Origin of the sequence: Pseudomonas sp. NFXW11 (assembly GCF_049887815.1) — a bacterium.
Taxonomy (GTDB): domain Bacteria; phylum Pseudomonadota; class Gammaproteobacteria; order Pseudomonadales; family Pseudomonadaceae; genus Aquipseudomonas.
Genome location: NZ_JAGEKI010000020.1, coordinates 54,900 through 109,828, shown reverse-complemented (window position 1 = coordinate 109,828; position 54,929 = coordinate 54,900). Strand labels below are relative to the sequence as shown.

The 54,929-nt window shown below is 64.8% G+C and carries 55 protein-coding genes, 1 tRNA gene and 1 pseudogene (2 of these 57 cut by a window edge); 21 read left to right on the top strand and 36 right to left on the bottom strand.

Annotated features, from left to right (window positions below; all coding sequences use genetic code 11):
• The 4 genes from J4P02_RS25840 to J4P02_RS25825 all read right to left on the bottom strand — a co-directional run.
• Positions 1-331: the beginning of a J domain-containing protein gene (locus J4P02_RS25840; RefSeq protein ID WP_426195650.1), read on the bottom strand. It extends 1,271 nt beyond the left edge of the window; only the first 331 of its 1,602 coding nucleotides appear in the window; the start codon lies at positions 329-331; the stop codon falls past the left edge of the window.
• A 12-nt stretch (positions 332-343) separates the two neighbouring features.
• The gene (locus J4P02_RS25835; RefSeq protein ID WP_426195648.1) at positions 344-2,041 is read right to left on the bottom strand and encodes a molecular chaperone HscC; all 1,698 of its coding nucleotides are present in this window, start codon (positions 2,039-2,041) and stop codon (positions 344-346) included.
• Positions 2,042-2,230: 189 nt separating this feature from the next.
• A complete protein-coding gene (locus J4P02_RS25830) occupies positions 2,231-3,931 on the bottom strand; it encodes an acid phosphatase (RefSeq protein ID WP_426195646.1) in 1,701 nt (566 codons plus the stop codon).
• 195 nt (positions 3,932-4,126) lie between these two features.
• The gene (locus tag J4P02_RS25825; protein ID WP_426195644.1) at positions 4,127-5,545 is read right to left on the bottom strand and encodes a short-chain fatty acid transporter; all 1,419 of its coding nucleotides are present in this window, start codon (positions 5,543-5,545) and stop codon (positions 4,127-4,129) included.
• A gap of 113 nt (positions 5,546-5,658) precedes the next feature.
• On the opposite strand from J4P02_RS25825, the gene J4P02_RS25820 reads away from it, so the two are divergent.
• The 3 genes from J4P02_RS25820 to J4P02_RS25810 all read left to right on the top strand — a co-directional run bounded on the left by J4P02_RS25820 (position 5,659) and on the right by J4P02_RS25810 (position 8,010).
• Positions 5,659-5,892, top strand: coding sequence for a helix-hairpin-helix domain-containing protein (locus J4P02_RS25820; RefSeq protein WP_426195642.1), 234 nt, complete (start codon positions 5,659-5,661; stop codon positions 5,890-5,892).
• Between the two features lie 117 nt (positions 5,893-6,009).
• Positions 6,010-7,338: an MFS transporter gene (locus J4P02_RS25815; RefSeq protein WP_426195640.1), complete on the top strand. Its 1,329-nt coding sequence runs from the start codon at positions 6,010-6,012 to the stop codon at positions 7,336-7,338.
• Positions 7,339-7,506: 168 nt separating this feature from the next.
• A complete protein-coding gene (locus J4P02_RS25810) occupies positions 7,507-8,010 on the top strand; it encodes a hypothetical protein (RefSeq protein WP_426195638.1) in 504 nt (167 codons plus the stop codon).
• Between the two features lie 22 nt (positions 8,011-8,032).
• On the opposite strand, the gene J4P02_RS25805 is transcribed toward J4P02_RS25810, so the two are convergent.
• Together J4P02_RS25805 and J4P02_RS25800 are read right to left on the bottom strand one after the other, a co-directional pair.
• Positions 8,033-8,452: a lysozyme inhibitor LprI family protein gene (locus J4P02_RS25805; protein ID WP_426195636.1), complete on the bottom strand. Its 420-nt coding sequence runs from the start codon at positions 8,450-8,452 to the stop codon at positions 8,033-8,035.
• 72 nt (positions 8,453-8,524) lie between these two features.
• Entirely contained in the window at positions 8,525-9,199 is a 675-nt protein-coding gene (locus J4P02_RS25800) for a heavy metal response regulator transcription factor (RefSeq protein ID WP_426195679.1), read from the bottom strand.
• A 350-nt stretch (positions 9,200-9,549) separates the two neighbouring features.
• Here J4P02_RS25800 and J4P02_RS25795 point away from each other — a divergent pair, with 350 nt between their 5' ends.
• The 3 genes from J4P02_RS25795 to J4P02_RS25785 all read left to right on the top strand — a co-directional run bounded on the left by J4P02_RS25795 (position 9,550) and on the right by J4P02_RS25785 (position 15,346).
• The gene (locus J4P02_RS25795; RefSeq protein WP_426195634.1) at positions 9,550-10,797 is read left to right on the top strand and encodes a TolC family protein; all 1,248 of its coding nucleotides are present in this window, start codon (positions 9,550-9,552) and stop codon (positions 10,795-10,797) included.
• A 194-nt stretch (positions 10,798-10,991) separates the two neighbouring features.
• The gene (locus J4P02_RS25790) at positions 10,992-12,185 is read left to right on the top strand and encodes an efflux RND transporter periplasmic adaptor subunit (protein ID WP_426195632.1); all 1,194 of its coding nucleotides are present in this window, start codon (positions 10,992-10,994) and stop codon (positions 12,183-12,185) included.
• Between the two features lie 26 nt (positions 12,186-12,211).
• Positions 12,212-15,346 carry a CusA/CzcA family heavy metal efflux RND transporter gene (locus tag J4P02_RS25785; RefSeq protein WP_426195630.1) on the top strand — a complete coding sequence of 1,045 codons (3,135 nt, stop codon included), beginning with the start codon at positions 12,212-12,214 and terminating at the stop codon, positions 15,344-15,346.
• A 211-nt stretch (positions 15,347-15,557) separates the two neighbouring features.
• Here J4P02_RS25785 and J4P02_RS25780 read toward each other — a convergent pair whose 3' ends face one another.
• Both J4P02_RS25780 and J4P02_RS25775 read right to left on the bottom strand, forming a co-directional pair.
• Positions 15,558-15,779: a hypothetical protein gene (locus tag J4P02_RS25780; protein ID WP_426195628.1), complete on the bottom strand. Its 222-nt coding sequence runs from the start codon at positions 15,777-15,779 to the stop codon at positions 15,558-15,560.
• 176 nt (positions 15,780-15,955) lie between these two features.
• Positions 15,956-17,284, bottom strand: a complete 1,329-nt coding sequence (locus J4P02_RS25775; RefSeq protein ID WP_426195626.1) for an OprD family porin — start codon at positions 17,282-17,284, stop codon at positions 15,956-15,958.
• A 332-nt stretch (positions 17,285-17,616) separates the two neighbouring features.
• Here J4P02_RS25775 and J4P02_RS25770 point away from each other — a divergent pair, with 332 nt between their 5' ends.
• Positions 17,617-17,949: a DUF2790 domain-containing protein gene (locus J4P02_RS25770; RefSeq protein WP_426195624.1), complete on the top strand. Its 333-nt coding sequence runs from the start codon at positions 17,617-17,619 to the stop codon at positions 17,947-17,949.
• 57 nt (positions 17,950-18,006) lie between these two features.
• On the opposite strand, the gene J4P02_RS25765 is transcribed toward J4P02_RS25770, so the two are convergent.
• Positions 18,007-18,501 carry a RidA family protein gene (locus tag J4P02_RS25765; protein ID WP_426195622.1) on the bottom strand — a complete coding sequence of 165 codons (495 nt, stop codon included), beginning with the start codon at positions 18,499-18,501 and terminating at the stop codon, positions 18,007-18,009.
• Positions 18,502-18,716: 215 nt separating this feature from the next.
• Between J4P02_RS25765 and J4P02_RS25760 the strand changes: the two are divergent.
• The 4 genes and pseudogenes from J4P02_RS25760 to J4P02_RS25745 all read left to right on the top strand — a co-directional run.
• Positions 18,717-19,487, top strand: a pseudogene (locus J4P02_RS25760) (PAS domain-containing protein); the annotation flags it as partial.
• Positions 19,473-20,033: a methyl-accepting chemotaxis protein gene (locus J4P02_RS25755; RefSeq protein ID WP_426195677.1), complete on the top strand. Its 561-nt coding sequence runs from the start codon at positions 19,473-19,475 to the stop codon at positions 20,031-20,033. The pseudogene J4P02_RS25760 and the gene J4P02_RS25755, both read left to right, overlap by 15 nt.
• A 92-nt stretch (positions 20,034-20,125) precedes the next feature.
• Positions 20,126-20,404, top strand: coding sequence for a ribbon-helix-helix domain-containing protein (locus J4P02_RS25750; protein ID WP_426195620.1), 279 nt, complete (start codon positions 20,126-20,128; stop codon positions 20,402-20,404).
• Positions 20,404-20,727, top strand: coding sequence for a type II toxin-antitoxin system RelE/ParE family toxin (locus J4P02_RS25745; protein ID WP_426195618.1), 324 nt, complete (start codon positions 20,404-20,406; stop codon positions 20,725-20,727). Before J4P02_RS25750 ends, J4P02_RS25745 begins: the two co-directional genes overlap by 1 nt.
• A 14-nt stretch (positions 20,728-20,741) precedes the next feature.
• Here the strand turns inward: J4P02_RS25745 and J4P02_RS25740 are convergent, their stop codons facing one another.
• From J4P02_RS25740 to J4P02_RS25730, 3 genes are all read right to left on the bottom strand, one after another.
• Positions 20,742-21,269, bottom strand: coding sequence for a GNAT family N-acetyltransferase (locus J4P02_RS25740; protein WP_426195616.1), 528 nt, complete (start codon positions 21,267-21,269; stop codon positions 20,742-20,744).
• 57 nt (positions 21,270-21,326) lie between these two features.
• The gene (locus J4P02_RS25735) at positions 21,327-22,232 is read right to left on the bottom strand and encodes a LysR family transcriptional regulator (RefSeq protein ID WP_426195613.1); all 906 of its coding nucleotides are present in this window, start codon (positions 22,230-22,232) and stop codon (positions 21,327-21,329) included.
• Between the two features lie 98 nt (positions 22,233-22,330).
• A complete protein-coding gene (locus J4P02_RS25730; protein WP_426195611.1) occupies positions 22,331-23,104 on the bottom strand; it encodes an SDR family oxidoreductase in 774 nt (257 codons plus the stop codon).
• Positions 23,105-23,268: 164 nt separating this feature from the next.
• Here J4P02_RS25730 and J4P02_RS25725 point away from each other — a divergent pair, with 164 nt between their 5' ends.
• A complete protein-coding gene (locus J4P02_RS25725; protein WP_426195609.1) occupies positions 23,269-23,874 on the top strand; it encodes a flavin reductase family protein in 606 nt (201 codons plus the stop codon).
• Between the two features lie 32 nt (positions 23,875-23,906).
• A complete protein-coding gene (locus J4P02_RS25720; protein WP_426195607.1) occupies positions 23,907-24,413 on the top strand; it encodes a YbaK/prolyl-tRNA synthetase associated domain-containing protein in 507 nt (168 codons plus the stop codon).
• A gap of 7 nt (positions 24,414-24,420) precedes the next feature.
• Here J4P02_RS25720 and J4P02_RS25715 read toward each other — a convergent pair whose 3' ends face one another.
• On the bottom strand, positions 24,421-25,305 hold the full coding sequence (locus tag J4P02_RS25715) for a LysR family transcriptional regulator (RefSeq protein ID WP_426195605.1): 885 nt from the start codon (positions 25,303-25,305) through the stop codon (positions 24,421-24,423).
• 96 nt (positions 25,306-25,401) lie between these two features.
• Between J4P02_RS25715 and J4P02_RS25710 the strand changes: the two genes are divergently transcribed.
• Complete coding sequence (locus tag J4P02_RS25710; RefSeq protein WP_426195603.1) at positions 25,402-26,808, top strand: MFS transporter; 1,407 nt, start codon at positions 25,402-25,404, stop codon at positions 26,806-26,808.
• A gap of 8 nt (positions 26,809-26,816) precedes the next feature.
• Here the strand turns inward: J4P02_RS25710 and J4P02_RS25705 are convergent, their stop codons facing one another.
• Complete coding sequence (locus tag J4P02_RS25705) at positions 26,817-27,746, bottom strand: DMT family transporter (protein ID WP_426195601.1); 930 nt, start codon at positions 27,744-27,746, stop codon at positions 26,817-26,819.
• 102 nt (positions 27,747-27,848) lie between these two features.
• On the opposite strand from J4P02_RS25705, the gene J4P02_RS25700 reads away from it, so the two are divergent.
• Complete coding sequence (locus tag J4P02_RS25700) at positions 27,849-28,748, top strand: LysR substrate-binding domain-containing protein (protein WP_426195599.1); 900 nt, start codon at positions 27,849-27,851, stop codon at positions 28,746-28,748.
• 33 nt (positions 28,749-28,781) lie between these two features.
• On the opposite strand, the gene J4P02_RS25695 is transcribed toward J4P02_RS25700, so the two are convergent.
• The 4 genes from J4P02_RS25695 to J4P02_RS25680 form a co-directional block, all read right to left on the bottom strand.
• Complete coding sequence (locus J4P02_RS25695) at positions 28,782-31,022, bottom strand: ATP-binding protein (RefSeq protein ID WP_426195597.1); 2,241 nt, start codon at positions 31,020-31,022, stop codon at positions 28,782-28,784.
• Positions 31,019-31,633, bottom strand: coding sequence for a biliverdin-producing heme oxygenase (locus J4P02_RS25690; protein ID WP_426195595.1), 615 nt, complete (start codon positions 31,631-31,633; stop codon positions 31,019-31,021). The genes J4P02_RS25695 and J4P02_RS25690 overlap by 4 nt, the downstream gene beginning before the upstream one ends.
• Before the next feature lie 247 nt (positions 31,634-31,880).
• Positions 31,881-32,276 (bottom strand): cupin domain-containing protein, encoded by a 396-nt coding sequence (locus tag J4P02_RS25685; RefSeq protein ID WP_426195592.1) that lies wholly within the window; start codon positions 32,274-32,276, stop codon positions 31,881-31,883.
• 80 nt (positions 32,277-32,356) lie between these two features.
• Positions 32,357-33,163 (bottom strand): AraC family transcriptional regulator, encoded by an 807-nt coding sequence (locus tag J4P02_RS25680; RefSeq protein ID WP_426195590.1) that lies wholly within the window; start codon positions 33,161-33,163, stop codon positions 32,357-32,359.
• Between the two features lie 189 nt (positions 33,164-33,352).
• On the opposite strand from J4P02_RS25680, the gene J4P02_RS25675 reads away from it, so the two are divergent.
• The 3 genes from J4P02_RS25675 to J4P02_RS25665 are packed head-to-tail and all read left to right on the top strand — an operon-like array spanning position 33,353 to position 35,350.
• Positions 33,353-33,832, top strand: a complete 480-nt coding sequence (locus J4P02_RS25675) for a GNAT family N-acetyltransferase (protein ID WP_426195588.1) — start codon at positions 33,353-33,355, stop codon at positions 33,830-33,832.
• A 39-nt stretch (positions 33,833-33,871) separates the two neighbouring features.
• Entirely contained in the window at positions 33,872-34,966 is a 1,095-nt protein-coding gene (gene ddlA, locus J4P02_RS25670; protein WP_426195586.1) for a D-alanine--D-alanine ligase, read from the top strand.
• Between the two features lie 30 nt (positions 34,967-34,996).
• Positions 34,997-35,350, top strand: coding sequence for a gamma-glutamylcyclotransferase family protein (locus tag J4P02_RS25665; protein WP_426195584.1), 354 nt, complete (start codon positions 34,997-34,999; stop codon positions 35,348-35,350).
• A 2-nt stretch (positions 35,351-35,352) separates the two neighbouring features.
• Here the strand turns inward: J4P02_RS25665 and J4P02_RS25660 are convergent, their stop codons facing one another.
• The 10 genes from J4P02_RS25660 to ggt form a co-directional block, all read right to left on the bottom strand.
• Positions 35,353-35,922 carry a hypothetical protein gene (locus tag J4P02_RS25660; RefSeq protein WP_426195582.1) on the bottom strand — a complete coding sequence of 190 codons (570 nt, stop codon included), beginning with the start codon at positions 35,920-35,922 and terminating at the stop codon, positions 35,353-35,355.
• Positions 35,915-36,391 (bottom strand): GNAT family N-acetyltransferase, encoded by a 477-nt coding sequence (locus J4P02_RS25655; protein WP_426195580.1) that lies wholly within the window; start codon positions 36,389-36,391, stop codon positions 35,915-35,917. Before J4P02_RS25655 ends, J4P02_RS25660 begins: the two co-directional genes overlap by 8 nt.
• Positions 36,388-37,104, bottom strand: a complete 717-nt coding sequence (locus J4P02_RS25650; protein ID WP_426195578.1) for a polyphenol oxidase family protein — start codon at positions 37,102-37,104, stop codon at positions 36,388-36,390. The genes J4P02_RS25655 and J4P02_RS25650 overlap by 4 nt, the downstream gene beginning before the upstream one ends.
• A 132-nt stretch (positions 37,105-37,236) precedes the next feature.
• Positions 37,237-38,049 (bottom strand): MerR family transcriptional regulator, encoded by an 813-nt coding sequence (locus J4P02_RS25645; protein ID WP_426195576.1) that lies wholly within the window; start codon positions 38,047-38,049, stop codon positions 37,237-37,239.
• 78 nt (positions 38,050-38,127) lie between these two features.
• Complete coding sequence (locus J4P02_RS25640; protein ID WP_426195574.1) at positions 38,128-38,499, bottom strand: helix-turn-helix domain-containing protein; 372 nt, start codon at positions 38,497-38,499, stop codon at positions 38,128-38,130.
• A 5-nt stretch (positions 38,500-38,504) separates the two neighbouring features.
• The gene (locus tag J4P02_RS25635) at positions 38,505-38,807 is read right to left on the bottom strand and encodes a type II toxin-antitoxin system HigB family toxin (protein WP_426195572.1); all 303 of its coding nucleotides are present in this window, start codon (positions 38,805-38,807) and stop codon (positions 38,505-38,507) included.
• Positions 38,808-38,921: 114 nt separating this feature from the next.
• On the bottom strand, positions 38,922-39,188 hold the full coding sequence (locus tag J4P02_RS25630; RefSeq protein WP_426195570.1) for a DUF3077 domain-containing protein: 267 nt from the start codon (positions 39,186-39,188) through the stop codon (positions 38,922-38,924).
• Positions 39,189-39,652: 464 nt separating this feature from the next.
• The gene (locus J4P02_RS25625; RefSeq protein WP_426195568.1) at positions 39,653-39,970 is read right to left on the bottom strand and encodes a helix-turn-helix domain-containing protein; all 318 of its coding nucleotides are present in this window, start codon (positions 39,968-39,970) and stop codon (positions 39,653-39,655) included.
• Between the two features lie 254 nt (positions 39,971-40,224).
• Positions 40,225-40,719, bottom strand: a complete 495-nt coding sequence (locus J4P02_RS25620) for a GNAT family N-acetyltransferase (RefSeq protein WP_426195566.1) — start codon at positions 40,717-40,719, stop codon at positions 40,225-40,227.
• A 154-nt stretch (positions 40,720-40,873) separates the two neighbouring features.
• The gene (gene ggt, locus J4P02_RS25615) at positions 40,874-42,709 is read right to left on the bottom strand and encodes a gamma-glutamyltransferase (RefSeq protein WP_426195564.1); all 1,836 of its coding nucleotides are present in this window, start codon (positions 42,707-42,709) and stop codon (positions 40,874-40,876) included.
• A 213-nt stretch (positions 42,710-42,922) separates the two neighbouring features.
• On the opposite strand from ggt, the gene J4P02_RS25610 reads away from it, so the two are divergent.
• Complete coding sequence (locus tag J4P02_RS25610) at positions 42,923-43,915, top strand: cytochrome-c peroxidase (protein ID WP_426195563.1); 993 nt, start codon at positions 42,923-42,925, stop codon at positions 43,913-43,915.
• A 95-nt stretch (positions 43,916-44,010) separates the two neighbouring features.
• Here the strand turns inward: J4P02_RS25610 and J4P02_RS25605 are convergent, their stop codons facing one another.
• The 7 genes from J4P02_RS25605 to J4P02_RS25575 form a co-directional block, all read right to left on the bottom strand.
• Positions 44,011-44,850, bottom strand: a complete 840-nt coding sequence (locus tag J4P02_RS25605; RefSeq protein ID WP_426195560.1) for a 5'-nucleotidase, lipoprotein e(P4) family — start codon at positions 44,848-44,850, stop codon at positions 44,011-44,013.
• Between the two features lie 180 nt (positions 44,851-45,030).
• Positions 45,031-45,107 (bottom strand) — tRNA-Met (locus J4P02_RS25600).
• 80 nt (positions 45,108-45,187) lie between these two features.
• Positions 45,188-46,648 carry an amidase gene (locus tag J4P02_RS25595; protein ID WP_426195558.1) on the bottom strand — a complete coding sequence of 487 codons (1,461 nt, stop codon included), beginning with the start codon at positions 46,646-46,648 and terminating at the stop codon, positions 45,188-45,190.
• Between the two features lie 60 nt (positions 46,649-46,708).
• Positions 46,709-47,743: an extracellular solute-binding protein gene (locus tag J4P02_RS25590; protein ID WP_426195556.1), complete on the bottom strand. Its 1,035-nt coding sequence runs from the start codon at positions 47,741-47,743 to the stop codon at positions 46,709-46,711.
• A 27-nt stretch (positions 47,744-47,770) separates the two neighbouring features.
• Positions 47,771-48,577 (bottom strand): ABC transporter permease, encoded by an 807-nt coding sequence (locus tag J4P02_RS25585; protein ID WP_426195675.1) that lies wholly within the window; start codon positions 48,575-48,577, stop codon positions 47,771-47,773.
• Positions 48,577-49,497, bottom strand: a complete 921-nt coding sequence (locus tag J4P02_RS25580) for an ABC transporter permease (RefSeq protein ID WP_426195554.1) — start codon at positions 49,495-49,497, stop codon at positions 48,577-48,579. The genes J4P02_RS25585 and J4P02_RS25580 overlap by 1 nt, the downstream gene beginning before the upstream one ends.
• 15 nt (positions 49,498-49,512) lie before the next feature.
• The gene (locus J4P02_RS25575; protein WP_426195552.1) at positions 49,513-50,631 is read right to left on the bottom strand and encodes an ABC transporter ATP-binding protein; all 1,119 of its coding nucleotides are present in this window, start codon (positions 50,629-50,631) and stop codon (positions 49,513-49,515) included.
• Positions 50,632-50,857: 226 nt separating this feature from the next.
• Here J4P02_RS25575 and J4P02_RS25570 point away from each other — a divergent pair, with 226 nt between their 5' ends.
• Positions 50,858-51,763: a LysR substrate-binding domain-containing protein gene (locus J4P02_RS25570; RefSeq protein ID WP_426195550.1), complete on the top strand. Its 906-nt coding sequence runs from the start codon at positions 50,858-50,860 to the stop codon at positions 51,761-51,763.
• Positions 51,764-51,776: 13 nt separating this feature from the next.
• Here the strand turns inward: J4P02_RS25570 and J4P02_RS25565 are convergent, their stop codons facing one another.
• A complete protein-coding gene (locus J4P02_RS25565) occupies positions 51,777-53,834 on the bottom strand; it encodes a methyl-accepting chemotaxis protein (RefSeq protein ID WP_426195548.1) in 2,058 nt (685 codons plus the stop codon).
• Positions 53,835-54,158: 324 nt separating this feature from the next.
• On the opposite strand from J4P02_RS25565, the gene J4P02_RS25560 reads away from it, so the two are divergent.
• A protein-coding gene (locus tag J4P02_RS25560; protein WP_426195546.1) for an MFS transporter crosses the window boundary here: on the top strand, positions 54,159-54,929 show its 5' portion. The gene runs 447 nt beyond the window's last position; 771 of the gene's 1,218 nt are visible here — the first part of the coding sequence; its start codon is at positions 54,159-54,161; its stop codon lies off the right edge, out of view.

Genomic DNA, 54,929 nt, shown 5'->3' with positions numbered 1-54,929 from the left:
TGCCTGGTGTCAGGCCCAGCAGCAGCCGCTGCTCGGGGGCTTCGGCGGGCTGTGGGGGGCTCTGTTGCACGCGCATATCCAGCAACTGTGACCACTGGCGCAGGTTTTCCGCCTCCGCTGGCAGTGGCGCCGGTTCGGCATGGGCCGCCTGCAGTGGCCCGGGCTGGCGCTCACGGGCCAGCAGCAGGGCGCTTTCATAGGCCTGGCGCAGGCGTTGAAACGCCTCGCGGTCATCCTCGGGTCGGGTGCTCTTGAGTTGCCGGGCATAGCTGCGCTTGATACTGCGCTCGTCGGCATCGTCCGGCAGCTGCAACAGCGTCCAGCAATCCATGTGGCGGCTCCTTCAGTGCCAGTGGCCGTGTTCCAGGTGTTGCAGTTGCTCGTTGAGCTGGTTGCGCACTTCGCGGATCTTGCGTTCGTCCTGGGTTTCCAGCACCTGCTGGAACTGCCCGGCCAGGTAGCCGATACGCTCGCGCAAGTCACCCAGGCTCTCCTGATACAAGCGCTCCAGGCGCGCACTGAGCAGGGTGTTGACCTGCTGGTCGCGGGGGTGAACCTTCAATTGCTCAAGGGCCTTGAGGCGCTCGCGGATTTCCTCCGCAGTCAGCACCCCGGGGTTGTTCTCGATCACCAGGCTATGGCTTTCGCCGGTCAGTGGAATGCTCACCTGGGCTTCCAGCAGGCCGTTGATGTCGTAGGTGAAACGCACATCCAGGGTCACTTCCCCGGCCGGGCGCTTGGGTACCTTGATCTCCAGCTGGCCCAGGGCGACGTTGTCGCGCACCAGGCGCGCCTCGCCCTGGAAGATCTTCAGCAGCACCTGCTCCTGGTTGTCGTGCAGGGTATGCACGCTCTTGACCCGGCTCACCGGCACCACGCTGTTGCGCTCGATGATCGGCAGGTAATGCCCGCCTTCGATCTGATTGCCATACTGCTGGGAGGTCTCGATGCCCAGGGTGTAGGAGCAGACATCGGTCAGCACCACTTCTTCCAGGGCCGCCGAACGCGCCTTGAGCGCCGCCTGCACCGCCGCGCCTTGGGCCACCACCTGGTCGGGGTCGAGGCTGATGGAGGGAAAGCGCCCGAACAGCCCGGCCGCCAGCTTGCGCACCAGGGGCATGCGCGTAGCGCCGCCCACCAGGAGAATTTCATCCAGGTCGCTGACGCGAATCCGCGCATCGCGCAGGGCCCGCTCGATGGGCGCCCGCAGGCGCTCCAGCAAGGGCGTGTACAGGGTTGCCAACTGCGCCTGGGTGATGGTCTGGGACCATTGTCGGCCGTCCACCCGCAGGCAGAATTCGGCGCTGCTGTCCTGGCCCAGGGCGCGGCGCACCCGTTCGGCTTCCCGGCGCAGCGCCTGGAGCACGCTCTGGCGCTCGGGAAAGTCCGCGGCCTGGCCCTGCTGTTCGATGAAGTGCTCCAGCAGCAGGCTGTCGAAATCCTCGCCGCCGAGGAAGTTGTCGCCGGCGCTGGCGCGCACCTCCATGACCCCGTCGAACAGCTCGAGGATCGACACGTCGAAGGTGCCGCCGCCCAGGTCGAAGACCAGGAACGAGGTCTCCTTGTCGCGCTGGTGCAAGCCATAGGCCAGGGCCGCGGCGGTGGGTTCGTTGATCAGTTTCTCGACCTTGAGCCCGGCCAGCTCGCCAGCGATCCGCGTGGCCTTGCGCTGGGCGTCACTGAAGTAGGCGGGCACGCTGATCACCGCTTCCTCCACCGGTTCGCCGTAGGTGCGCTCGACGTCCTCCTTGAGGCTCTTGAGCACCAGGGCCGACAGCTCTTCCGGGCGGAACGAACGGTTGCCCAGGCGCACTTCGGTGGCACTGCCCATGTAGCGCTTGAACAGCGCGGTGGTCAGTTGCGGGTGGGTGTGCAGGCGCTCCTTGGCTGCCTGGCCCACCAGCACCCGGCCCTGGTCGTCGAGGCCGACCACGCTGGGGGTGAGCAACTGCCCCAGGGCGTTGGGCACCAGCTCGCTGGTGGTGTCGCGCCAGACCGCCACCAGGCTGTTGGTGGTCCCCAGGTCAATGCCTACGATCATCACGACGAACTCCCTTGGCGGTCGGAAAACAGCTGAAACAAATAAGTGGCGCGCAGGATATTACCCGCCGGGTGGATGGGTAAAGTAGGTGATGTTATATGGCTATCATTGGCGCCGAAGCCGCAGAAGCGAAGCGGGTGTGGGCTGCGCTTCTGCGGTGGCTGGCGGGGCCGTTGCGGCCCCCCCGGGTCAGGCTTTGAAGTGCAGGGCGTTGGTCAGGTCGCCCATGGGCTTCTGGCCCCGGGCGATCATCGCCGCGTCACGTTCCTTGATGCCGTCCAGGGTCTCCAGCTGGAACACCCGGGTGATCAGCCGCAGGATCGACGCGGTGTCGTACACCGTGTGGTCCACCGTGCCCTTGCGCGCGAATGGCGACACCACCAAGGCTGGAATCCGCGTGCCCGGGCCCCAGCGGTCGCCCTGGGGCGGCGCCACGTGGTCCCACCAGCCGCCGTTTTCGTCGACAGTGACGATCACCACCATGTTCTTCCACTGCGGGCTTTCCCGCAGCACCTTCAGCGCGCGGTCGATATGCCGGTCGCCGGCGGCCACATCGGCGTAGCCCGCGTGCAGGTTGAGGTTGCCCTGGGGCTTGTAGAAGGTCACCGCCGGCAGCTTGCCGGCCTCGGCGTCGGCGAAGAACTTGTTGGTGCTCGACTCATCGCCCAGGCCGCCATCGCGCAGGCGCTTGGCGCGCTCGGCGGGGTTTTCCGGGCCCTGGCGCAGGAAGTAGTTGAACGGCTGGTGGTGGTACTGGAAGTTGGGGATCTTGGGAATCCCGCCGGAGTCCTTGAACTGCTCCAGGGTCGCCTGCCAGGCGCCGCCGTACCAGGCCCAATCGACGTTCTTCTTCGACAGCTTGTCGCCGATATGCTCGTGGGTCTGGGGTACCAGCACGCTGGGCAGGTCGGGCTTGGCGTAGTCCGGGCGCTTGGGGTCGCGGATCCAGGTCGGCCAGTAGGGCGGGGCCATGGTGTTCACCGCGTAGCCGTCCGGGGTCAGGGCGCTGGGGCCGAACTGCGGCGCGCCGTCCATGGCACTGGCCGGGGACTTGTCCAGGGGCTTGAGACGGGTGCCCTTGGGGTCGTCGCCCTGCAAGGTGGCGATCTGCGACTTGGCCACCGAGTTGGCGGCGTCCGGGTAGAACGGCACCTTGGCGCTGATCAGGTACTGGTGGTTGAGGAACGAACCGCCAAAGGCGCCCTGGAAGAAGTTGTCGCAGAGCACGAACTCCCGGGCCACATCCCACAGGCGCAGGGAGTAGCGGGTCTGGGCGTAGTGGCCCATGGTCAGGGCGCCGGAGTCGGCCCAGGCCACGAAGCCGTCGTTCTTGCCGCCGTTGATCTGCATCTGGTTTTGGTAGAACACATGCCACAGGTCGCGGGTTACCAGGCCCAGGGGCAGGTCCTCGCCGCTGGGGCCCTTGAGGGCAAAGGGCGCGTTGGGCAGGTTTTCCTGGAACTGGGTTTCCACCGGGTAGGTGATGCCGTCCAGGGTTTGCGGGCCAACCTGGAGGATGCCGCCCCAGATCGGCGGCAGTTTCTGCAACAGCTTGCCGTCGCGGTCACGCTGCTGGAAATCCTCGGGCTTGAGGGCCGAGAGCGGTTTCTCCACCCCGGGGAAGTTGGCGAACAGGTTGTTGAAACTGCGGTTCTCGGCGAACAGCACCACCACGTTCTTCACCTGATCCTGCAGGGCCTTGTCCAGTTCGACCGGAGACAGCGGACGCTCATCCGGCTTGCCCCCAGGCTCGGCGGATTTGCTGCAGGCGCTCAGGGTGGCGCCCACCCCCAGAACGGCAACGCCGCCGAGGAAGCGGCGGCGGCTGGTATCGGTGGGCTGGTCGGTGGTGGATTCGGGGGTGTCATGCAGGTCGGTGTCGTCGCTCATGTCGGCTCCTTGCTCGTCGATCTGATAATTGGTTACAAAGTATTTCGGTCGCACGGTAACAACCGAATATGACGCAAAGACTACAGGAATGCGTCAGGAGTCCACTGCGATAGACTCGGAAAATTCTGAAATTGATGCCGGATGGGACTTATCCACAGGCCCGTCCCAGAGCGGCGGAACGGGCCCGTGGAGCACTCAGGGGAGTACGGGCGGCAGGTACGCCAGGGTGCTGCCCAGGGCCCAGAGCAGCACCAGCACCAAGGGCGCATGCACCAGCAGCTGGACGAAGGAGAAGCCGATCAGGTCCCGCGCCTTCAAGCCCAGCACCCCCAGCAGCGGCAGCATGTAGAAGGGATTGATCAGGTTCGGCAGGGCCTCGGCGGCGTTGTAGATCTGCACCGCCCAGCCCAGGTGGTATTGCAGCTCATTGGCCACCTGCATCACATAGGGAGCCTCGATGATCCACTTGCCACCGCCTGAAGGAATGAAGAAGCCCAGCACCGCCGAGTACAGGCCTATCAGCAGGGCATAGGTGTCGTGGGAGGCGATCTGCACGAAGAAGGTCGAGATGTGGTGGGCCAGGGTCTGCCCATCCAGCCCCTTGACAACCGTCATCAGCGCGGCAATCGAGCCGTACAGCGGGAACTGGATCAGCACCCCGGTGGTGGTGGGCACCGCCCGGGCCACCGCGTCGAGGAAACTGCGCGGGCGCCAGTGCAGCAGGGCGCCGGTCATCAGGAACAGGAAGTTGTAGGTATTGAGCCCGGAGATCGCGGTGATCGCCGGCTTGGTGGCGAACTCGTGGTACAGCCAGCCAGCGGCCAGCAACGCCAGAAGCAAGGTCAACAGCGGGCTGTATTCCAGCCATTCACCGGGGCGGCTGCGCGGTTGCGGCTTGGGCAGGCTGAAGCCTGGATCGACGCCACAGGCCTGGGCATCGCGGGCGCTGCCGGGGCCGGGTGCGGTGGCATAGGCGACGATCAGCGAAATGACGATCAGCGCCAGCAGCATCACCCCCGATTGCCAGAGAAAAATAGTCTGGGTGAAGGGAATCACCCCGGTGATGGCCAGGATCGACGGCGGCAGGCTGCCGGGGTTGGCCTGCAGTTGCGCGGCCGACGACGACAGCCCCAGCGCCCACACCGCGCCCAGGCCCAGGTAGGCGGCAGCGCCGGCGGCGCGGTAGTCCATGCGCAGCTCGGTGCGCCGGGCCAGGGCCCGTACCAGCAGGCCGCCGAACACCAGGGACAGGCCCCAGTTGAGCAGGGACGCGAGCATGGAAATCAGCGCCACCCAGGCCACTGCCGAGCGGCCGTTCTTGGGAATGCGCGCCAGTTTGTCGATCAGCTTCACCGCCGGCGGCGAGCTGGCCACCACGTAACCGCCGATGACTACGAAGGCCATCTGCATGGTGAAGGGGATCAGGCTCCAGAAGCCGTCGCCGAAGGCCATGGCGGCATCGGTGGGCTTGGCACCCATGGCCAGGGTGGCCAGGGTAACGATGATCACCGCCAGCGCGGCGAACACCCAGGAGTCTGGGAACCAGCGTTCAGCCCAGTTCGAACAGCCCAGGGCGAAGCGGGCAGAGCGGCTATCTTGAATTTCAGCGGCCACGTGATTACCTCGGATTCTTATGTTTGTAGGGAGGTCGGCCGCCCCGGGCAGAGGCGGCCGAGAACTGTGCCAGAATGCGGCAATTGCCACGGACTGCAAAGGATGCAACGCCCATGTCATTTTCCCCTGAAGAACGCGCCGCACTGCTCAAGGTCAAGGGTGTCGGGCCCACTGTGGTGGGCCGCCTGGAACAGCTAGGGATCATTTCCCTGGCCCAGTTGGCCGCCGCCGACGCCCTGGATATCGTCACCCGCGCCTCGGCCCTGGTGGGTTCCAGCTGCTGGAAGAACAGCCCCCAGGCCCGCGCCGCGATCCAGGCCGCCATCGCCCTGGCCAAGGGCGGGTAGCGGGGCTGCCGGCGTCCGCGCCGAGCGTCCATGTGGCCAACAACTGACGGTTGTTCCTCGGAGCGATTGCATAGACCATGTGCAGCCTTGCTGACTGCCACCATCTGAGTTGCTGCTATGACCCCCTCGACTGAAGCGTCGCCGGCGCGTTTCTCCCGCGCCGACTACAAGACCCTGGGCCTGGCCGCCCTGGGTGGCGCCCTGGAAATCTACGACTTCATCATCTTCGTATTTTTCGCCCTGACCCTGAGCCAGCTGTTCTTCCCCCCGGAAATGCCCGAGTGGCTGCGCCTGCTGCAAAGCTTCGGGATCTTTGTCACCGGCTACCTGGCCCGGCCCCTGGGCGGCATCCTCATGGCGCACTTCGCCGACCGCCTGGGGCGCAAGAAGGTCTTCAGCCTGAGCATCCTGATGATGGCGCTGCCGTGCCTGTTGATCGGCAGCATGCCCACCTACGCCCAGATCGGTTACTTCGCCCCCCTGATCCTGCTGGCCCTGCGGGTACTGCAAGGCGCCGCCGTGGGTGGTGAAGTACCCAGCGCCTGGGTCTTCGTGGCCGAGCACGCGCCCCGCGCCCATCGCGGTTATGCCCTGGGTTTCCTCCAGGCCGGGCTGACCTTCGGCTACCTGCTCGGCGCCCTGACCGCGACCCTGCTGGCGCAGGTCTTCAGTCCCGAGGAAATACTCGACCATGCCTGGCGCTACCCCTTCCTGCTGGGCGGCGTGTTCGGCGTGATCGGCGTCTGGCTGCGGCGCTGGCTGAGCGAAACCCCAGTGTTCATGGCCCTGCACCAGCAGCGCGAGGCGGCCAGTGAAATGCCGCTGCGCACTGTGTTGCGCGAGCATCGCCTGGCAATCCTGCCGGCGCTGATCCTTACCTGCGTGCTGACCTCGGCGGTGGTGGTGTTCGTGGTCATCACCCCGACCATGATGCAGAAGAGTTTCGGCATGAGTGCCAGCCACACCTTCGCCCTGAGCAGCCTGGGGATTGTCTTCCTGAATATCGGCTGCGTGCTGGCCGGGCTGGTCGTCGATCGCCTCGGCGCCTGGCGCACGGTGATGCTCTACAGCTTGCTGCTGCCCCTGGGCATCGCCGTGCTCTACGGCTGCCTGAACAGCGGCGGCCAATGGGTCGGCCTGGCCTATGCCATCGCCGGTCTGGGCTGCGGCGTGGTGGGCGCGGTGCCGTCGGTGATGGTCGGGTTGTTCCCGCCGCGGATTCGCGTTTCCGGCATCTCCTTCACCTACAACATCGCCTATGCCCTCTGGGCCAGCACCACCCCTTTGTTGCTGATCGCCCTGATGCCCTGGAGCCCCTGGGTCTGCGTGATCTATTGCGCGCTGATGGGGGCGGTGGGGGTGATCAGTGCCGGTTACTTCGGTGGCCGTGTGGGCGAGGAACGGCCGATGGCGACGGGGTCGAACGGCGTCCTTGATCAACCCTAGGATTTTTCTTCGACGCGCTGCAATCAAGCGAAGCAGCGAGCTAGAGCCTTCGCCAAAAAGCCGCTGAATCCAACATGAAACCGGGCTGAAAAATGGCTTTCAGCCGCTGGTTTTTTCCCGCTAATCTCCCGGAATGCGCGGCCCACGCGTGGGTTTCCGGGAGCTGTCTTGATTCGTTCGACGCTGTGTTCCTTGCGAAATTTCTCCACCCTCGACCCACTGCTGCAGGTGGCGCTGGTGTGCTTTGTGCTGGGGCTGGTGTTTGCCCTGATCGAAGCCTGGACCTGCACTCAGCTGGACTACGGCCTGGAGGGCGCAAGCCCCGACAGCTTCAGTGCCCGGGTGGTGGCGGTAGAGGAGGGGACACTGCTGGTGGAGGCGCTCGACACCGGGGAACGTCAACGCTTGCGCCTGAACCGCGAACTGACCCGGCTCCAGGTGCCCTTCGCACAACTGCCGGGGCAGACCCTGTTACTGAGCCACTTGCGGGGCTACCTGCTCAGTTGCAGCCATGATGATCAAACCTGGTGCAGCGCCCAATGCCCGAATGCCGAGCAGTGCCAGGACCGCCTGCGGCAACGCGAGTCGGCCCTGGGGCCGCTGTATTTCTGCTGGTTGGCCAGCCTTGCCTGCCTGCTGCTCCAGGCGCGCAAACCCCGCCCAGCGCAATAGCAAATCGACCATCGTAGGAGGTCTATTGGGGCAGCAACTGCTCCAGGTAGCGGCTGCGCTCGTTGCTCAGGCGGGTCACGCAGATATTGATCAGGGTCACATGGGCCGGCTTGCCCGGTTCCACTTCGAAGGCTTCCAGCACGCAGGTGCTGTCGCGGTACTTGATCCAGGCTCGTTGGGCATTCTTCAATTTGCCGAGGTACTCCTGCTCTTGCAGCAGGTTGCCGGGATACAACTCGTGGACCCGCGCCAGCAAGGCCTGATAGCTCTGGTTCAGGGCGTTGTCAGCGTGCTCCTTGGCCGCCTGGGCGCAGCGGTCGGTCTGTTCGCTGACGCTGATATGGGTGCAGTCCAGCGGCGCTGCCCGGGCCGGCATCGAGCCAGCGGCGCCTCCCAGCAGCAGGGCCAGAGCAAGGCCGAGAATCCAGGGCTGATGAGGCATGGCGGTCCCTTCGCGCAGAGAATGAAGCGCGCATTCTACAGCGCTGGCGCCGATGCAGATCAGGTTCCTTGTTCAGTCGCGCTCTTCGAGCACGTAGCCGACGCCACGCAGGGTATGGATCAGCTTGCGTTCGAAGGGATCGTCGATCTTCGCCCGCAGGCGGCGGATCGAGACTTCCACCACATTGGTGTCGCAGTCGAAGTTCATGTCCCACACCAGCGAGATGATCTGCGTGCGCGACAGCACCACGCCGCTCTGGCGCATCAGCAGGTGCAGCAGGGCGAACTCCTTGGTGGTCAGGTCGATGCGCTGCTTGCCGCGAAAGGCTCGGTGCCGACCCTGGTCCAGTTCCAGGTCGGCGACGCGCAACACATCTGGCACCGGCGCCTGTTCGCTGCGGCGCATCAGGCTGCGAATCCGCGCCAGCAGTTCGGGAAACTGGAACGGCTTGACCAGGTAGTCGTCGGCGCCCAGGTCCAGGCCCCGCACCTTGTCCGCCAGGCGCCCCTGGGCGGTGAGCATCATGACCCGCGTGCTGCTGTGCTGGCGGATCTGCGCCAGCACGCCCCAGCCGTCGATCTGCGGCAGGTTGACGTCGAGAATCACCAGGTCGTAGGCGTACTGGCCGGTCAGGTGCAGGCCGTCCGCGCCGCTGTGGGCACAATCCACCACATAGCCGCTTTCGCTCAGGCCTTGATGCAGGTAGTCGGCGGTTTTGCGTTCGTCTTCGATGACCAGGATACGCATGCTGATGAGGTTCTCGGTGGATAGGCGGCGGGGCAAGGACGTGGGCAGGCAGATAGCCGAGTGGCCGTTGCGGGCCAGGTTCTCGGCACTCTTCAAGTGCTCTTTCAAGTGGCCAAGGGCCGCGGCGATCTTAATGCACAAGCTTGATCCAGAGCCTTTGCTAACGGATTTGTAATCTTCGCGCCACCCTGGCGATAAGCACTGAAAGCTAACCTTGGCCGCACTTCAAACCCTCCCCGTCAATCGGTGGAGCGTGGCAGTTGCATAGGGGCCAGCCTGTCTTCGCACCAGGGCCGATATGTTGCGCCGCAGCTTCGCGGACACTGCCCCGACAAGGGCCGGAACCTGTTATGTCGACTTCCCCACGCCCCGCGGCCCGGGCTGCACGCCGCTGCACCTGGACCCTCCTGCTGGCCCTGGCGGCCAGCCCGCTGAGCGCCGCCGAAGCTTCCCAGCTGAGTCTGGACAGCGCCCTGGCCAGGGCCTTTGCCAACAACCCCGAACTGGCTGCCGCGCGCTGGGAAATCGAGATTGCCCAGGGGGCCCGGCAGCAGGCCGGGCTGCTGCCCAACCCGGTGCTCTCGGTGGATGCCGAGGACACTCGGCGCGACAGCCGCACCACCTCGGTCAAGCTCAGCCAGGCGCTGGAGCTGGGGGGCAAGCGTGGTGCCCGGGTGGAGCTGGCCAGCCGCGATCAGGAACTGGCGAACCTGGAGCTTGAGCGGCGGCGCACCCAGTTGCGCGCTGATGTGCTGGAGGCCTATTACGCCGCGCAATTGGCCCAGCAACGCCGGCAACTGGCCGGGCGCTCCCTGGCCCTGGCCGAGCGTGGCCTTAGCGTGGCCCAGGGTCGGGTCCGTGGCGGCAAGGCCTCGCCGGTGGAGGCCACCCGGGCCCAGGTACAGCTGGCAGAGGTGAGCCTGGAACTCAAGCGCGGGCAACTGGAGCAGGACAACGCCTATCGCCAGCTGGCCAGGGTCATCGGCAGCGCCAGTGCGGATTTTGCCGCGGTGCAGGAGCCGCCGGCCGAGGTGCTGCTGCCGGCTTCGGCTCGATTGTTGAGCAGCTTGCCGCAGACCACCGAATTGCGCATGGCCGAGCAGGAAATCGTCCAACGTGAAGCTGCCCTGGGCCTGCAGCGGTCCCAGCGCATCCCGGATCTGGATCTCAGCATCGGCAGCCAGTACGACGCCGGCGCCCGCGAGCGGGTCAACCTGGTGGGGCTGTCGATGCCGCTGCCGCTGTTCAATCGCAACCAGGGCAATGTGCTGTCCGCCGCGCGCCGCGCCGATCAGGCCCGAGACCTGCGCAATGCCACCGAGCTGCGCTTGCGAGACGAAACCCTGCAGGCCCTGGAGCAGTGGAGCACGGCCCGGAACGAGGTGCAGTCCTTCGACCAGACCCTGCTGCCCGCCGCCCAGCGCGCGGTGGAGAGCGCCACCCGTGGCTTCGAGATGGGCAAGTTCGGCTTCCTCGAAGTGCTCGATGCCCAACGTACGCTGATCGGCGCCCGCAGCCAGTACCTGGCCGCGCTGGCGCAAACCAGCGCGGCCAGGGTGCGGATCGAGCGCATCTACGGCGACCTCGAGCGTTGGTGAAGACCTGGCTGCGCGGCCTTGCCTGCCTGGTTGCGCTGCTGGTCAGCGATTGCCGCGCCGTGCCGCCGGCACCCCGGGACGAGCTGCGGCATTGGTGCGTCCACGAATGGCACAGGTCCCTCGACCGGTATTTCTTTCCGTCCCGCTCGTAAGGCGCCTGGCGCGCCGCCGAGCATCGATTTTCAGGAGCATCCATGGATAAACAACGCAGCCTGGTCTTGGCCATTAGCGCGGTGGTCGGCCTGGGGGCAGCGGCCTTGCTGCTGCCGAACCTGTTCGCCACCCCGGCGCCTGCCAGCGCCAAGGCACCCGTCAGCACCGGCAAGGCCCCCGCCGAGACCCATGATGAAGGCGAAACCGAAGGTCATCTGGAACTCAGCGCCGAGCAGATCCAGGCCGCCGGCATCGAGCTGGCCGAGGCCGGGCCGCGGCGCTTGAACCGGGTGCTGAGCCTGCCGGGGGAGATCCGTTTCGACGAGGACCGCACCTCGCACCTAGTGCCGCGCACCGCCGGGGTGGTGGAGTCGGTGCAGGTCAATCTGGGGCAGGCGGTCAAGCGCGGCCAGCTGTTGGCGGTGATATCCAGCCAGCAGGTGTCCGACCAGCGCAGCGAACTGGCGGCCGCCGGGCGGCGCCTGGAACTGGCCCGCACCACCTTCGAGCGCGAGCGGCAACTGTGGGTCGAGCAGATCTCCGCCGAGCAGGACTACCTGCTGGCGCGGCAGAACCTGCAAGAAGCGCAAATCGCCCTCGACAACGCCCGGCAGAAAATCAGCGCCCTGAGCGGCAGCGCCCAGCCGACCGGGGGCAATCGCTATGAAATGCGCGCGCCCTTCGACGCCGTGGTGGTGGAGAAGCACCTCAGCGTTGGTGAGGTGGTGAGCGAGAACAGCGCCGCCTTCACCCTCTCCGACCTGTCCCGGGTCTGGGCCACCTTCGGCGTGTCGCCCAGGGACCTGGGCCAGGTTCGGGTCGGCCAGGGTGTCCAGGTCAGCTCCAGCGAGCTGGGCACCCAGGTCCAGGGCCAGGTGGCCTATGTCGGCAGCCTGTTGGGGGAACAGACCCGTACCGCCACGGTGCGGGTCACCCTGGCCAACCCGGATGACGCCTGGCGCCCGGGGCTGTTCGTGGCCGTGCAACTGGCCACCGAGGCCTTCGAGGCGCCGGTCAGCGTACCCCAGGCGGCGCTGCAGACCGTGGAGGACCGGCCCTCGGTATTCGTCCGCGTGGCCGAGGGGTTCCAGGCCACGCCTGTGGTCACCGGGGCCAGCCAGGACGGTTTCGTCGAAATCCGCCAGGGCCTCGAGGCCGGGGCCCAGGTCGCCACCCGCGGCAGCTTCACCCTCAAGTCCGAACTGGGCAAGGGCGCGGCCGACCATGGCCATTGATCGGTCACAGCAGAGAGTGATTTCCCATGTTTGAACGCATCATCCAATTCGCCATCGAGCAGCGCCTGATCGTGCTGCTGGCGGTGCTGCTGATGGCTGGCGTCGGCATTGCCAGCTACCAGAAACTGCCGATCGACGCCGTACCCGACATCACCAATGTGCAGGTGCAGATCAATTCTGCGGCGCCGGGTTTTTCGCCGCTGGAAACCGAACAGCGCATCACCTTTCCCATCGAGACCGCCATGGCCGGGCTGCCGGGCCTGCAGCAGACGCGCTCGCTGTCGCGCTCGGGCCTGTCCCAGGTGACGGTGATCTTCAAGGACGGCACCGACCTGTTCTTCGCCCGGCAACTGGTCAACGAGCGTTTGCAGGTGGCTCGCGAGCAATTGCCCGAGGGCGTCGAGGCGGTGATGGGGCCGATTTCCACCGGGCTCGGGGAAATCTTCCTGTGGACCGTGGAAGCCGAGGAGGGCGCGCGCAAGGAGGACGGTACGCCCTACACCCCCACCGACCTGCGGGTGATCCAGGACTGGATCATCAAGCCGCAACTGCGCAACGTGCCGGGGGTGGCCGAGATCAACACCATCGGCGGTTTTGCCAAGGAGTACCAGATCGCCCCGGACCCCAGGCGTCTGGCTGCCTACCGGCTGACCCTGAATGACCTGGTCAGCGCCCTGGAACGCAACAACGCCAACGTCGGCGCCGGTTATATCGAGCGCAGCGGCGAGCAGTTGCTGATTCGAGCGCCGGGGCAACTGGCGTCCATTGAGGACATCGCCAGCATCGTCATCAGCAGCAGCGACGGCACGCCGATCCGCGTGCGTGACGTGGCCCAGGTGCAGATCGGCCGCGAGCTGCGCAGTGGCGCGGCCACCGAAAATGGCCGGGAAGTGGTGCTGGGCACGGTGTTCATGCTGATCGGCGAGAACAGCCGCGCGGTGTCCCAGGCGGTGGCGAAAAAACTCGAAGAGATCAACCCTTCGCTGCCCGAGGGCGTGGTGGCGGTCACGGTGTACGACCGCACCAACCTGGTGGAAAAGGCCATCGCCACGGTGAAGAAGAACCTCTTCGAGGGCGCGCTGCTGGTGATCGTGATTCTGTTCCTGTTCCTGGGCAATATCCGCGCGGCGCTGATCACCGCCCTGGTGATTCCGCTGTCGATGCTGTTCACCTTCACCGGCATGTTCGGCAACAAGGTCAGCGCCAACCTGATGAGCCTCGGCGCCCTGGATTTCGGCATCATCGTCGACGGCGCGGTGGTGATTGTGGAGAACGCCATTCGCCGCCTGGCCCACGCCCAGCGGCATCACGGGCGCCTGCTGACGCGCTCCGAGCGCCTGCATGAAGTCTTCGCCGCGGCCAAGGAAGCCCGGCGCGCGCTGATCTTCGGCCAGTTGATCATCATGGTGGTGTACCTGCCGATCTTCGCCCTCACCGGGGTCGCCGGGAAAATGTTCCACCCCATGGCCTTCACCGTGGTCATGGCCTTGCTGGGGGCGATGGTGCTCTCGGTGACCTTTGTGCCGGCGGCCATTGCGCTGTTCGTCACCGGCAAGGTCAAGGAAGAGGAAAACCTGCTGATGCGCAGCGCCAAGCGCGGCTACGCGCCGGTGCTGGACTGGGTCATGGCGCGGCGTGGCGTGACCTTCGCCCTGGCCGGCTTGATCCTCGCCGGCAGTGCCCTGGTGGCCAGCCGCATGGGCAGCGAATTCATCCCCAGCCTCAGCGAAGGCGACTTCGCCCAGCAGGCCCTGCGGGTGCCCGGCACCAGCCTCACGCAGTCGGTGGAAATGCAGCAGCGCCTGGAGCGCACCCTGCTGGCGCAAGTGCCGGAGATCGAACGGGTGTTCGCCCGCACCGGCACCGCGGAGATTGCCTCGGACCCGATGCCGCCGAATATTTCCGACAGCTACCTGATGCTCAAGCCCAAGGCGCAATGGCCTGATCCGGGCAAGTCGCGGGACGCGCTGATCGCCGATATCCAGCGCGCCAGTGCCCTGGTGCCGGGCAGCGCCTATGAGCTGTCGCAGCCGATCCAGTTGCGTTTCAACGAACTGATTTCCGGGGTGCGCAGCGATGTCGCGGTCAAGGTGTTCGGCGATGACATGCAGGTGCTGAACCAGACCGCCGCGCAGATCGCCACGGCCTTGCAGGGGTTGTCCGGGGCTTCGGAGGTCAAGGTCGAGCAGACCTCCGGCCTGCCGGTGCTGACCATCACTATCGACCGCGACAAGGCCGCGCGCTTCGGCCTCAATGTCGGTGATGTGCAAGACACCATTGCCGTGGCAGTGGGCGGGCGCCAGGCCGGCACCCTGTACGAGGGCGACCGGCGCTTCGATATGGTGGTGCGCCTGCCCGACTCGTTGCGCACCGATATCGATGGCCTGTCGCGCCTGCTGATTCCGATTCCGGCGACCGCGGGCAGCAGTGGGCAAATAGGCTTTATCGCCCTGTCGGACGTGGCCAGCCTCGACCTGGTGCTGGGGCCCAATCAGGTCAGCCGCGAGAATGGCAAGCGCCTGGTGATCGTCAGCGCCAACGTGCGCGGTCGGGATATCGGCTCCTTCGTCGAAGAGGCCACCGGCCTGATTGCCCAGAAGGTGAAAATCCCCGCCGGTTACTGGACCACCTGGGGCGGCCAGTTCGAGCAATTGCAGGAAGCGTCCCAGCGCTTGCAGGTGGTGGTGCCGGTGGCGCTGCTGCTGGTGTTCGGCCTGTTGTTCATGATGTTCAACAACCTCAAGGACGGCCTGCTGGTGTTTACCGGTATCCCCTTTGCCCTGACCGGCGGAATCATGGCCCTGTGGCTGCGGGATATTCCCTTGTCGATTTCCGCGGGGGTGGGGTTTATCGCCCTGTCCGGGGTGGCGGTGCTCAACGGCCTGGTGATGATTGCCTTTATCCGCAACCTGCGAGAAGCCGGGCGCTCGCTGCCGGTGGCGATTCACGAAGGCGCCCTGACCCGCTTGCGCCCGGTGTTGATGACCGCACTGGTGGCGTCCCTGGGCTTTATCCCCATGGCCCTGGCCACCGGCACCGGCGCCGAAGTGCAGCGGCCCCTGGCGACCGTGGTGATTGGCGGCATCCTGTCGTCCACCGTGCTGACCCTGCTGGTACTGCCCGCGCTGTACCACTGGGCCCACCGCAACGACCCGGAGTAGCAAGCGAAACGCCTCAGCTCTTGTAGGAGCCGGCTTGCCGGCGAAGACGATCTCACGGACGCCTTCGCTGGCAAGCCAGCTCCTACCCGTTTCTGCTCAATCGATAGGCAAAAAAAAAGCGCCCCATATGGGACGCTAAAAATTCATCTCTTTCCAAAGGAGCATCAAAAAAAACGCTTCAGAGATGAATGTGCTCTGTGGGCGACAGCCGTTAAATATCTTCCTCGGCCACGGTCGCTGTGGATGCATCGCGGGAGGGATTGCCGGCGCCGGTAGTGGCGGCGGTTTCCTGGTTGGCATCGCCGTGAGTCCGTTCCTGGCTGGCCAGGAATTCCTGGCGAAACTGCTGTGGGCGTTCGCTGCCATCAGCGGCCAGGGCGGTGATGCTGGTAGTGGCCAGAAGGCCGATCAATAACACTTGGGTTGGGCCCATGGTGGTTCTCCTGACAAGCTCTCCACCGCTGCAGTAGGCGGCGGATTCGAGTGTGTCCGGGAGTATGGGGAAACCAACCTAACGAGAAGGTGAGGCGGATATTACAGTTCTGCAAGCCATGCGTCTGTGAAGAAGTTTTAACACCGGGCAGGCCGCAACCTGCCCGGCCAGACACCTCAGAGCAGGGCCAGGGGGTACTCGACGATCAGCCGGAATTCCTCCAGGTCGGACTCGAACTGGCTGGAGCGCACCGTGGCCTGGCGCACGCGCAGGGACAGGTCCTTGAGGCTGCCACCCTGGACCACGTACTTGGCTTCGATATCCCGTTCCCAGCGACGTTGATCGGTCAATGGATCACCGGCCCCATCGCGGCGCATGTACACCGAGTTGGCGTGGCTGTAGTCGGCGCCGCTGCCGCGGGCGTAGCGGGTCATGAACGACAGCCCGGGGATGCCGAAGGCCTGCATGTCGAGGTCGTAGCGCAGCATCCACGAGCGCTCCTTGGGTGAGTTGAAGTCGCTGTACTGGATCGAGTTGTCGAGGAAGATCGAGTCCGACTGGCGCAGGTAATCGAAGTCGTCGTTGCCGTTGTTGCGCTGGTGCGACAGGGCCAGGGTGTGGGCGCCGTAGGTGGCGCCGAGCTTGGCGCTCCAGATGTCGTTGTCGAGCTCCCCCAGCAGTTTGCGGCCCTCATCCACGGCCTTGTAGTAATTGAAAGCGCTGAACAGGCTCACCTGAGCGGACAGCGGATAGTTCAGCGTGGTGCCGAAGTAGTACTGGTCCCAGGCGTCTTTCAGGCGGCTGCCGTAGAGGCTGAAACTGAGGTTGGGGTTGAGCCGGTAATCACCGCCGAAATAGCCGACCCAGGGCGAATCCACCTTACCGGCGTAGAAGGTGGCGAAGCCGTCGCGCATGCCACTGCTGTCGGGCTGGCTCATGGCGTGCAGGCGTCCGCCCTGCAGGTTCAGGCCCTCCAGGCTGGTGTTCTCCAGGGTCACCCCGCGAAAGCTTTCCGGCAGCAGGCGCGAATCGCCGTAGTGCACCACCGGGGTCTTGGGGAACACATCGCCGACTTTCAGGGTGGTGTCCAGGGCTCGAAGTTTCACCGCACCGCCGGCCTTGCCGTAGCCATCGGCGGGCTGGTTGTCACTGTTCACCGGCAGCATGCCGAACGAACCTTTGCCGCCGCTGCGTCCACTACCGGAATCGAGCTTGAGGCCGTACATGGCGAAGGCATCGAGGCCGAAACCGACGCTGCCCTGGGTGAAGCCGGACTCGAAGCGGCCGATCAGGCCCTGGGCCCAGGCTTCGGAGTAGCCGTTGCCGGTGGGGCTGGACTGGCCCTTGCGGTCGTCGCGGTTGAAGTAGTAGTTGCGCAGCAGCAGGTCGAGGCGGCTGCCTTCGACAAAGCCTGCGGCGGGTTCCTCGGCGGCCAGCGCCGCCATGGGGTTGAGCCCCAGCACCGTGGCCAGCACGGGCAGGGACAGAGAGGGATTGATACGCATGGGGTCGCTCCTGAGTCTTGGCAGCTATCGGCCTTGTTGTCGCCAGTGGCGTTCTTATTGGGCTGACCGCCAGGCGCGTGGGCGCCCGGCAAGTCGCGGTCGATAGTTGCAAACGGCAGATAACGGCGCGGTGACCCGCTGATTACAATTGCGCAAGCAAGCCTGGTGTCGCGCCTCGCACTCAACGTGGGCAAAGCCCTGTGCCATGGGCCTGAGGCGCCGGTCGACGATGGGGCCTGGGGGGAACCTTTCCAATTGGTAATCTGCCCGCGATCATTCTGACAGGCTCGGCTGCTTATCCTCGTCGCTGACAACTGCACGAGGACCACCTGATGAAAGCAATCAACCTGTGTCTCGCCGCGCTGCTGCTGGCCGGCTCATCCCAGGTCATGGCCGAGGGCGGCGCTGACCGCACCTTCGCCCGGGCCATGCTGGAAAACCAGAAAGCCATGGAGCGCTATGCGGCGAACCAGGGCAAGCCGGCCCCGGTGGTGCAGGACTACCGCTATGGCATGCCGCTGGATATCGCCAAGGTGGTCAGCGTTACCGCGCCGATCAAGTCCTGCAATGTGGTGCCTTCGCGCATGACTTATGAGGACTCCGCCGGCCAGTTGCAGACGGTGCAGTATCAGGTGATGGGCCAGTGCCGTAACAACGGTGGCTGAGGCGTGAGGTGTGAAGGCTGGCCGGGCCCTCGCTGGGTGCCCGGCCAATGACGTTTGTCAGGCGTCGGATGGCTCGGGGTGCAGGGCGACGATCATGTCCACTTCCACCGAGGCGTTCTTTGGCAGCTGGTAGACCCCCACCGAGGTGCGGGTATGCACGCCGGCCTCGGCGAAGATCGAATAGAGGATCTCCGAGGCGCCGTCCGCCACTTCGCTTTGCTGGGTGAAGTCCGCGGCACTTTGCACATAGACATTGATCCGCAGGATGCGCTTGATCCGCTGCAGGTCGCCGAGCATTTGCGCCAGGATGGCCAGGGCCCGCAGGGTCGAGATCTGCGCGCCGTGGCGGGCCTGTTCCAGTGAGGTTTCGGCACCGACCCGGCCCACCACCATCACGGTGTTGTCGATGCGCGGGATCTGCCCGCTGATGTACACCTCATCGCCATTGCGCACCGCCGGCACATAGTTGCCGCCAATCTTCAGCTCGCCCTCGAAGCTGTGCCCGACCCGCTCTGCCGCCTGCTGGAAAAGTGCCTTGCGTGATGCATCCATAGTCCAACTCCGTCGATTGCCGTGGAATGTGCCGCAGCCGACTATACGCCCTCCGCCAGGGCGTTGAATCCCCGCTGTGGACGGGGCTTCCAGGGGCGCTATTGGCCTTTGAAATTTTTTTGTCAGACAAGTCTTAATGGCTATTAAGAAATGCCTTTCAGGGCCGATGTTAGGCCCAAAGCAGCCTATTTTTTCAGTCCCCCCGGTGCATCCTCATGTTCAATAAACGCTTGAAGCAAGAGCTGTCGACTCTGCGTGAAGAACTTTCGAGCCTTCAACAGGTGAAGGAAAGCCTTGAAAGCGAGATGCTCGTGATCAATCTGAGCGCCGATGGACGGATTCAATCGGTCAACCACAACTTCGCCCAGGAAATGCTCTACAAGAGCGGCGATCTGGTGGGCCGAGCCCTGGAGGACATTGTTCCGGCTCATGTCAGAAACGATGAGTTCCACCAACGCTTCAAGGCCACCCTGAGCCGTGGCGAGCACTTCGCCGGAGCGGTGCGCCTGCTGCGCGGCAATGGCCAGGAAGCCTGGCTGCGTTCGATTTCCCAGCCGGTGCGCGACTCCGAAGGGCGGATCAAGTACTTCGCGATCTTCTCCAGCGACCTGACGCGCACCATCGAGGCCTCCCGCGAGCACGAGAACCTGATCGGCGCCCTGGTGCGTTCCACCGCCTTGATCGAGTTCGACCTCAACGGCAATGTGCTGAGCGCCAACGATCGCTTCCTGTCTGGCATGGGCTACAGCCTGGCGCAGATCAAGGGCAAGCATCACCGCATGTTCTGCGAACCCGAGGAATACAACAGCGCGGCCTATCAGCAATTCTGGAAGCGCCTGAACGCCGGGGAGTTCATCGCCGATCGCTTCAAGCGGGTCGATTCCCACGGCCGCATTGTGTGGCTGGAGGCCTCCTACAACCCGGTGCTGGACGCCAACAACAGGCTCTACAAGGTGGTCAAGTTCGCCACCGTGATCACCGATCAGGTGAACCAGGAGCTGGCAGTGGCCGAGGCGGCGAGCATCGCCTACAACACCTCGTTGCAGACCGACAACAGCGCCCAGCGCGGCACCACGGTGGTCACCGAAGCGGTGAACGTGATGCGCGACCTGGCCAGGCATATGCAGGACGCCGGGGAGGGCATCGCGGCCCTGAGCGAGCAGTCGCTGGTGATCGCCAGCATCGTCAAGACCATCAGCGGGATTGCCGAGCAGACCAACCTGTTGGCGCTCAATGCGGCGATCGAAGCGGCCCGGGCCGGCGAACAGGGGCGGGGCTTTGCCGTGGTCGCCGACGAGGTTCGACAACTGGCCTCGCGCACCAGCAGCGCCACCGAGGAAATCGTCGGCGTGGTGCGGCAGAACCAGGACATGGCCCGCGAGGCGGTGGAACTGATGACCGAAGGCAAGCAGCAGGCCGAACAGGGCCTGGCCCTGGCCGCGGAAGCCGGCACGGTGATCGTCGAGATCCAGGACGGCGCGCAGAAAGTGGTGAGCGCGGTGGGGCAGTTCGCCAATCAGCTATCGAGCTGAGTGTTGTGCCACACAGGTAGCCGATAAGCCGTCATGGGCATCTTTTTCCGGGTGCAGTAGGATTGAATCCTATCGAATCAGGAAGGCTCATCATGCGTAGCACTCAACAATTGAGCATCACCCTGCCCAACCAGATGGCCGATGTGGTCAAGGCCAAGGTTGCTTCCGGCGAGTACGCCACTGAAAGCGAAGTGATTCGCGACGGGCTGCGGGCCTTGCTGGCCCGTGACCGTGCAGTGGAAGCCTGGCTCGCCAGCCAGGTTGCCCCGGCCTATGACGCCTTGAAAGCCGGCACCTTGATCCCCTTGAGCACCGAGCAGGTGCGCGCCCGACTGCTGGCCGAGCACCAGGGCGCCACTGCCAAGTCGTAATGGCGTTTAGCGTCGAGTTCTCGGCTGCAGCCATGGAGCAGTTGCTCGCGCTCTATCGCTACATTGCCACGGCAGCTTCACCGCAGATCGCCCAACGCTACACCGATGCGATAGTGACCCACTGCGAAGCGCTCAAGACCTTCCCGCACCGCGGCAACCTGCGGGACGACATTCGTCCAGGCCTGCGCATCACCCACTATCGCAAGCGAGCCGTGATTGCCTTTGCTGTAGAAGGGCAGAAGGTTTACATCCTCGGGGTGTTTTACGGTGGGCAAGACTTCGCGGCGGCTCGGCAACTGGAGCCTGATGATCAGCCTCTCTGAGGGCGCCCTCTGCTTCAGCCCACCTGCGGCCCATGGCATTCGAAATGCAGGCGGTCGAACCATTGCCCGTGCAACAGGAAGCTGCGGCGTGAATGGCCGAAGCGCGAGAAACCGGAGGCTTCCAGCACCCGCACCGAACCGATGTTTTCCGGACGGGCATTGGCTTCGACCCGGCTCAGGCGCAACTCACCGAAGGCCCGTTGCAGCACCTGGGCCACTGCGGCCTTGGCGATGCCGCGTCCGGTGAACTGGGCGCCCACCCGGTAGCCCAGCTCGGCACAGTTGAAGTAGGCGCGCTGCACCCGGTGCAGGTTGATGCGCCCCACCAGTTGCCCCTCTTCACGGATCAGGAACTGATAGCCGCGATCGGCCTCGGCGTCCTGCTGGGCCTGGACTATGGCCTCGGCCACCCCGTCGGCGCAGTAGTAGTCGGCAGGGCGGGCGTTGATCGAGGCCTCGAAGAAGGCGCGGTTCTGTGCTTCGAATGCCAGCAGGTCATGCAGGTCGTCGAGCCGTGGAGCGCGAAGATGCAGGAGGGTCATGTGCAGGGGGCCTCAATCCGTTGAAGGCGCCTTCATCTCACGATCCGTGGGTGGGCATCAAGTCTCCAGGTGCGGCCCGATCAGCTCGGCGAACCATTCGATAAACACATTCAGCCGGCGCGAGCGATGGCGGCGGTCGGGGTACAGGGCGCAGATCTCCATGGGTGCCACTGGCAGCTCATGCAGCACCTGCACCAGCTCGCCGCGCTCGAGCAGGTGCTGCACATCGAAGCGCGGCACCTGGATCAGCCCCAGCCCCTGACGGCAGCAGGCGATGTAGTTCTCCACATTGTTGACGATCACCCGACTGGGCAGGCCCAGCAGGTGCTCGCGCCCTTCCTGGAGGAACTCCCAGGGCTGTTCCCGACCGGTGTCCGGCGAGGCGTAGCCGATCATCCATTGGCCGTTCTGCAGGTCCTGGGCGTTGTGCGGTTCGCCGTGTTCGGCGAGGTAGGCGGGGCTGGCGCAGTTGATCAGGGCCAGGCGTCCCAGGGGGCGGGCGATCAGGCTGCTGTCGGCCAGGCTGCCGACGCGGATCGCGCAGTCGATGCCTTCCTGGATCAGATCGATGCTGCGGTCGCTGGCTCCCAGGGCCAGTTGCAGGCCGGGGTACTGCGCCAGCCACTGGGGCAGGGCGGGGACTATCAGGCGCCGGGCGATGCGGCTGGGCACGTCGATATTCAAGCGCCCGCTGACATCCACCTGGCGATGCTGGAACAGCCGGTTGAGTTCGGCGGCGTCGGCCAGTAAGCGCCTTGCGCGCTCCAGCAGGATGGCGCCGTCGGCGGTCAGTTGCACCTGTCGGGTGGTGCGGTGCAGCAGCCGGGTGCCAAGGCCGGTTTCCAGTTGCTGCACTGCGGAAGAGACAGTGGCCCGTGGCAGTTCCAGGGCATGGGCTGCCTTGATGAAACTGCCCATGTCGGCCACCTGGATGAACACGCGGTATTGCTCAAGCTTATCCATCGTCACCACTATCCTGGTCCGGGGAACCCCTGACGGCTTGGGGCACGGCAGCGTCCGGCCGCGCCCCGGCAGGCCAATTTACCCCGTGGGCTCCAGTATTACTTGGTGGTGTAGCCGCCGTTGATCAGTAAGGTCTGACCAGTGATCCACCAGCCCTCGGTCACCAGATGGCGAATGAAGGGCACCACGTCCTCGATATCGGTGAGCCCGGTCTTGCTCGACGGCGACAGCGCCGCAGCGCTCTTGTGGTAGGCCACGGCATCGGCGCCTTCGGCCGGGTAGAAGAACGGCGTGTCCATCGGCCCCGGGCCCACGGCGGTGACCGAGATGCCGCGAGCGCCGAACTCCTTGGCCGCGGCCCGGGTGAAGTGTTCCACCGGCGCCTTGGAACCGCCGTAGGCGGCATAGAAAGGGGTGAAGGCGCCCAGCAGCGAGGTCACCAGGGTCACCAGCTTGCCGTTGTCTTCCAGGTGCTTGCCGGCTTCCTTGATAAAGAAAAAGGCGCTCTTGGCATTCACCGCGAACATCTGGTCGTACTCGTCTTCGCTGATCTCGATGATGGGTTTCTTCAGCACCTTGCCCACGGTGTTGATGGCGATATCGATCTTGCCGAAACGTGCCTTGACCTCGTTGAACAGCCGCTCCACGGCACCGGCGCTGGTCAGGTCGGCCTGCCAGGCCTGGGCCTCCACGCCCAGGTCCTTGAGCGCGGCCAGCGTGGCCTCGGCCTCGGCCTGGCTGGCGTTGCTGTTGTAGTGCACGGCCACCGCCCGGGCGCCGTGGCGGGCGAGGTCGCGGGCAATCAGGCCGCCGAGGTTCTTCACCCCTCCGGCAATCAGTACGACTTTGTTGTTCAGGGAATGCTCGGTCATGGAACGACTCCTTAGACACTTGAGGTGAGGCTTGAGTCTAATGCCTGGAGCGGCGCGGATAAGCTGCCTGGGGCTGGACGGATCATCCAGGAAAATCGACCAATCAGCGCCTCTGCGCGGGTGGCGGATGGGGCTACAATCGGGCTTTTTTCCAGGAGCCTGCCATGTCCGCATTTCGTCGTTCGGTGCCCCTCGACAAGGCCTACCGCCTGCTCAACCACGGGCCGACCGTGCTGGTCAGCGCCGCCCATGGCGGCCAGCGCAATATCATGGCCGCGGCCTGGGCCATGCCCCTGGACTTCGAACCGCCGAAAGTCGCCGTGGTGCTCGACAAGTCGACCTGGACCCGGCAACTGCTGGAGGCCTCCGGCACCTTTGTCCTCAACGTGCCCTGCGCGGCCCAGGCCGATATCGTGCAGAGCCTGGGCAACAGTTCCGGGCTGGAGCTGAGCCAGGGCGGGCGCGACAAGTTCGCCGCCTACGGCCTGGCCACTTTCGACGGCACAGCGCTGGCTGGCCCCCTGCTGGAAGGTTGCGTGGCCTGGCTGGAATGCCGGCTGCTGCCCGAGCCGCACAACCATCAGCAGTACGATCTGTTCCTGGGCGAAGTGATCGCCGCCCAGGCCGATACCCGGGTGTTCAGCGAGGGCCGCTGGCACTTCGACGGGCAGGATGCCTTGCGCACCCTGCACCATGTGGCGGGCGGGCACTTCCTGACCATTGGCGCCAGTGTGGAAGGCCGCCAGCTGCCGCTGGTGGACGCGCCTTGAGCCAACCCCAAGAACCTTTTCAAGGAATGAACATGCACGACGTTTTCCAGCGCCTGGTACAGCTGTTGGACAGCCACCAGGCCCGCTACCGGGTGCTCTTGCACCCGGCCGAAGGCCAGTCGGCGCGGGTCGCCGAGATTCGCGGCACCGAGCCGGGGCAGGGGGCCAAGGCCATGCTCTGCAGTCTCAAGGGCGCCGATGAGGTGTATGGGCTGGTGATTCTTTCCGGGGATCAGAAGCTCGACATGAAGAAAGTCGGCACCGCCCTCGGGGGCAAGAAAGCCCAGCTGGCCTCGGCGGAACTGGCCATGCAACTCACCGGCTGCGTGATCGGCGCCATCCCGCCCTTGAGTTTCGATTCGCGCATCAGCCTGATCGTCGACCCGCAACTGATCGAGCGCTACACCGAAATCGCCTTCAATGCCGGGCGCCTGGATGCCTCCATGGTGCTGGCGACCGAGGACTACCTACGGATCGCCCAACCGCGTTTGTTGAGGGTGACCCAGGAGCTGCCGGCCGAAAGCACCCAGGCCGGCTGAACCTGGCCTACCAACGCAGCTGCCCCAGGGCGTCGGCGAAGGCGTTGAGTTTCGGCGAGCACTGGCGCGACGGCGGGTAGACCAGGGACAGTTCCCGGCTGCGCCCGGCATGGCCCTGGAGAATCGGCAGCAACCGGCCATCGTCGAGGGCTTCGCGCACCGCGAACTCCATCAGCTGGGCAATGCCGTAGCCCCCCAGCACCGCATCCACCAGGGCATCGCCGATATCGAAGATCAACCGCCCCTGCACCGCCAGGTCCAGGGGACGATCCTGGTCCATGAACTGCCATTCCACCAGCCGGCCGCTGCGCAGGTTGCGCACCGTCAGGCAGTTGTGCCGCTGCAAGTCTTCCAATTGCTGCGGCGTGCCATGGCGTTGCAGGTAGCTCGGGGCCGCCACCGTGACCCAGCGCAGGGGCGCCAGCGGGCGGGCGATCAGGCGCTGGTCCTGGATCACCCCAGTACGCAGCACAGCGTCGAAGCCTTCATCGACGATATCCACCAGGCGGTCGCTCATCACCGCTTCGATGCAGAGCTCGGGGTGGCGGCTGGTCAGCTCGCCGATGGCCGGCATCACCACCTTGCGTCCGAACAGCGACGGTGTGCTGATCTTCAGCAGGCCACTGGGGGCGTCGCGGCGGTCGTGCAGCAGGCTTTCGGTATGGGCCAGCTCCGCCAGCAGCGGGCCTGCCCGCTCCACCAGCATCTGGCCGTCCGGGGTCAGGCTGACGCTGCGGGTATTGCGTTGCAGCAGGCGCACGCCCAGCTGTTGTTCGAGTCGGGCGATGGCCCGGGACAGGCCGGACTGGGTCAGCCCCAGGTCGCCGGCGGCGCGAGTGAAGCTGCGGGTTTCGGCGACTCGGACCAGCAGGCGCAGGGCGTTCAGATCCATGATTAAAGTCATTACTGAAAGAATGAAGGCCTTATTTATCATTCAAGCGGCATCGATGAAACTGCCCAGCGCCCATTTCATACAAGGATTTTCACCATGCCCGCTTCCTCCTTGGCCAGGCCCTCGGGCTGGATGTTGTCGCTGCTGGCCTGCGCGCAGCTGATCATTGCCCTGGACGCCACCATCGTCTTTGTCGCCCTGCCGGATATCGGCAATCGCCTGGGCTTTTCCGCCCAGCAACTGCAATGGGTGGTGAGTGCCTACAGCGTGGCCTTCGGCGGCTTCCTGCTGCTGGGTGGCCGCGCGGCAGACCTCTTGGGCAAGCGACGCTTCTACATCGTCGGTCAGTCCCTGTACGCCCTGGCATCCCTGGCCGGAGGGCTGGGCGGCAGCGCGCTGTTGCTGGTGCTGGCGCGGGCGGTGCAGGGCGTGGGCGGGGCCATGTTGTTCCCCGCGACCCTGGCCCTGATCAACAGCTACTACGCCGAAGGCCCGGCGCGTAACCGGGCCTTTGCGGTGTGGAGCGCGGCCTCGGCGGCGGGGCTGGCGCTGGGGGCGTTGCTGGGCGGGGTGCTGACCCAGTACTGGGGCTGGGCGGCGGTGTTCCTGGTCAATGTGCCCCTGGCCGGTGCCTGCGCACTGTTGGCCCGACGCTGGATTCCCGCCGACCCGGCGCGCCAGCGTGGCCGTCAGTTCGACCTGCGCGGTGCCCTGACGGTAACCCTGGGCGGCACCCTGCTGGTGTTCTCCATTGTCCAGGGCCCGGAATGGGGCTGGAGCGCAGCGGCGACCCTGGCCTGCCTGGCCCTGTCCCTGGGGTTGCTCTGGTTGTTCGTGCGCCTCGAACAACGCAGCCCCGATCCGTTGATGCCGCTACGCCTGCTGGCTTATCCACAGCTGCGCATGGCCATGCTGATCACGGCATTGTTCATGAGCAGCTTCGGCGTGCAGTACTACTTTCTCAGCCTGTACTTCCAGCAGGTCTATCAGTTCAGTGTGCTGCAGAGCGGCCTCGCGTTCCTGCCCTCGACCCTGTTGTGCACGCTGGGTATCTGGATCGCGGAACCTGCCCTGCTGCGCGTCGGCCTGCGGGCGACCCTGGTCGGCGGTTTGCTGGCCGGTGCCCTGGGCATCGGCCTGGTGTACCTGGCGCTGCCCGGCAGTGGCGGCTACCTCGGCCTGTTGCCGGGCATCGTGATCTTGAGCGTGGGCCAGGGCATGACCTGGAACACCATGTGGATCTCGGCGGGGCAGGGCATTGCCGTGTCCGAGCAGGGCGTGGCGGCGGGCGTGGCTTCCACCAGCCAGCAGATTGGCGGGGCCCTGGGGCTGGCCTTGCTGGTGTCCCTGGCCAATACCCTGGGTGGCGCGGGCCATGTGGCTTATGGCATCGAGATGGCCACTGCCGCCAGTGCCTTGCTGGCCCTGCTGGGCGCCTTGCTGGCGCTGCGCTTGCCGCGGGCGCCGGCGGCCCTGGCGGGCTGCTCCGCGACCCAGGGTTGAGTTTGGCCTCAGTGCGCCTGGGGCAGGTGTCGGCGCACGGCCCAGAGCACGCCGCCGAGCAACAGCAGCGCGGCGCCGCTTTGCAGCGGGCTGGGCAGGTGCTGCAGGCTGATAAAGCCGTAGAGCAGGGCGAACAGGGTTTCGAAGACAATCAACTGGCCGCTCAGGGTCAGGGGCAAGCGCCGGGTCGAGGCATTCCACATGCGATTGCCGAACCAGGAACCCAGCACCGCGCTGGACAGGCTCAGGCCCCAGAACAGCAGCCAACGTGGCTCGCTGGCCTCGACCCGGGTGCCCGGCAGCTCGAAGCCCTGGGCCAGCAGCCACACCGGCACACTGATCAGGCCGGTGGTGATGCCCCACAGGGTCGACCACTGGCCGCTGTTGAAGCGGCTGGTCTTGAGGTAACGGGCGTTGTCGGCGGCGAACCAGGTCCAGCACAGCAGAGCACCGAAGGCGCAGAGCAGGCCCAGGGCCCGTTGCCCCAGTTCCGGCGAATCAGCGGGGGCGCTGAGCAGGGTATCGAGGTTGATGCAGCAGATCCCGGCGAACACTAGCAGCAGGGGCCAGCCCAGGCGGCGCAAGGGCACGGCGTCGGCATCGCTGCGCCCGGCCAGGGTGATGGTCAGCGGCAACAGGCCGACGATCAGCGCGGTGCTGGCCACCCCGGCCCACTGGATGGCGCTGGCCAGGAGCATGAAATAGATCAGGTTGCCGGTCAGCGCCAGTTTCACCAGCAGCGCGGCATCGCCCCAGGTCAGGCGTTGCAGCAGTGCCCGGGCCTGGGGCGCAGCCAGGATCAGGGAGAATGCCCCGTACAGGCTGAAGCGGGCGCAGCTGAGCATCAGCGGGCTGAACTCCGGCAACAGGCTGGGCACCACAATGGCCAGGCCCCAGACCGAACCGGCCAAGGCAGCGTAAGCAACTCCGCGTTTCATGCAAACTCTCGTACAGATGGGTCAGGCTGCGCAGCCTAGTGATTGCTGACCGTCTGGACAAAGGATATATAGGCACCCACCTATTCTTCTGGGGAATGTCTGATGAGTCGTTTCGCTCGCCACTTGCCGCCTTTGGAAACCCTGGTGACCTTCGAGGCGGTAGGCCGCAACGCCAGTTTCACCCGCGCCGCCACCGAGCTGTGCCTGACCCAGAGCGCGGTCAGCAAGCAGATCCGCGCCCTGGAGCTGTCGCTCAAGACCGAGCTGTTCGAGCGCCAGGCCCGAGGCGTGAAGCTCACCGTCAGCGGTGCCTCGCTGTTCGCCGAAGTCAGCACCCAGTTGGAGGCCCTGCTGCGCAGCGTCACGCGTTTGCGCGCCGGGCGCGACGCCCACACCATCACCGTGCAATGCACCCATGCGGTGGCGCAGTTCTGGCTGTTTCCGCGCCTGCTGGCGTTCAACAAGCAGCACCCTGAAATCACCGTGAGCATCCATGCCAACAACGATATGGACGAGTCCAGCGTGGCCGAGCACGACTTCGGCATTCTCTACGGCGCGGGGCACTGGTCGTCCCTGGCGGCGGTAGCGCTGTTCGATGAAGTTGTCTACCCCATCGTCAGCCGGCGCCTGGCCTTGCCGGAGGTTGAGGACCTGCGGCAACTGGCCGAGCTGCCGCTGATCCAACTGGATGCCTCGGGCTGGAACTGCATCGACTGGCGCGACTGGTTCCGCCATTTCGGCCTGGACTACAGCGCACCGCCCGGGACCCTGGGCTTCAACCAACTGACCCTGATGTTCAGCGCCGTGCAGCAGGGCCTGGGGGTGGGCCTGGGCTGGGATTTCATGGCCAGCCAACTGGTGGCCGAGGGCGAGTTGCAGCGGGTGGGGGACTGGGCCTGCCGCACCGGGCAGAAGGATTTTCTGGTGCACGCGCGGCACAAGCGCCTGTCGGCCAGCGGTCAGCTGTTCCATGACTGGCTGGTGCAGCAGTGCGCTGCATAGGCGCGGGGCCCGCTACCGGACCCCGCATGGGGTTCAGGTCTGCACGCGGGGCACGCTGAAGCGGAACTCGCTGCCCTTGCCGACCTCGCTGTGGGCTTCGATCTGGCCGCCGTGGGCGTGGATGATGCCCTGGGTGATGTACAGCCCCAGGCCAGTACCGTTGGGGTTGCCTTCCTTCAGGGTCCAGTAGCGGTCGAAGATGAACGGCAGTTGCTCGCTGGGAATGCCTTCCCCGGAATCGCGCACGCTGAAGACGATCTGCTCGCCATCGGACATTGCCACCACCCCGACCTTGCCTTGTTTGGGGGTGAACTTGATGGCGTTGCCCACCAGGTTCGACAGCACCTGGAACAGGCGCTCGGGGTCGGCGTTGATCTTCAGATCCGGTTCGCTGTGGAAACTGATATCGATGGCCTTGTCCAAAGCCAGCGGCGCCAGCAGCGAATAGGCCTCCTCGAAGATCTGGCTGACGTCCAGCGGCTGCGGCGCGATGCTGTAGCGCCCGGCCTCGATCTTCGAGGTGTCCAGCAGGTCTTCCAGCAGATTGTTCATGCGGCTGGCGGCCTGCTGCATGGTGTCGATGGCCGAGGATATGCGCCGTGAGGTGTGCGGGCCGTCGGAGCTGAAAGCCTTTTGCAGCATGCCGCAGAGCATGGAAATCACCGTCATGGGGTTGCGCAGGTCGTGGGACACCACGGCCACCAGCTCGTCCCGCGCCCGCACCGCCTGCTGCTCGCGCAGCACCTGGCGCGCCAGGTCGTGTTCCAGGGCCGAGCGCCGCAGGTCGTTGGCGGCGAAGCGGTCGCCGTGGCTCCATTTGCTGGAAATGCCGGCCATTTCCACCTTCCAGATCTCGAACGAGGTGCGCGGCCGCAGGCGCAGGCCCGCGTCGGAGTTTTCCAGGTCCAGGGGCTTTTGCGGGTTGCCGCTCCAGTGGATGTTTTCCTTCACCTCCGGGCGGAACCACAGCACGCCGTTATCCACAGGCTTGGGCAAAGTCATGGCCAGGACACCGCTGGCCACCTGTTGATAAGTCGCGGCCGGCGGGTAGAGGCTGGCCAGGTGATGGCTGGCGAACACCGCCTGCCCACGGTCCTGCAACCAGCGGTGCAGGGCGCGGATTTCGTCCCGGGGTGGGCACTGGCCGAAGCAGTGCAACTGTTGGTCTTCGATGATCGCCACGCCGCCGGCCTGGGTCAGTTCCAGCAGCAATTGCGGTGCCTGGGCCAGGCCTTCGAAGACGCTGTCGGGAGCGTCGCGCATGGCCTGGTCGAGGCTGGCCAGGGCGCTGATCTTTTCCTCCCGCTGGCGGCTGAGCTCCAGGGCTTCCATGGCGCTGATCTGCAGCGACAGCACCTGGCCGATGGTCTGGCAGGCGATGCGCAGCTCGTGGGGCACCAGCAGCGGCAGGCGGTTGCCACAACTGATCAAGCCCCACAGCTGGTCGTCCTTGAGCAGGGAGATGCTCATGGACGAGAGCACGCCCATGTTCTTCATGTACTGGCAGTGGATCGGCGACACGCTGCGCAGGGTGGCGAAACTCAGGTCCAGGGGCTGCCCGGTGTCCGGGCGCAGGGTCGGCACCAGGGGCACCGGCTGGTAGTCGGCATCGGGGATGATCCGCAACCAGTTGCTGCGGTACAGCTCGCGGGCTTGCTGGGGAATGTCCGAGGCGGGGAAGAACAGGCCGTTGAACACTTCCATGTCCGGGCGCGTGGCTTCGGCGATCACCTGGCCGTGGCCTTCTTCTTCGAAGCGGTAGATCAGCACCCGGTCGTAGCCGGTCATGGCCTGGATTTCATTGACGCTGATGGCGTACAGCTCTGCCAGGGTCTTGGCTGCCTGCAGGCGGCGCAGCAGGCGCCCGAGGTTTTCCTGGGGCCGTGGCGCATCGAGGTGGGCGCTGTGCCCGGGCTGGATTTCCAGCTCCAGCAACAGGGTTTGCTGATGGCGGTGCAGCAAGGCTTCGAAGCGGGTGCCGTTGAGGCTCAGGTACAGGGGCGCTCCATCGTTCAGATGGGGCAATTGCAGGCGCTCGCGCACCTGTTGCGCCTGGGTCTGGCCCAGTACCTGTTCCAATGGCTGGCCTGGCAACTCGCAGGCGCTACGGCCGAGCAGCGGCTCGATATTGGCGCTGACCTGCTGGATGCACAGCTCGGGCTCGGTGAGGGTCAGCAACAGGCCGTGGGGCTGGATCGCACCGGGGGAGCGGATCGGCTCGTTGGCGCAGTTGGCCAGCAGTTGTTCAAAGACCTGGGAGTCCTCTGGGGTCATAGCAGCACCTCGCGGTGTTCGAGCCAGCGTTCGAAGCAGGCAAATGTGGATTGTGCGGCGCTGACCGCTTGCCGACGGGCGCCGGGGTCTTCTGGCGAGCGTTCCAGGTAGCCGAGAAACTCCTTCCAGCGACGGCCGGTGGCGCTGCCGTAGATATCCAGGAAGGCGCCACCATTGCCGGGGTGCAGATCCAGGCGCCGGGCCATTTCCCGGCGCAGGATCTGTCCGCCCAGGGTCGCGCCTTCCAGTACATACAGAGCGCCCAGGCAGGCGCTGCTGCAGGTCAACGGGGGTAGCTGGCTACAGCGCGGCAGGGTTTCGATCTGTGCCGGGTCCAGGCCCAGGGCTCGCAGATCGCCGGTCAGTGCCGGGGTCTTGCGGCGTTGGCCCGGGTCGTAGTCCGGGGGCAGCGACCCGCGGTCAAACAAGGCTGTTTCCAGGGGCTGGTAGAAGCCGTAGTAGGCCTGGATCAGTCGTTGGTACCAGTGGGCGTCGAGCCGTTCGGAGAAAAAGGGCAGGCGCTTTTCCAGGGCCACATGCAAGGTGGCAGTGGCGGTGCGCAGGTCTTGTAGCAGGGAGGAGGCAGGGTTGTCTTGGTGCGCAAGGGACATTCAGGGCTCATGGATCGCAACAGGCAGTGGACGTGCCATGGGCCTCATCGAAGACCGGGACCTGCTGGGTGTTCCCGCAATAGAGCCATCGCACAGCGTAGTGAGAACGTCACTCTACCTGTGCTTTTTCCGTGTTCGGAGTTTTTTTCGCCTACCGCCGGTCGGGTAGGGACAAAGGGCAGGCCTTGGCAGCAGGGTGCCCGGGGGGCGCAAATAACCTTTGCGTCCCTGGGCTCAGGCTTGCCAATCAGATCCAGACATCGTTCTGTGCGGTGCGCTCGCCACCCTGTTCGCCGGTGTTGAGTACGCCCCGAGGCTCGATCAGCAGTAACTTGACCTCCTGCTCGGACCAGGGCTTGTGCTCCACACCCCGAGGCACCACGAACATTTCACCGCTGCCGATGGACACTCGGCCGTCGCGGAAATCGATATGCAACTGGCCGTCGAGCACGATGAAGGTTTCATCGGTATCGGCGTGGCTGTGCCAGACGAACTCGCCTTGCAGGCGGGAGATCTTGAACTGGTAGTCGTTCATCTCGGCAATCACCTTGGGTGTCCAGAGCTCGCTGAACAGGTCGAGTTTCTGGGCGAAGTTGATGCTCTGGTAAGTGCCTTGCGCGGTGGTGGAAGTGGAGCTGTGCATGGTCGGGGCCTTGGCGGTGATGAATGAGCGCCAAGGGTAAACAGCCGGCGGGCTGGGGTTCTTGAACAATTGTGCGCGGCTCAGCGGCCGAGCATCTTCAGCCAGCGCGCCGGTGGCAGGCCGTAGGCCTGGCGGAACTGTCGGGTCATGTGGCTCTGGTCGGCGAAGCCGGCCATCAGTGCGGCCTCGGCCAGGGGCTGGCCCTGCACCAGCAGGGCGCGCACCAGGTCCAGGCGGCGCATGCTCAGGTAGCGGTAGGGGCTGGTGCCGAACAGCAGGCGAAAGTCCCGCGACAGGCTCCAGCGATCACGCTGGCTGTGGGTGGCCAGTTCCTCCAGGGTTACCGTCCGGTCGAGGGCACTGTGCAGGTAGTCCCGGGCCCGTTCGGCCGCCACATAGTCCATGGGCCGCCGGGGCCTGATCACCCCGCAAACGCCGTTCAGGGCATGGGCCAGCTCGAACAGCGCGTCTTCCTGCTCCAGCGGGTCCAGGGGGCGATCGACACCGCGCAGCAGGGCGTCGGTGGCGGCGCCCAGCCTGGGGTCATTGCACAGCCCGCCAGTGACGAAAGGCAGCGGCTGGCCACCGAGGATCTGCTGGATCAGCGCCGGCTCGACATACAGCATGCGGTAGTGGAAACCATCGTGGCTGCCGGCCTCGCCATCGTGGGCTTCGTCGGGATGCAGCACCATGGTGGTGCCCGGCAGGCTGTGGCGCCAGCCGCCGCGGTACTGGAAACTCTGCACCCCGCGCAGGGTACGGCCAATGGCGTAGGTGTCGTGGCGGTGCATGTCGTAGCCGTGGCCGGCGAAATACGCCTCGATGCGCTCCAGGCCCCTTGCGGGTGGGGCGCGGTGCACCCAGTCGGTGGTGGGAGGGCTGGCCATGGGACGGTCCTGGTGGCGGGTCGCAAGTGGCGCAGATTAACCCAGGGGCTCTGGGGCTGTCTGCCTGGCGGTATCAGCGACGCGGCGCAACTGCCCCTTGCCAATGCCCCTCTGGCTGGTGACTAATCGCCGGGCACAATGTGCAATCCAACCAGGACGCTCCGTCCCCCTTTCAGGAGGCTGTCGAACATGGCTGTTGTGTTTCGCCCGGTGGAAGACGCCGATATCTCGCGCATCTGCAGCTTTGTGCGCAATCCCGAAGAATTGTTTTTCTTCTTTCCCGCCGCCAGCTGGCCGCTGACCCATGAGCAATTGCGCGACTCCATTGCCCAGCGCAGCGACTCGACGGTGATCGAGCGTGACGGGCAGGTGGCGGGCTTTGCCAATTTCTACCGCTGGGAAAACGGCGGTACTTGCACCATCGGTAATGTCATCGTCGACCCGCAAGTGCGCGGTGCGGGGCTGGGGGCGCAACTGATCGGGCAGATGATCCATATCGCCCGCAGCAAGCACCAGGCCAGCGAGGTGACCTTGTCCTGCTTCAACAGCAATGTGGCGGGGTTGCTGCTCTATCCAAAGCTGGGGTTCGTGCCCTTCGCCATCGAAGAGCGCAAGAACAAGCAGCAGGAGCGGGTGGCGCTGATCCACCTGCGCTACAGCCCCAGCTGAAACCACGGGCCATCAGAGAACGTTCAACAGGAACCAGTCATGAGCAAGTTGCGGGTCGGGATTATTTTTGGTGGCCGTTCGGCCGAACACGAAGTGTCGTTGCAGTCGGCGCGCAATATCGTCGACGCCCTGGATCGCACGCGCTTCGAGCCGGTGCTGATCGGCATCGACAAGCAGGGCCACTGGCACCTCAACGACACCTCGAATTTTTTGATCAACCAGGAGAACCCGGCGCTGATCGCCCTCAACCAGTCCAATCGCGAGTTGGCGGTGGTGCCGGGCAAGGCCAGCGGGCAGTTGGTGGAAACCTCCGGCCAGGGGCTGCTGGGGCATGTGGATGTGATCTTCCCCATCGTCCACGGCACCCTGGGTGAAGACGGTTGCCTGCAAGGCTTGCTGCGCATGGCCGACCTGCCCTTTGTCGGCAGCGATGTGCTGGGTTCGGCAGTGTGCATGGACAAGGACATCAGCAAGCGCCTGCTGCGTGATGCCGGGCTGGCGGTGACCCCGTTCATCACCCTGACCCGGGCCACCCGCGCTCGCTACGGTTTTGCCCAGGCCCGGGAAACCCTCGGCCTGCCGCTGTTCGTCAAACCGGCGAACCAGGGTTCATCGGTGGGGGTGAGCAAGGTCGACAACCAGGCTGAATACGAGGCCGCGGTGGAGCTGGCCCTGGGCTTCGATCACAAGGTGCTGGTGGAGTCGGCGGTGCGCGGACGGGAAATCGAATGCGCGGTGCTGGGCAATGACCAGCCGATTGCCAGTGGCTGCGGCGAGATCGTGGTCGGCAACGGTTTCTATTCCTACGACAGCAAGTACATCGATGCAGAGGCGGCCCAGGTACTGGTACCGGCGGACATCAGCCTCGAGCACAGCGAGCGGATTCGGGCCCTGGCCATCGAGGCGTTCCAGGTGCTGGGCTGCTCCGGGCTGGCTCGGGTCGATGTGTTTCTCACCGACGACGGTGAAGTGCTGATCAATGAAATCAACTCGCTGCCGGGGTTCACCCGCATCAGCATGTACCCCAAACTCTGGCAGGCCGCCGGCATGACCTACAGCCAGCTAGTGAGCCGGCTGATCGAACTGGCGCTGGAGCGCCATGCCGCGCGGCAAGGTTTGAAAATCAACCGCTGAAGCGGATCACCATTGACCAGGAAGTGATGGATGAGTACGGCAACAGAAGCATCGGTTTATCTTTTTTCCTACGGCACCCTGCAAGACAAGGCGGTACAACTGGCCAACTTCGGTCGTGAGCTCGAGGGCAGCCAGGACGCCATGCTCGGCTACCAGCAGAGCTGGGTGGAAATCACCGACCCCGAGGTACTGGCCACCAGCGGCAAGACCCATCACCCGATCCTGCGCCCGGGCTCGGCGGACAGTGCACCGATTGCCGGCACGGTGTTTCGCATCACCGCCGAGGAACTGGCCGCGGCCGACAGCTATGAAGTGTCGGACTACAAGCGGGTCAGCGTGACCCTGGCCTCGGGCATTCAGGCCTGGGTCTACGTCAGCGCCTGAGCCTAGATCAGCAGGCCGGCACAGGCCAGTGCCAGCAGCAGCGCCCCGAGCACGATGAACAGATAGTCGAGCGCCGTGAAACGGGCGTTGCTGCGGCCTTCGGTATCCCCGGCGGCGGCATTCAGGCCGCGCTGGCCCAGCCAAGTCACCCAGGCCATCACCGGCAGCAGCGCCATGCCGGCGATGTCGATCAGCGGGTAGCCGATGTTCTGGCGCGACAGGGCATCCAGCACGCTGGTGACGATCACCCCGCCCACAAACAGGGTGGCCAGCTCATCGTGCCGCCAGTCATGGCTGCGGCCGTCGCGCTGGAGTATCGCGTCGGCTTCGCGGTACAGCGCATGGATGAAGAAAATCGAGAAGAAGGCGCGGGCTATCGGCCACAGCTCATGACCGCTGGCGTGCCTGAACTGATGCCAGTTCTTGTACGCCCAATACAGCCGATAGATGCCGAAGGTGAGGATGTACAGGGTCAGGAACTTGGCCTTGGACACCACATAGAACGGCGGCGCCGTTTCCGGCTGGGGGGCGATCAGTTCAGCCTGGGGCGCGGCGTAGAGGTTTTCAGACACGGGCATTCCTTGGGTTGGGTCTGGGGGAATCGGGTGGTCGAGAGTAATGAATATCCCATTGGCTTTCACCCACCTGCACAAAGCCCAGGCGTCGATAAAAGCCATTCGAGTCGCTGTCGCGCAAGGCATCCAGGCGAATCGGCAATTGCTCGCTGGCGGAGCGATCGAACAGTCCTTCGAGGACCTTGGCGCCGATGCCCCGCCCCTGGAATGGCGGCATCAGGTACAGGTGTTGCAGGTGTAGATGATCGAGGTGTGATTGGCTCTGGATGAATCCGGCTCGTTGTCCATCCCAGAGGATGAAGTGGCAGCGCTCGGCGGCGAAGCTTGCGACAAAACGTTCCCGGGCGCGCAGCGGATCGAAGCGCCCGATGCGTTCAAGGCTTTCGCGCATGGCCGCGATACGCATCTGTACCAGGGTTTCCAGATCATGCGTGGTGGTCGCAAGCAGAGCGATGCTAAGGCTCACCTGCGGCCGATCCATGAATACTGGAAGGCCTTGGCTTCGCCACGATGGCTGCGCCGACGATAGCTGGCCAGGGTTGGGGTCGAGCAGTAGGTGCACAGCTCGCTGATCTCGATCTGATCATCGCCAACACCGGCAGCATGCAGCAGATGCTCGGCGTAGCGGCTCAGATCGAACCAGAGGGAATCGGCCTGGGTCGCTGGCGGTGGCGGAATCTGCGGTGGCACCCGCGGCGCTGGCTGCTGGCGACTCCAGGGCGCCTGTGCGGCGGGCCATGGCGGATCCTGATCGGCGCTCAGGGTCTCGATGAAGTCGGCGCTGACTTCATAGCAGCAGGGTTTGATCGACGGACCGATGGCCACCCGCAACTGCGGCGCGGCGATGCCCTTGCTGGCGAAGCCTTGCAGCACATGGGCGATGATTCCACCGTGCAGGCCCTTCCAGCCACCATGCACTGCAGCCACCCAGGCGCCATCATCACTGCTGATCAGCAGCGGCAGGCAGTCGGCGGTGACCACGGCTATCGGCCGAGAGGAACGGGTGATGACCGCATCGCCGCGAATGATGCCGCTGGGCAGGGTGGTGCTGGCTTCGATCACCTCGCCGCTGTGGACCTGGGAGCAGAAGAACAGGTTGGCCGGCAGGGCAGCCCCGACGGTGGAGAACTCATGGCGGATACCGGTTATCTGCTGCAACACACCTGCCTGGAAACTCATCGGGCCTTCGCTCGGTTACCTGGGAATGGCTGCAGAGCATAACGGCATCCGGCTTACTTTTGCTGACAACCGCCGGCCCGGGCCAGGGGCCGGACCAGCGGTCATCTGCTGGGCTACTGGTGTAGCGGGCCCTCAGGCATCCAGCGGGATATACAGCTCGGTGACGCTGTCGGGGTGCATGGGGCCAAGAAAGCGTTCGCCGCTGTATTCGAATTCCAGGGCGTCGGCGGGGCGCAAGCCGGCGGCAGGCAACCACTCGCTATAGGCGGCGCGGAAGGTTTCCGGCAGGGTGGCCACACTGCCGTGATGCTCCACCCGGGCGTAGAGGCGAGCGGGGATTTGCACCTCCACCATGCCCGGCACCAGGGGGGCGTCGTCGGCTACCGGCAGGCCGGCGATGTAGCGCCAGTGGCTGTCGTCCAGGGGGTGGCAGATACCGTAGGTGCCAACGGGTTCGGCCAGCCTCTGGATCTCCGCTTCCCGGGGTTCGAAGCGTTGCCAGAGCTCGGCGATGGAGCCTGGATCATCCTGCTGCCAGGCCATGCCGATGATCCGTTGCGCTGCCAGCATCACTTTTTGCGGCGTTTGCGCTGCGGGAATCTGGCGCTGGGGTTGATCCAGATAACGTTGCAGATGCCCGAGCACCTTCTGACTGCGGGCAATTTCGCTTTCCAGGTGCCGGGCTTGGTCCTGCAGGGCCTGCTGCATCTGCAGCACGCTGTCCAGGCCACCCTGATCCGCCAGGCTGCGGATGTCCTCCAGGGACAGGCCCAGCTGGCGCAGCCAGACAATGCGGCCCAGGGTAACGATCTGCTGCGGGCTGTAGTAGCGATAACCGTTGTCGCGGCCGGTCAGGGCCGGAGCGAACAGACCGATGCTGTCGTAGTGGCGCAGGGTCTTGGTGGTGAGGCCGTGGCAGCGGGCCATTTGTCCGATGGTAAGCATGGAGCGTCCTTGTTGTTGTGGGGCTGCGAGGCATGCTGAGGCTTTACCCAGGGGCAAGCTCAAGCCCGGCAGCAATGTTCAGGACGACTGGGTCGGCTTGATCAGGCTCTGGGCGGGAATGCCGAACAGCTGGTGCAGTTTCCAGATCATCGGCAGGGTCAGCGCACGCTTGCCATTGAGCACTTCGTAGACGCGGTTGGTGCGGCCTATGGCGGGCACCAGGTCGGCGGCGGACAACCCGGATTGCTCCATGCGGAACTTGATGGCCTCGATCGGGTTGGGCAGGTCCAGGGGAAACTGCCGGGCTTCGTATGCCTCGATCAGGGTGATCATCACATCGAAGTAGTCGCCTTCAGGCGTCCCGGGCTGCGGTTCGTTGTCGAACAGCGGCGAGACGCTTTGCAGCGCTGCGCGGTAGTCCTGGTCGGTGTGGATGGGGCGGATATTCATACGGGTTACTCCATGTCTACGCTGTCGGCGTCAATTGCGTCGTACTCCTGGTGAGTGCCGACGAACTTGATGTAGAGCGCACCGAAGCGATAGGCCACGGCAACGATCAGTCGATACTCGTTGCCCTTGATGTTGAAGACCACCCTGCGGCTTTTGAGAATGCTGGCGTTGCGATACTGGTCCTTGATCTGCGCAGGGTTGGACCACTGAGCGTTCCTGGCTTCATCGATCCAGGCCAGCAGAGGCTGTTGCGCATCCGGGTGCTTTTCCCAGAAGGCCTTCAACTGACTGACTGCAATAATTCTCATGGCGTGATCCTAGTCCCGTCCTGGGACATAAACAAGTCACATAGTGCGTCAGGCGATGTACGGGCAAATCGTTGGATCTGCCCGTACAGGCCGCCGACTGGAGTGACGATCAGGTCATGCAGAGAGCGTGGCGTGCACGTCGTCCATCAGTGCCTTGCCCATCTCTGCCAGGTAGTGTGCCGCCCAAGCATAGCGGTCGCACCGGGGCTCCATCGCCGCCTCCAGGGTGAATTGCTTTGCCAGATGCAACAGGGTTGAGGCGTGTTCCAGGGCATCGTTGATCGGCACGTCGGCATTCACGCGAAACAGCGGATGCAGGTGTTCGCCGCACTGGGAAAAGCGGATTTCGCCGAGGGTGGTCTGGGGTGATTGAGTGGTCATTGGGCACCTCCGGCTTTTTGTGACTGGAGGTAATGCAGAGACAGATTGCAGAAGCAGTTCATGGTTACGACTCCTTGATTCGAAGGGCCGTCACCGTCTGCCGCCAAGCAGATCAGGGTGGCGGATTGCGCAGGATTGGCGGACCGGGAATCAAGGAACCGGTGAACCCGAAGGTTCTCCCACGCAACCCGCCATAACGCAGGTATGCGGGCGCAAAAAAAAGCGCCTGCATGTTGGTGGGGCGCTTTTGCGCCTCGATTCTATCAGGCCGCCAAGCCTGATCGCTGATTTTGCAGCGACGGTTGAACCATAGGTTGGAGTAGGGGGCGTCGCAACGGCATTACTGCGACATTTTGTGAGCCGCCCCTGTAGCCGCTGCCGCAGGCTGCGAACGACCGGAACGGTCGCGGCGATCTCCCAGGCGCCGAAGGCCCTTCGGTCCTTGTCGCAGCCTGCGGCAGCGGCTACAGAGGTTGTGCCAGCACTTCGCGAAATACATCGGGCCTGAGCATCACGATATGCAGCAATGAACGGGCCGCTCCGGAAGGCGAGCGGCGTCCTTGTTCCCACTCTTGGAGGGTTCTTACCGAGACGCCAAGCAGTTGGGCAAATTTGGGTTGCGACAACCCGGTTTTACCCCGCGCTTCGGCGGCCTTGGTGAGCGGAATGCTATGGGTATGGCCCTGCCGGCCGGCTTTGACATCGATGATCGCGTCCAGAAGCTCTTGGCCGATATTGCGCTTGGCATCACGTGCCAATAGTTCTTCTTCAGTAAGGGGCATGATTCATCTCCTTCGCGATTCTGCGCAGAACAGCTGCTGGAATGTTTTCGGTCGCGCCTTTGCCATAGATCACCAGCGCAACCAGGGCTCCGCATGCGAGCTGGGTGGTAGGAGATGACTGCAGAAAGATTAAGAACGTGGAGTTACAACTCCAATGAGAGAAGTCCTGATTACCAGTCAGCCCATTCGTTTTCTTGCGTGTGATCCATGCCCCCGATGTCACCTTTTGCATGACCTGAAACTCAGCCGCTCACTCAACCCGCCAACACTTTCGCCATCTCACTGGTCCCCGCCCAACCCAGCCCCTGATACAGCGGCTTGCCAGCCTCGGTCGCATGCAGCACGGCAAAGCCCAGCCCGCGCTGGCTGAATTCGGCATCCGCGAGTTTCATCAGCGCTGAAGCCAGGCCGCGGCGCCGGTAGGTCGGTTCGACGTAGACATTGAGCACGTAGCCGCGTTGATCCTGGGTCGGATGGGAAGGGTGGGGCGGCCAGTCGATGCTCATCAGGCCGATGCTGGCCACGCTCTGCTCGGTGTCCATCAAGGCGAAGCCGTAGTAGCGACCGTCCTCCAGGCGTTCATGCAACCAGGGGCGAAAGTGCTCGGTCATCACCTGCAAGGTCGAGAGGTCCTTGCCCGCATCGAGAAACATCGCCTGGCGATGGCGGCAGATCAGTTCAAGGTCCTGGGGTGTCAGGCGGCGTGGGCTCAGGCCCGGAATATCAAGGTCGGCTGCAATCTTGTTCATCGTCGGTTCCTCGCTGGACAGGGACGATGCTAGGGCAGATCCCTCGGTCAGGTCAGACACAGACCGGCGCAAAATCTTGCATACAGCGCCTGTGTTCCCGGTCCACAAAAAAGGGCCAGCCTCACGGCCAGCCCTTGTGTTCACTCCATAAACCTCAATCCCCCAACGCTTCCCCCTCACGCCGCGGGTCGGCGCCACCGGCCCAGGAGGCCTTGCCCTGGGCATCGCGTACGCGAACGATGGCCTGGGTGCCGCTGGTCATGGCGATCTCGTTCACGGCATGGCCCTTGGCCTGCAGCGCCTGTTTCAGCGCCGGGCTGAACTGGCCCTGTTCCAGTTCGGTGGGGCCGTTGCGGCTGCCGAAGTTGGGCAGGCCGACGGCGGCTTGCGGGTCGAGGTTCCAGTCGAGCATGCCGATCACCGACTTGGCCACGTACTCGATGATCTGCGAGCCGCCGGGGGAACCGACGCTGGCCAGCAATTCGCCGCTGGCGCGGTCGAACACCAGGGTTGGCGCCATGGACGAACGCGGGCGCTTGCCCGGTTCGACGCGGTTGGCCACCGGCTGGCCGTTTTCCTCGGGAACAAAGGAGAAGTCGGTCAGCTGGTTGTTGAGCATGAAGCCCTGGACCATCAGGTGCGAACCAAAGGCCGCCTCCACCGTGGTGGTCATGGACACCGCGCCGCCTTGGTCATCCACCGCCACCACTTGCGAGGTAGAAATGCGCATCGGCGAACGGTCCGGGGCGTAGGCCACCTGGATGCCCTGGGGCTTGCCCGGCTCGGCCTTGCCCATGCTGCGCTCGCCGATCAGGGCGGCGCGCTGGGCCAGGTAGTTCGGGGCGATCAGGCCGGCCACCGGCACCGGCACGAAATCGCTGTCGGCCACGTACAGGCCGCGGTCGGCATAGGCCAGGCGCTCGGCTTCGGCAATCAGGTGCACCGCTTGCGGCGCCGGTTCAAGGCCTGCAGGCCGGTTGGTTGCTTGTGGCTTGAGGTTGGCCAGGGCGTAGCGCGGATCGCGCTGTTCCAGGGCTTGCAGGGTGCCGAGGATCTGCGCCACCGCCACGCCGCCTGAGGAGGGCGGCGGCATGCCGCACACCTGCCAGCGCTTGTAGTCGCTGCACAGCGGCGCGCGTTCCTTGGCGCGGTAGCCTTGCAGATCATTGAGCGACAGGCTGCCGGGGTTGGCATGACCCTGGACCTTGGCGACGATCTCCGCGGCCACCGGGCCCTTGTAGAGGGCGTCTGGGCCTTCCTTGGCGATGCGTTTGAGCACCGCGGCCAGTGCGGGGTTCTTCAACAAGGTGCCCACGGCTTTCGGCGTGCCATCGGCATTCAGGAAGTACTGGGCCATGTCCGGCGAGCGTGCCAGGAAGGGATCGGCGCTGATCATGGTGTGCAGCCGTGGCGAGATGGCGAAGCCTTGCTCGGCCAGGCGGATCGCCGGCGCGAAGAGTTGCGCCCAGGGCAGGCGACCGTGCTTCTGGTGCGCCATTTCCAGGGCCCGCAGTACGCCTGGGGTGCCCACTGAACGCCCGCCGATCTGTGCCTGGGGGAAGCTCATGGGCGTGCCGTCCGCTTGCAGGAAGAGCTTCTCGGTGGCACCGGCCGGCGCGGTTTCCCGGCCGTCATAGGTGCGCACGGCCTGGCCGTCCCAGAGCACGATCATCGCGCCGCCGCCAATCCCCGAGGACTGCGGTTCCACCAGGGTCAGCACCGCCTGCATGGCAATCGCCGCGTCGATGGCCGAGCCGCCCTGGCGCAGCATGTCGCGCCCGGCTTCGGCCGCCAGCGGGTTGGCGGCAGCGGCCATATGTTTGTCGGCATGCCGGGTGTGCATGTCGGTGCGGTAGCCCGAAGCGATTTCCGGTGCGGCGGGCAGGGTGGTGGAAGCGGGAGGGTTATGGCAGGCGCTGAGGCTGAGGGCGACGGCCAGCAGGCCGACGGCGGCGAGCCGACGAGAGTGGGGGGGGAGGTTCGAAAACACGGGTTGAGCTCCGTTCACAGGCAAATGGGGTATGGTCCGTGACGGGAATGTACCGCAGAGGAGCAGGCAGTTGGGCCCCGAGCATTGTTGAGTAGTACGGCTGGCAGAGTGTTTTCCCACAAACCAGTCGACTGCCTATGGATCTGCATCAAGGCGCCAGGTGCCCGTTGGGTACAGGGTGAAACAAACTAAAATGCCTGATGAGAGGACGCCATGAACCATTGCAAGTGGTTACTGATTTTCGGATTGATACTGGGCGGGGAGGCACGGGGAGAGACGCCCAGTGAACCGATCCTGCCGATACAGCCGGCAAAGATCGCCGATGTGGCCAAAGTGGAGCTGGGCAAGCAATTGTTCTTCGACCCGCGCCTGTCCAAGTCCGGATTCATTTCCTGCAACTCCTGCCACAACCTGAGCATGGGCGGCAGCGACAACCTGCCCACTTCCATCGGCCACAACTGGCATCAGGGGCCGATCAACTCGCCCACCGTGCTTAACTCCGGCTTGAGCTTCGCGCAGTACTGGGATGGCCGCGCGGCCACGCTCCAGGAGCAGGCTGGCGGGCCTATCGCCAACCCGGGGGAAATGGGCTTCACCCACGAACTGGCAGTGGATGTGCTGCGCTCCATTCCTCAGTACCGGGCGTCGTTCAAGCGGGTGTATGGCAGCGAGGAGATCAAGTTCGACGATGTCACCAATGCCATTGCCGCCTTCGAGGACACCCTGGTAACCCCCAACGCACCGTTCGACCGCTGGCTCAAGGGCGACCAGGCAGCCATCAGCCCAACCGCCCTCAAGGGCTATCAACTGTTCAAGTCCATCGGTTGCGTGGCCTGCCACAACGGCGAGGCGGTGGGGGGCACCTCGTTCCAGAAGATGGGCATGGTCGAGCCCTATGTCACCCAGAACCCGGCCCAGGGCGTGGCCGGGCTGACTGGCAAGGACGCGGACCGCATGCGCTTCAAGGTGCCAACCCTGAGGAACGTGGCCCTGACCTACCCCTACTTCCACGACGGTGCCTACTGGAAGCTGGAGGAAGCGGTGGATGTGATGGCCCGGCTGCAGTTGGGGCGCAAGCTGGGGGATGAGGAAATCGGCCAGATCGTGGCCTTCCTTGAAACCCTGACCGGCGATCAGCCGGACTTCAAGCTGCCGATGCTGCCGCCTTCTTCGGCGCAGACACCGCTGCCGCAACCGTTCAACTGAACAGGGGGGAAAACCGCAGCCTGCTGCGGTTTTCCTTTGGGCGGTGGTTGAGTTCCATGGACGGTGGCCGGGTCAGCGGCGCACGAGCTGCATGGTCAGGGTTTGTTCTGCCAGGCACCGGTTGCGGCCGCGGCCTTGAACTTGGCGCGGTTTTCCGCGGTGGCCGGCGGTTCGGAGTCGCCGAAGATCGCCTTCAGCCAGTGGCCGTCGGTGGGGTTGGGGAAGAGGATGAACTTGCGCCCGAACTGTTCCTTGTCCTCGCGCATCAGGTTCTTGCGCTGCTCGACGTCCGCTACGTAGTACTTGCGCTTGAAGTCGTTGAGGTTGTCTCCGAGCATCACCACCACGTTATGGTCTTTGGCGATTTCCATCTGCCGCGGCTCCTTGTTGGAGCTGTCGCGATACACCGTCAGGTGCTGTTCATCGGCAAACGGCAGCTTGCTGTGGCGCAGGTTGGCCAGGGCGTACTCATAGGTCTTTTCGCCCTGGTCGCGGCTGGTGACATAGAACACCTCGACCCCCTTGGACTGGGCGTAGGTCAAAAATTCCACGGCCCCCGGCGTGGCGACGGGGCCATTTTCGGCCACCCACTGGTCCCAGGCCGGGTCGTCGAAGAATTCTTTCCCCGAGTTGATCATGTAGCCCCAGTAGCTGTTGCTGCTGAGCACCGTGTCGTCGATATCGCTGATGATCGCCAGCGGCCGGTCGCCATCCTTGCGCTCTTGCAGGGCGCGGTCCAGTTGCATGCGCGCAAGGTTGAAGCCCTGGTAGTACAGCGCCTCGAATTCGGCGGCGGTCTGGCGCCAGGCCACGGCGGCGGTCAGCAGGTTGGAAGGGGGCGTGGCGGCCTGATCGGCGAAGCTTGGCGTGCAGCTGATGGCCAGGAGCGAGAACAGCCAGGGGGCGAGTGAAGCACGGTGGGTTTTTGTTGTCATTGTCGAGCCCTAAGAGTGAGGAGTGCGCAGCTCTCACGAACACTGCCCGGGTGTTCTATCTCAGCCGGGGCGGGGGCTCAATGCAGGTGTCGCGTTGCTGGCTGAATGTGGCGTAATCTGCGGCACTTTTCTGCGGGCATAAAAAAACGGCTTACCTTGCGGTAAGCCGTTTTTAGTACTTGGTGGCTACACAGGGACTTGAACCCCGGACCCCAGCATTATGAATGCTATGCTCTAACCAACTGAGCTATGTAGCCAAGTGGCGCGCATTATTCGCTCGGAACGCCAAGGCGTCAAGCGTTTTTTTCAAAAAAATATCTACGCTATCAACTGTTTATCAAAATCCCTCCTTGAGCAGTGGCGACGGGCAGCGCTGGAACCAGCGGCTGGCCTGTTCGTAGGCGTGGGCCAGTTGCAGTACGGCGAAGTCGGCCTGGTGCCGGCCGATGATCTGCAGGCCCATGGGCAGGCCGTCGGCACTGAAGCCGGCCTGCACGCTGGCCACCGGGCAGCCGGACAAGGTGCCGGGAATCACCACCTCCATCCAGCGGTGATAAGTGTCCATGGCCTGGCCTTCGATACTCGCGGGCCAGGGTGTGTGCTTGTCGAAGGGAAACACCTGGGCACTGGGCAGCAGCAGGTAGTCGAAGCGCTCGAACAGCCGGGAGATGGCGCGGTACCAGTCGCTGCGGATCACCGAAGCTTCGAACACCTGGCTGGCCGACAGCTTGAGGCCGTTCTCCACTTCCCAGATGGCTTCTGCCTTGAGCTGTGAGCGCTTCTGCGGGTCGGCATAGGCGCTGCCCAGGGACCCGGCGACCATCCAGTGGCGCAAGGTCCGCCAGCTGCTCCACAGGCGCTCGGGGGCGAAGTCGAGGCGGGCGGGTTCGACGCTGCAACCCAGGCTGCGAAAATCCGCCAAGCTGTTTTCGCAGAGTTCGAGAATGCCTTTTGCCATGGGCAGGTAGCCGTTGAAATCTCCCAGCCAGCCCAGGCGCGTGCCCTTGAAGTCGCGCTCCAGCGGCGCGGCGAAACCCTGGCCGGATTCGGCGATGGACAGCGGCGCCCGGGCATCGCCGCCGGCCTGTACCGACAGCAGCAGGGCGGCATCGCGCACGCTGCGGGCCATGGGGCCTTCGTAGCCGAGCTGGTCGATGAACAGGTCGCTGCTGTCGTCGAAGGGCACCCGCCCCTGGGATGGGCGCATGCCGAAGACATTGTTGAAGGCCGCCGGGTTGCGCAGCGAACCCATCATGTCGCTGCCGTCGGCCACCGGCACCAGGTGCAGGGCCAGGGCCGCCGCGGCGCCACCGCTGCTGCCGCCGGCGGTCTTGCTTGGGTCGTAGGCGCAGCCGGTGGCGCCGAACAGCGGGTTGTAGGTCTGCGAGCCGAGGCCGAATTCCGGGGTGTTGCTCTTGCCGATGATGATGGCCCCGGCGGCCTTGATCCGCTCCACCATGATGCCGTCGCGCGCGGGGATGAAATCCCGGTACAGCGGCGAGCCCAGGGTGGTGCGGATGCCTCGGGTCAGGGACAGGTCCTTGATGGCGTGGGGCAGGCCGTGCATCCAGCCACGGTACTCGCCACGGGCCAGTTCGGCGTCGCGCTGGTCGGCCTGGGCCAGCAGGCCCTCGGCCGGTTGCAGGCTGACCAGGGCATTGACCAGGGGGTTGTAGCGTTCGATGTGGGTGAGGTAGCTGTGCATCACTTCGCGGCAGGAAACCTGGCGCAGGCGAATGCGCTCGGCGAGTTCATGGGCCTGGAGCAGGACCAGTTCGCTAGGGGGATTGACGGTCATGGCAGGGGCCTTTCAAACGGCTGGAGAAACGCCCCGGCATCCAGCGCGGGGCGGTGAAGATCAACGCATCAGGTTGGTCCACAGGCGGTCGGCAAGGCGGATCGCACCTTCGCTGCAGGTCTGGCTGAAGACCACCTGGGTGCCCTGGGGAATGTGCAACTCGGGAGCGTCCTTCAGGCCCGCATCGAGGAAGGGTTCGACGCCTTTGATCGGGCTCTGGTGCTTGAGGAAGTTCTGCGTCATGGCGGCATTCTCGGGCTGGCTGAGGAAGGCGATGAAGGCCTTGGCATTCGCCGGGTTCTTGCTGCCCTTGGGGATGACCATGTTGTCTACCCAGGCCAGTACGCCCTCTTTCGGGTAGAGGTATTTCAGGCTGGGTTTCATTTCCCGGGCGCGCATCGATGAGCCGCCCCAGAAGGTCGACATGTCGATTTCCCCGGCCGCCAGGTTCTCGCGGATCGCCCCGGCCTTGGAACTGTAGGTCTTGACGAAGGGCTTCTGCGCCTTGAGCAGGGTGAGGATCTGCTGCATCTGCTTCGGGTCCTCGCTGCACAACGGGATATTCAGGTAGAGGCTGGCCATATCGATCACTTCGCCCGCCGAGTCGAACATGTTGATTCGCCCCTGCAGCTCTTTTGGCGGCTCATAGAGCACCCGGTAGCTGTCGGTGGGGCCCTGGTAGCGGGCCGTGTCGAGCACCACGCTGGTGGTGCCCCAGATAAAGGGCACCGAGTAGGCGCCTTGCGGGTCCCAGGTGGGCTGCTTGAGGTTGTCGACGATGCTGCTGTAGTAGGGCTCCTGCACCGGGTCGAAACGCTCCAGCAGCTGTTCCTTGATCAGGATCGGGATGAACTGGTGCGACGGGATCGCCACGTCATAACCGCTGCCGCCCTGTTTCAGCTTGGCCAGCAGGGTCTCGTTGGAGTCGTAGGAATCCACCGTGACCTCGATACCGGTCTGTTTCTGGAACTTGGCGAGGATCTCCGGCGAAAAGTAGCCGCTCCAGCTGACCACGTTGAGTTTCTCGGCGGCCTGTACGGCCAATGGCAGGCTCAGCAGCAGCGTGGTACCCAGACTTGCGATCAACTTGCTCATGGCATTTCCCCAAAGTCAGTGGAAGGTTCAAGCGTGTTTCTTGCTCAGCAGGTAAGAGAGGCTGACGAACAGCACCGAGACGCCGAGGATCAGCGTCGACACGGCGTTGACGTCGGGTGTCACGCCCATGCGCAACAGGCCGAAGATAAAGATCGGCAGGGTGGTAGTGCCGGCCTGGGACACCATCATCGAGATCACGAAGTTATCCAGGGAGACGATAAAGGCCAGCATCAACCCAGAGACGATGCCCGGCATCAGCAGCGGCAGGGTGACCTTGTGGAAGGTCCGCCAGGGGCCGGCATACAGGTCCGCCGCGGCATGCTCCAGGGACAGGTCCATGTCGTTGAGACGGGCACGGATCGGCAGGTAGACGAAGGGGATGCAGAACACCGTGTGGGCGATGATCAGGTTGCCGTAGCCCAGGGACAGGCCCAGGGTCGAGAACAGTGCCAGGGTGGCCACGCCAACGACGATTTCCGGCAGCACCAGGGGCAGCATGATGGCGCCCATGGACAGTTGCAGGCCCTTGAATTTCGCCCCTCGCGAGGTGCCCAGGGCCGCCAGGGTGGCGATGGCGGTGGCCGCCATGCTGGCGCACACGGCGATCAGCAGGCTGTTGCCCGCCGCCTGGCGCAGGGCCTGGTTGGCGAAGGCCGCGCGGTACCAGTCGAGGCTGAAGCCGCTCCACACCGTGGCCGACTGGTTGGCGTTGAAGGAGAACACCACCAGCACCAGGATCGGCGCATAGAGGTACAGGTAGAACAAGAAGCTGAAGCTGCCGAAGCCGGGAAAGTCCTGCACGCCGAGGCCGTTGCGCTTGAATAGGCTGATCATCATGCACGCTCCTGTTGGGCCCGCTGGCGCTGGGTGCGCAGGGCATAGAGGGTCAGCACCAGCATCACCGCGGCCATCAGTACCAGCGCCAGGGCCGCGCCGAAGGGCCAGTTACGGGCATCGCTGAACTGGCGGAAGATCAGGTTGCCGAGCATCATCCGCGTGCCGCCACCCAGCAGTTCCGGGGCGATCATCGCCCCCAGGCAGGGCACGAAGGTGAGGATGGCGCCGGCGAGGATGCCCGGCCGGGCGATGGGCAGCACCACCTTGTGCAGGGTGCGCAGGCGCCCGGCGTAGAGGTCCTGGGCGGCTTCCAGTAGGCGGATGTCCATTTTCTCCAGGGTGGCGTAGATCGGCAGCACCACGAAGGGCGCGTAGGTGTAGACCAGCCCCAGCAGCACCGCGCCGTCGGTGTACAGCAGTTGCAGGGGCTCGTGGATCAGCCCCAGGTCCATCAGGCTGTTGTTGATCACCCCGGTGTTGCGCAGCAGCAGGATCCAGGCGTAGGTGCGGATCAGCAAGTTGGCCCAGAACGGTACGGTGATCAGGAAGATCAGCAGCCCACGGCGCTGCACCGGCTGCATGGCCAGCCACACCGCCACCGGGAAACCGATCAGCAGGGTGATCAGGGTGGTCAGCCCGGCGATGCCGATGGAGCGCAGGGCGATCAGCAGGTAGGAGTCGGCGAAGGCCAGGCTGTCGTCCAGTTGCCGTTCGAACAGCAGGGAGCTGTAGGCGTCGCTGCTGAACACCCGGTTCACCCCGCCGTAGGGGTTGGCTTCCATCAGCGAATAGGCAATCACAATCAGGATCGGCACGATCAAAAACAGGCCGATGGCGATCAGCGCCGGGCTGACCCCAAGCAAGCTGCGCAGGGCCTTGCGCCGTTCCTGTTGCTGGGAAATCGATGAGGCGTGCATGGCGAATCCTCGTGTTCAATCCAGCAGGACGCTGGCGCTGCCGCGTTCGAATACCAGGCCGGCGCTGCTGCCCACACTCAGGCGCGGGTGCTGCTCGACGCTGTTGGGCGTGCGCACGGTAAGGCGGCTGCCGTCGCTGAGGCTGACCTGGTATTGCAGGTCGGTGCCCAGGTAGATCAGCGCCTCGATGCGGCAAGCCAGGGCGCCATCCACCGCCTCGCGGCGCAGGTGCAGGCGCTCCGGGCGCAGCGACAGGGTGACCTGCTGGCCCACCTGCACGCTGTTGCATGGCTGGGCCGGCAGGCTCTGCCCGGCCGGCCCGCTGAACCAGGCCAGGCCGGCTTCGACCCGGCTGACGGTGGCCGCGATGAAGTTGGTTTCACCAATGAAGTCGGCGACGAAGCGGTTGCGCGGTTGCTCGTAGATTTCCTCTGGGCGGCCCACTTGCTGCACTTCGCCTTCGGAGAGCACGGCGATGCGGTCGGACAGGGTCAGGGCTTCTTCCTGGTCATGGGTGACGAAGATAAAGGTGATGCCGGTCTTGGCCTGGATCGCCTTGAGTTCCTCGCGCATGGCCTGGCGCAGCTTGAGGTCGAGGGCCGACAGCGGCTCGTCCAGCAGCAGGACCTTGGGGTGGGGCGCCAGGGCCCTGGCCAGGGCGATGCGCTGCTGCTGGCCGCCGGACAACTGGTTGGGCTTGCGTCCGGCAAAGCGCTCCATCTGCACCAGGGCCAGCATTTCCCGCACTCGCTCGGCGATCTGCGCCTTGCTGAGCACCTGGCCCATGGGTCGGGACTCCAGGCCGAAGGCCAGGTTTTCCGCCAGGGTCATGTGGGGGAACAGTGCGTAGTGCTGGAACACCGTGTTCACCGGCCGCTCGAAGGGCGGGCGCTCGGCGATGTTCTGGCCGTAGAGGAGGATCTCGCCCTGGGTCGGGAACTCGAAGCCGGCGATCATCCGCAAGAGGGTGGTCTTGCCGCAGCCGGAGGGGCCGAGCAAGGTGAAGAATTCGTTGTCGTGGATATCCAGGTCGATGTGCTTCAGGGCCACCGGGCCGCTGTGTGGATCGCCGTAGACCTTGCGCACCGAGCGGATGGACACCGCCAGGGTTTGCAGCGCATGCAGGGCATTCATGCCTTACCTCCGATTCCCCCATGAGCTGTCGTGCAGGCCATGGATATTGTTTTTCTTGGGCAGGATCGAGATCTGTTCGGTGTCTGCAACGCCCGTTTTCCGGGGCTTTGCGCGGGCTTTTTATATGTGTGCCGAGGCTGATTATCAGTGAGGGGTTGCGGGGCGAAAACATCAATTTTAACATACCAGCTGTTAAAAAATTTAATAGCAGGGGGCGTGCAGAACCATGGCCGAACAGCGTTTGCCACCGCTCAATGCGCTGCGGGCTTTTGATGCCGCGGCCCGCCTGGGCAGCTATGTCGAGGCCTCCAGGGCGCTGCACGTGACCCAACCGGCCATCGGCCGCCATGTGAAGCTGCTGGAGGACTGGCTCGGCGTGCAGCTGTTCGAGCGCACCTCCCGTGGGGTGACCCTGACCCCGGCCGGGGGCCAGTACCACCGCAAGATCGCCGCCGCCTTGCGCTTGATCGTCGAGGCCGGGCGCGAGGTACAGCCCAAGGCCGCCGAACGCTGGCTGCGGATCATGGTGGTGCCGGGGTTCGCCAAGCGTTGGCTGACCCCGCGCCTGGAGGCCCTGCGGCATTTGCGCCCGGGTTTGAAGTTCGCCATCGAGCCCAATTCGACCTTTACCGAAGTGGATGCCAAGAGCTGCGACCTGGGCATCGCCTATGGCCTCGATGGGCAGTACCCCCAGTCCCGGGTCAGCCTGATCTGTCCCCGGGTGTTTCCCATTTGCACCCCGGCCTACCTGGCCGCCATCGAGCCGATCAAGGGGCCGCAAGACCTGGCCCGGCATGAGCTGATCCACTTCGATGACGGTGAATGGTGGAACCTGTGGTTTGCCGCCAACGGCCTGGATATCCAGCTCACCTCCGACCTGATCTACGTGAACAACGACCATGCGCTGTCGGTGGCCGAGAGCGGTGGCGGCATCGCCCTGGCCAATGAAGTGCTGGTGCGCGAAGAGCTCAAGGACGGCACCCTGGTGCGGGTGCTGGAGGACCAGGTGAAGCTGGAAAGCTACAGGGTGCTGACCCCGGACCAGGATTGGTCGGAGGATGTGCAGTGGTTTATCCAGTGGCTCAAGGCCGAGCTCGAGGTGGATTTCCCCGAGGCTCGGCTGGAGCCCTGAGTGCGCAGGCTGTTCAGGCCAATTGGAAGCGCCCGGTGTTGGCGCTCAAGGCACGGCTGCCCTGGCTCAGGCTGTCCGCCGCCAGGTTCACCGCCCGCGCGCCATCCAATAGACGCAGCGCCGCTTGGTCCACTTGCTGGATATTGCTGCTGACTTCATCGGCGGTGCTGGCCTGTTCTTCCACGGCGGTGGCGATCTGCGCCAGGGTGTCGCTGACCCCCTGCACTGCATCGGCGATTTCCACCAGCCGCTGGCCCAGCCCGGTGACCGACTGGGCATCGCTCTGGGCCTGGCCGCACGCGGCCTCCATCAGGCTCACCGCTTCGTTCACGGTGCTGCGCAGGCTGTCCACGGTGGCGGCGATTTGCGCCGTGGACGACTGGGTGCGCTGCGACAGGCTGCGCACTTCATCGGCCACCACGGCAAAGCCGCGGCCCTGTTCCCCGGCGCGGGCGGCCTCGATGGCGGCGTTGAGCGCCAGCAGGTTGGTTTGCTCGGCCACCCCGCGAATGGTGTCCACCACCAACTGGATCTGCTGCCCCTGCTCGCTGACCCGGGCCAGGGCGGCGGCGGTGTCGTTCAGGCGCTGATTGAGCTGCTGGATACTGGCGGTGGTGCGCTGGCTGTCACGGCTGCTGTCGCTGGCGATGCGCCGGGTTTGCTGGGCACTGCCAGAGGCTTGTTCACAGCTGTGCGCCACCCCTTGGGAGGTGGCGGCCAGTTGGGTGGCCGCCGCGGCGATCTGGCTGATCTGTTGCTGCTGCGCCTCGACCTCGCCCAGGGCGCCACTGGAGTGGTCATTGAGGCTGCGCACCGCGTCGCCCAGCTGCAGGGTTTCGTGGTCCACGCCCTGCAGGCTGCTGCGCAATTGCAGCACCGCGACATTCAGCGCGGTGCTGATCGCGGCCAGTTCGTCGCGGCCCTGCACCGGCACTTGCAGGCACAGGTTGCCATCACGCAGGGCCTCGGCCAGCAGGGTGATGCCGCTGGCGCTGCGGCGGATCGAGGCTTGCAGGCAGATAAACAGGTACAACGCCGCCAGCACCAGGCAGCCCAGCACGCTGGCCACCAGGATGAACTGGCCCAGGGCGGCACCCTGGTAGTGCTCGAGGCGCGAGTCCAGCGCCGCCAGGGAGGCCTGGCGCATACTCGCGAGGTTGGCCAGCAGGGCGTCCAGGCCCTGCTCGAATTGCTCCGGCTTGAGGCTGATGCTGCCGCCGAACAGGCCGTCATCCAGCACTTTGAGCTGTGCGTCGAGCTGCTTCAGGCTGTCGTGATAGTGCCCGGCCCAGCCTTGCAGCTCGCTGGGCAGGCGACTTTCAAGCAGGCTGCCGGTCTTGCTCAACTGCTCCCGGGCATCGCCGATGCGGCTGCGCAGGTCGCGCAGTTGCAGGCGGCTTTGCAGGCTGAATTGGCCCGAGACCACCGAGGCCTGGCCAACGGCGGCCAGGCGCCCGACCCGCTCGATCAGGTCCGGCGCCTGCTGGGTGGAGATCTGCGTCAGCAGGTAGGTTTCCAGCCAGGGGGCGAGGGTCAGACGGTTGTCCATGGCGATCTGCTCGCGCAGCGCCTGCACTGCGCCGAGGGCGGAGGTGAAGCGCTCGTAGCCGTCCGGCCACCAGCCGACGCTGGCCAGGCTCTTGGAATCCAGGCCTTCCAGGGCCTGTTGCAGTGCCTGGTAACGGCTGAGGGTTTCGCCCTGGGCGCCGGCCTGGTGCAGGGCCGCGCCCAGTTCGCTGTAGGCCTGGAGCAGGCCGGGCTGCACTTTGTCGAACGCCGCCACTGCGGCCAGGGTGGCCGGGGTCGGTTGCCGGTTGGTCTCGGTGGCGCGCCAACGGGCCGCGCGATCACGCTGGGCTGCCAGCAGGTTGTCCAAGGCATCCAGGGCCTGCAATTGCTCCACCCCGGAGCGTTCGGTGGCCATCAGGCCGAGCTTGTCGCGGTAGTCCTGGCCAATGATCCACAGGCTGCCCAGCAGCGGCAGGATAAACAGCAGAAACAGCAGCTGGAATTTGCGGGCGAAACCAAAACGTCCCAACAGGCTGATGCCCGGTGCCAGAAATAGATGCATGCCCGACTGCTCCTCAGAACACCACGCACCTTGGGCGTGCAGCCGGGCGGCGGGCCCGGACTCTGTGTCCTTGTTAAAAGGCTGCGGAAAGTGTGCTCAAGGCACCAGGATCGAGCCGGTGCTGTAGCGTTACTTCCCATTTTCGGCGCCCTGGGTAAGGGCGCCGGGTTGGTGTGCCTGGGAGAGCAAGAATCAGACCATGGCGATGGGCTACTAGTCGGCTGGGTAAGTCGTTAGCTAGCTAATGGGATGGCGCGAGCGCACCTAAAAATGGCACATTGGCGCACCTGCACCTGTGCACCCACCCGTTGTACGGAAAATCCTATGGCTAGCAGCAATTCCCCGAGCGTCGCAACGACGGCTTCCAAGGCTTCGCAAAGCAGTCCCCTGGTCTTGCAGATCATTGGCGCGGTGGCCTTGGCACACCTGATCAACGACCTGATCCAGGCGGTGTTGCCGGCGATCTACCCGATGCTCAAGGACAACTACGGCCTGAGCTTCACCCAGGTCGGCCTGATTACCCTGACTTTCCAGCTCACCGCGTCGCTGTTGCAGCCCTGGGTGGGTTACTACACCGATCGACGGCCCCAGCCGTTCCTGCTGCCGGCGGGGATGATCTGCACCCTGGTAGGCATTTTGATGATGTCCCAGGCCGGCAGTTTTGCCCTGATCCTGCTGGCGGCGGCGCTGATCGGCATTGGTTCCTCGACCTTCCACCCAGAGGCCTCGCGGGTGGCGCGGCTGGCTTCCGGTGGGCGCTATGGCCTGGCGCAGTCGAGCTTCCAGGTCGGCGGCAACGCCGGCACCGCGTTCGGCCCCTTGCTGGCGGCGGCGATCATCATTCCCTTCGGCCAGGGCAATGTGGCCTGGTTCGGCCTGTTCGCACTGTTTGCCCTGGTGCTGCTGTACGCCATCAGTCGCTGGTACGCCAACCACCTGCGCCTGCACCAGCTCAAGCAGGGCCAGGCGGCGACCCACGGCCTGTCGAGAAATCGGGTGATCAGTGCCCTGGTGGTGTTGGGGCTGCTGGTGTTCTCCAAGTATTTCTACATGGCCAGCTTCACCAGCTACTTCACTTTCTACCTGATGGAGAAG

Bases quoted from the DNA above. Each gene is read 5' to 3' on its own strand.
- ddlA (WP_426195586.1), top strand. From the start codon at position 33,872: ATGAGCAAGTTGCGGGTCGGGATTATTTTTGGTGGCCGTTCGGCCGAA.
- J4P02_RS25730 (WP_426195611.1), bottom strand. From the start codon at position 23,104: ATGACCGAGCATTCCCTGAACAACAAAGTCGTACTGATTGCCGGAGGG.
- J4P02_RS25690 (WP_426195595.1), bottom strand. From the start codon at position 31,633: ATGTCCCTTGCGCACCAAGACAACCCTGCCTCCTCCCTGCTACAAGAC.
- J4P02_RS25635 (WP_426195572.1), bottom strand. From the start codon at position 38,807: ATGAGAATTATTGCAGTCAGTCAGTTGAAGGCCTTCTGGGAAAAGCAC.
- J4P02_RS25725 (WP_426195609.1), top strand. From the start codon at position 23,269: ATGTCCGCATTTCGTCGTTCGGTGCCCCTCGACAAGGCCTACCGCCTG.
- J4P02_RS25820 (WP_426195642.1), top strand. From the start codon at position 5,659: ATGTCATTTTCCCCTGAAGAACGCGCCGCACTGCTCAAGGTCAAGGGT.
- J4P02_RS25610 (WP_426195563.1), top strand. From the start codon at position 42,923: ATGAACCATTGCAAGTGGTTACTGATTTTCGGATTGATACTGGGCGGG.
- J4P02_RS25605 (WP_426195560.1), bottom strand. From the start codon at position 44,850: ATGACAACAAAAACCCACCGTGCTTCACTCGCCCCCTGGCTGTTCTCG.
- J4P02_RS25640 (WP_426195574.1), bottom strand. From the start codon at position 38,499: ATGAATATCCGCCCCATCCACACCGACCAGGACTACCGCGCAGCGCTG.
- J4P02_RS25580 (WP_426195554.1), bottom strand. From the start codon at position 49,497: ATGCACGCCTCATCGATTTCCCAGCAACAGGAACGGCGCAAGGCCCTG.
- J4P02_RS25625 (WP_426195568.1), bottom strand. From the start codon at position 39,970: ATGCCCCTTACTGAAGAAGAACTATTGGCACGTGATGCCAAGCGCAAT.
- J4P02_RS25645 (WP_426195576.1), bottom strand. From the start codon at position 38,049: ATGCTTACCATCGGACAAATGGCCCGCTGCCACGGCCTCACCACCAAG.
- J4P02_RS25710 (WP_426195603.1), top strand. From the start codon at position 25,402: ATGCCCGCTTCCTCCTTGGCCAGGCCCTCGGGCTGGATGTTGTCGCTG.
- J4P02_RS25695 (WP_426195597.1), bottom strand. From the start codon at position 31,022: ATGACCCCAGAGGACTCCCAGGTCTTTGAACAACTGCTGGCCAACTGC.
- J4P02_RS25675 (WP_426195588.1), top strand. From the start codon at position 33,353: ATGGCTGTTGTGTTTCGCCCGGTGGAAGACGCCGATATCTCGCGCATC.
- J4P02_RS25685 (WP_426195592.1), bottom strand. From the start codon at position 32,276: ATGCACAGCTCCACTTCCACCACCGCGCAAGGCACTTACCAGAGCATC.
- J4P02_RS25785 (WP_426195630.1), top strand. From the start codon at position 12,212: ATGTTTGAACGCATCATCCAATTCGCCATCGAGCAGCGCCTGATCGTG.
- J4P02_RS25830 (WP_426195646.1), bottom strand. From the start codon at position 3,931: ATGAGCGACGACACCGACCTGCATGACACCCCCGAATCCACCACCGAC.
- J4P02_RS25750 (WP_426195620.1), top strand. From the start codon at position 20,126: ATGCGTAGCACTCAACAATTGAGCATCACCCTGCCCAACCAGATGGCC.
- J4P02_RS25630 (WP_426195570.1), bottom strand. From the start codon at position 39,188: ATGACCACTCAATCACCCCAGACCACCCTCGGCGAAATCCGCTTTTCC.
- J4P02_RS25575 (WP_426195552.1), bottom strand. From the start codon at position 50,631: ATGAATGCCCTGCATGCGCTGCAAACCCTGGCGGTGTCCATCCGCTCG.
- J4P02_RS25745 (WP_426195618.1), top strand. From the start codon at position 20,404: ATGGCGTTTAGCGTCGAGTTCTCGGCTGCAGCCATGGAGCAGTTGCTC.
- J4P02_RS25720 (WP_426195607.1), top strand. From the start codon at position 23,907: ATGCACGACGTTTTCCAGCGCCTGGTACAGCTGTTGGACAGCCACCAG.
- J4P02_RS25835 (WP_426195648.1), bottom strand. From the start codon at position 2,041: ATGATCGTAGGCATTGACCTGGGGACCACCAACAGCCTGGTGGCGGTC.
- J4P02_RS25585 (WP_426195675.1), bottom strand. From the start codon at position 48,577: ATGATCAGCCTATTCAAGCGCAACGGCCTCGGCGTGCAGGACTTTCCC.
- J4P02_RS25665 (WP_426195584.1), top strand. From the start codon at position 34,997: ATGAGTACGGCAACAGAAGCATCGGTTTATCTTTTTTCCTACGGCACC.
- J4P02_RS25780 (WP_426195628.1), bottom strand. From the start codon at position 15,779: ATGGGCCCAACCCAAGTGTTATTGATCGGCCTTCTGGCCACTACCAGC.
- J4P02_RS25795 (WP_426195634.1), top strand. From the start codon at position 9,550: ATGTCGACTTCCCCACGCCCCGCGGCCCGGGCTGCACGCCGCTGCACC.
- J4P02_RS25620 (WP_426195566.1), bottom strand. From the start codon at position 40,719: ATGAACAAGATTGCAGCCGACCTTGATATTCCGGGCCTGAGCCCACGC.
- J4P02_RS25815 (WP_426195640.1), top strand. From the start codon at position 6,010: ATGACCCCCTCGACTGAAGCGTCGCCGGCGCGTTTCTCCCGCGCCGAC.
- J4P02_RS25715 (WP_426195605.1), bottom strand. From the start codon at position 25,305: ATGGATCTGAACGCCCTGCGCCTGCTGGTCCGAGTCGCCGAAACCCGC.
- J4P02_RS25680 (WP_426195590.1), bottom strand. From the start codon at position 33,163: ATGGCCAGCCCTCCCACCACCGACTGGGTGCACCGCGCCCCACCCGCA.
- J4P02_RS25775 (WP_426195626.1), bottom strand. From the start codon at position 17,284: ATGCGTATCAATCCCTCTCTGTCCCTGCCCGTGCTGGCCACGGTGCTG.
- J4P02_RS25700 (WP_426195599.1), top strand. From the start codon at position 27,849: ATGAGTCGTTTCGCTCGCCACTTGCCGCCTTTGGAAACCCTGGTGACC.
- J4P02_RS25805 (WP_426195636.1), bottom strand. From the start codon at position 8,452: ATGCCTCATCAGCCCTGGATTCTCGGCCTTGCTCTGGCCCTGCTGCTG.
- J4P02_RS25770 (WP_426195624.1), top strand. From the start codon at position 17,617: ATGAAAGCAATCAACCTGTGTCTCGCCGCGCTGCTGCTGGCCGGCTCA.
- J4P02_RS25590 (WP_426195556.1), bottom strand. From the start codon at position 47,743: ATGAGCAAGTTGATCGCAAGTCTGGGTACCACGCTGCTGCTGAGCCTG.
- J4P02_RS25740 (WP_426195616.1), bottom strand. From the start codon at position 21,269: ATGACCCTCCTGCATCTTCGCGCTCCACGGCTCGACGACCTGCATGAC.
- J4P02_RS25790 (WP_426195632.1), top strand. From the start codon at position 10,992: ATGGATAAACAACGCAGCCTGGTCTTGGCCATTAGCGCGGTGGTCGGC.
- J4P02_RS25705 (WP_426195601.1), bottom strand. From the start codon at position 27,746: ATGAAACGCGGAGTTGCTTACGCTGCCTTGGCCGGTTCGGTCTGGGGC.
- J4P02_RS25570 (WP_426195550.1), top strand. From the start codon at position 50,858: ATGGCCGAACAGCGTTTGCCACCGCTCAATGCGCTGCGGGCTTTTGAT.
- J4P02_RS25565 (WP_426195548.1), bottom strand. From the start codon at position 53,834: ATGCATCTATTTCTGGCACCGGGCATCAGCCTGTTGGGACGTTTTGGT.
- J4P02_RS25595 (WP_426195558.1), bottom strand. From the start codon at position 46,648: ATGACCGTCAATCCCCCTAGCGAACTGGTCCTGCTCCAGGCCCATGAA.
- J4P02_RS25765 (WP_426195622.1), bottom strand. From the start codon at position 18,501: ATGGATGCATCACGCAAGGCACTTTTCCAGCAGGCGGCAGAGCGGGTC.
- J4P02_RS25650 (WP_426195578.1), bottom strand. From the start codon at position 37,104: ATGAGTTTCCAGGCAGGTGTGTTGCAGCAGATAACCGGTATCCGCCAT.
- J4P02_RS25800 (WP_426195679.1), bottom strand. From the start codon at position 9,199: ATGCGTATCCTGGTCATCGAAGACGAACGCAAAACCGCCGACTACCTG.
- J4P02_RS25735 (WP_426195613.1), bottom strand. From the start codon at position 22,232: ATGGATAAGCTTGAGCAATACCGCGTGTTCATCCAGGTGGCCGACATG.